Genomic DNA, 48,495 nt, shown 5'->3' on the forward strand with positions numbered 1-48,495 from the left:
AGGCGCAGGACGCAGGTAATGGTTATTCCCTTGCCAAGTCCTGCAACAACAGCGGGGGCCATTTCTCGCGCAACCCGAAGGGCCGGGCCTGTTTTTGCGCGAGGCGGCGTTTCTCGTCGCTCATTTGGAACAACCAAACCATGCTCCTCGTGCCTTGCCTCGCGCAAAAACAGACTCCGGCGCGGCCGTGAATAAAACGTCAACAGACCCTAGCCAACGCGGCGCACCAACGCTCGCCCCGTGCACCTTGCGGCTGCAAACAGAGCGAGCGGCCACCCGCTTGTGCGGCAATGGTAATGTCCAGATCAGCCTTTGGCAAAACGCCAGCACCGCGCTGCGGCCATTCGACCAGACACAGGGCGTCATCCTCGAAATAATCGCGAATCCCCATGAACTCCAACTCCTCGGGATCGGCCAGGCGATAGAGGTCAAAGTGAAAGACTTTTAGTGGGCCGATCTCATAGGGCTCGACCAGAGTAAAGGTCGGGCTTTTCACCGAGCCAACATGGCCGAGCCCACGAATAATGCCCCGCGACAAGGTGGTTTTGCCGGCGCCCAGATCACCATGCAGATACAGGGTGCCGCGCCCCTCGGTCAGCGCCGCCAGCTGTGCGCCCAGCGCCAACATAGCCTCCTCTCCCTCGACAAACAGCGTCACGCTAACCACGGTAAAACTCCTCTAAGCACGCCGATAACACTCAACCCAAACACGGCGAGCACTCCTCTAATAACTCTCCAATGCTGGCCAGCAAGTCGCCCGCCGCCAAGCCACGGCCCGCGGCGCCGCACAGCTCACCGGCCCGCGCATGCAACCACACCGCCAAACATGCCGCCTCGAAGGCCGGCAGCCCTTGGGCGCGCAATGCGCCGATCACACCCACCAACACATCACCAAAGCCGGCGCCGGCCATCGCCGGATGACCGCGATCACACAGGGCCAAACGCCCATCCGCCGCGGCGATCAAACTGCCGGAGCCTTTCAATACCACTACCGCCTGATAACGCGCGGCCAGCGCCAAGGCGGCGCCGGGACGATCGGCCTGCACCTCGGCAATGCTTAGCCCCAATAAACGCGCCGCCTCCCCCGGATGCGGGGTCAAGACCGCATCAGCCGGCAGTTGCACGCCACCCAAGGCGAGCAAGTTCAGCGCATCGGCATCCCAGACCTGCACCGCTGCCCGGTGCGCAACCGCGCTAAGTAAACTGCGCCCCCAGGCCTGCTGTCCCAACCCCGGACCGACCACCAGCACATCGGCACTGGCGGCCAAGCCCAGCAACTGATTGGCCGAGGCCAGGCCCTGCACCATCACCTCCGGCTGGCGCGCCAGGGCCGCCGCCACATGTTCACTGCGGGTCGCCAAGGACACCAAACCGGCACCACAGCGCAACGCACTTTGCGCCGCCAACAGCGCCGCACCGCCCAGACCACGGTCGCCACCGACCACCAGCAGATGACCAAACTGCCCCTTATGAGCACTGCGCCGGCGCGCTGGCAGCCAGGGCAAGTGGTCCGGGGCCAGACGCTGGGCTGCAGTCGCTTGTTCGGCCAGCAGTTGTGGATCGGCCTGCAGGTCGTCAAACACCAGGCTGCCGACCAGGTCCGGCCCGCCCCCGGTAAACAGCCCCAGCTTGAGGCCGATAAAGCTCACCGTCAGCTCGGCGCGCACCGCCACACCCAGCTCGCAACCGGTATCGACGCACAAGCCAGAGGGCAGATCCAGCGCCAGTACCGGCAGACCGCTGGCATTAATCTGCTTGATTACTTGCGCCAGCGGTTCGCGCACCGAGCCTTTGACGCCGGTACCAAGCAAGCCATCAACCAGCACCCCAGACAAAGGCGTCCCGGCCTGCCATGGCCGTATCGACACTTGCGCGGCGTGCGCCTCGGCATAGGCCAGGGCCGCATCACCGGTCAGGGCTGGCGGCGCAACCAAGGTCAGCACCTGCACATTCCAGCCGGCGCGCTGCGCCAGCACCGCCAACAAATACCCGTCGCCGCCATTGTTGCCGCCGCCAACCAGCAACGTGACGCTGTCGGCATCCGGCCAGCGCCGACGCAAGGCGCGCCAGGCTGCGTGGGCGGCGCGCTGCATCAGCTCAAAGCCAGGCGTACCGGCGGCAATCAGGCGCGCGTCCAGCTCGCGCATTTGCGCGGCGCTGTAGAGTGCAACGGGCCATTCATCGTCAGCGGCGGGTTTAAAGTCAGTAGTCACGTGCGTGAGCTCCAATGTCTGGCAGAATTATACCTATCTCCACCGTGGTTTCTTGTTTATGCACTCCCCCGCCCCCGACATCCCAGCCCTCGGCCAAGCTATCAAGGAACCTGCTGCGCCGCCGCGTGCGGCTGCTACCGGAGGCCTCGATCTCGCAGCCCTCAGCCTGAACATCAAGGAATGGGGCCGCGAACTGGGTTTTCAGCAGGTCGGCATCGCCGGGCTGGACCTGGCCGAGCACGAACAGCACCTGCAGCGCTGGCTGGACGCCGGTTATCAGGGCGAGATGGACTATATGGCCGCCCACGGCAGCAAACGTTCCCACCCGGACGAATTAGTCCCCGGCACCTTGCGGGTGATCTCGCTGCGCATGGACTACCTGCCCGGCGACACCGAGATGAGCAAGCGCCTGAGCCAGCCGGAAACCGCCTACGTGTCGCGCTATGCCCTGGGCCGTGACTATCACAAGCTGATTCGCAAGCGCCTGCAGCAACTGGCCGAGCGCATTCAGCAAGCCATCGGCCCCTTCGGTTACCGGGCCTTCGTCGACAGCGCGCCGGTATTGGAGAAAGCCATAGCCCAGCAAGCGGGCCTGGGCTGGATCGGCAAAAACACCCTGGTGCTGAACCGCAAAGCCGGCAGCTGGTTTTTTCTCGGTGAGTTATTTGTCGACCTGCCACTGCCGGTCGATGCGCCCCACGTCAGCGAACATTGCGGCAGCTGCAGCGCCTGCCTGGACATCTGCCCGACCGGCGCCTTTGTCGGGCCTTATGTGCTGGATGCGCGGCGCTGCATCTCTTACCTGACCATCGAACTGAAAGGCGCGATCCCGCTAGAGCTGCGTCCGCTGATCGGTAATAGAGTATTTGGCTGCGACGACTGCCAAATCATCTGCCCGTGGAATCGTTTCGCCCGCCCCACCAATCAAGGCGACTTTCAGCCTCGTCATCAGCTGGACAACAGTGAATTGGCGCAGCTGTTTCGCTGGACCGAAGAAGAGTTTCTCAGCCGCACCGAAGGCTCGCCGCTGCGCCGTACCGGTTACCAGAACTGGTTGCGTAACTTGGCGGTGGGCTTAGGCAATGCGCCGTCGAGCATTCCAGTACTGGAAGCACTCGAAGCCCGACGCAACGATCCGTCGGAACTGGTGCGTGAGCATGTGGCTTGGGCACTTAGCCGGCACGACCAGCACGACTGACCGATCCCTACTTCCTACTTCCTACTTCCCACTTCACTCCTTGATAAAGTGCTTGCGGTAGTACTGCAGCTCGGCAATCGACTCGCGAATATCGTCCAGCGCCTGGTGGGTGCCTTTCTTCTGCAGGCCATCTTTGAGCTGCGGCGCCCAGCGCTCCACCAGAATCTTCAGGGTCGATACATCCAGATTACGGTAGTGAAAGAAGGCCTCCAGGGCCGGCATATAGCGACAGAGAAAGCGCCGATCCTGGCCAATGCTGTTGCCGCAAATCGGCGACTTGCCCTTGGGCACCCACTGCTCGATAAAGGCCAGGGTCTGCGCCTCGGCCTCAGCCTGGCTGATCTTGCTGTCGCGTACCCGTTGGGTCAGGCCGCTCTCGCCGTGGGTGCGGGTGTTCCACTCATCCATCCCGGCCAGCAGCGCATCGCTCTGATGCACGGCAATCACCGGGCCCTCGGCCAGCACATTGAGCTGGCTGTCGGTGATGATGGTGGCCATCTCGATGATGACGTCGGTGTCCGGCTCCAGGCCGGTCATTTCCAGGTCGATCCAGATCAAATTCAGGGGGTTTTGCATGCTGTTGCTCCTCGGCGTAGACGCGCAGTCTAGCGTGCTAAACTGCCAACCGCTTTATTCTCCCGCTGCACTCCCCATTTGGAAGCCCCATGGCCAAACGCCAACTCAACCGCCGGCAAAACTGGCGTATCGAGAAGATTCAGGAAGAACGCGCCGCCCGTGCGGCCAAACGTGAATCGCATACCCTCGACACCCTCGAAGGCGGCGATCTCGGCCCCGAGCAACTGGGTTTAGTGATTGCCCACTTCGGCGTTCAAGTTGAAGTCGAGGCGCTGGATGGCGAGCTGGCCGGCCAGGTAAGCCGCTGCCACCTGCGCGCCAACCTGCCGGCGCTGGTCACCGGCGACCAAGTGGTCTGGCGCGCCGGCAATCAAGGCATCGGCGTGATAGTCGCGCAACTGCCGCGTAGCACCGAGCTGTGCCGGCCGGACAGCCGCGGCCAACTCAAGCCAGTGGCGGCCAACGTCGACCTGATTGTGATTGTGTTTGCGCCACTGCCGGAGCCGCACCCGAACCTGATCGACCGCTACCTGGTGGCGGCCGAACACGCCGGGATTACCCCGCTGCTGCTGCTGAACAAAGCCGACCTGATCGATGCGCAAAACGGCCCGACGCTGGAAGCCTTGCTGGCGGTGTATCGCCAGCTCGGCTATCCGCTGTTGGAAGTATCCGCCCACGAAGGCGGCGGCATGCAAGCCTTGCAGGAGCGGCTAAATGGCCACGTCAGCGTCTTCGTCGGCCAATCGGGGGTGGGTAAATCCTCCCTGGTCAACAGCCTGCTGCCGGGCGTCGACCTGCGCGTCGGCCCCCTCTCGGAAGTGAGCGGCCAAGGCACGCACACCACCACCACGGCGCGGCTGTTTCACTTCCCCGGTGGCGGCAAGCTAATCGACTCCCCCGGCATTCGCGAATTTGGTCTCGGCCATGTCAGCCGCGATGACGTGGAAGCCGGCTTTATCGAGTTTCATGAGCTGCTCGGGCACTGCCGTTTCCGCGACTGCAAGCACGACCGCGAACCCGGTTGCGCCCTGCTCAAGGCCCTTGAAGAGGGGCGTATCCAGCAGCAGCGGATGAACAGCTACCGACACATTCTTAGCAGCCTGACCTAAGGGTCACCGCCCATGAAAAAGCCGCGATGATCGCGGCTTTTTCATGGGCGCATTGCCGTTATTGCTGCGCTGGCACTTGATCCAGCTGCAAGGCACCGTCTTCAAAGATATTCAGTTTCTCGCGCAGTTCCGGCGCCTGTAATGGCTCGGCAATCGGTGCCGGTGGTGCGCCAGGCTCGCCAGGGGCGCCTTCGGTTGCGGCCCCCGGCTCGGCTGGCGCCGCAGGGTCTGCCTCTTGCGCGCCCTCAATGCTGCGTTGGGCTTTTTTGGTCAGCACCACTATGTCGATACGCCGATTGACCGGATTAAGCGGGTCGGCGCGATCAAACAAGGCCGACGAGGCGTAACCCACCACCCGCGCCACCTGATCATCCGGCACGCCACCAAACACCAGCGCACGCCGGGCTGCATTAGCGCGATTGGCCGACAACTCCCAGTTACCGAAATCGCCACGCCCGGCAAAAGGCTTGGCGTCGGTATGGCCGCTGACGCTGATCTTGTTCGGCACCGCCTTGATGGTGTCGGCCATGGCCAGCAGAATATCCTCGAAATAGAGCTCGAGGTTGGCGCTGCCGCTGGCAAACATCGGCCGATTGGCGGCGTCCATGATCTGAATGCGCAGGCCGTCTTGAGTGATTTCAAACAGAATCTGGTCTTTAAAATTCTTCAGCTGCGGGTTTTCTTCGATTTTGTTCTGCAACTCTTGCAGCAACAGCTCAAGGCGCTCGCGCTCAACCTGCTCGGCCAAGCTTTCGGCCTGGGCCGGATCGACCTTGGGATTGATTTCCGCCTCTTTGCCGACATCCTGCTCAGGCCCGGCGTCAACCTCATCCTTAACCTCAGGGTTGAGGGTCCTATCCGGCGCTGGCGTTGGTGTGCCGCCCAGATCGATCACGTAGGGACTGGCACTTTCGGTAAAACCCACCGGGTCCTGGAAGTAGCCGGAAATTAAGCGCTTCTGCTCAGGGGTCGCCGAGGACATCAGCCACAGCAGCATAAAGAACGCCATCATCGCCGTGGCAAAGTCGGCGAAGGCAATTTTCCAGGCGCCGCCGTGGTGGCCGGCGGCAATCTTCTTGACCCGCTTGACGATAATCGGCTGGTTGTTTTCCATGAGTCAGGCCGCCTAGTTAGCTGCCACGCATGGCTTGCTCAAGCTCGCTAAAGCTTGGTCGATGGGCCGGATACAGCACTTTACGACCAAATTCCACCGCCAGGGTGGGCGGCATTCCAGACGCCGAAGCGACCAGGCAGGCCTTGATGGCCTCATACACATTCAGCTCTTCTTTGGCGTCATGCTCGATCGCCGTCGCCAGCGGCCCGAAGAAGCCATAAGCGGCCAGAATCCCCAAGAAGGTCCCCACCAGCGCTGCTGCTACGTGCATGCCCAGCTCACTCTGCTCAACGGCGCCGAGCAGGCCCATGGTCACCACGATCCCCAGTACCGCCGCGACTATACCCATCGCCGGCATACCATCGGCGATCCGCGCCACCGCATGGGCCGGGTGTTCGAGGTCTTCTTTAAGACTATTGAGTTCCATATCAAACAAGCCTTCCAGCTCATGGGGGGCCATGTTGCCGGACGACATGATCCGCAGGTAATCGCACACAAAGGCGGTCATGCCGGCATCTTTGAGAATGCCCGGATATTTGCTGAAAATTGGACTGGCGGCGGGGTCTTCAACATCCGATTCAATCGCCATCATGCCCTCACGGCGACTCTTGTTAAGAATCTCGTAGAGCATCTTCAGCACCTCTAAATAGAAGGTATGGGTAAAGCGTGAGCTGAACATGCTTAGCGATTTTTTCAGCACATGCATAAAAGTGCTGGGCGTGTTGGCCTGCAAGAAAGCCCCCAGCGAAGCACCGCCGATGATCAGCACCTCGAAAGGCTGAAACAAGGCGGCGAGTTTACCGTGAGACAAGATGAAACCGCCTATAACGCAGGCGAACACGATGATGATGCCGATGATTTTTATCATTAGAAAACGCTTACCAGAGGATGATTACGAGTCTTTGCAAACAACTCTTCTACTTATCGGATCTTATGAGCCAGACTATAGCCAGTTAGTGCGAAAAGCCAATTTGACCCGAGCCTATGTCGACCAGTAAACCCCTGCCGCACACCCTTAGCGCCTGGCTCAAAGAGCTCGATGGCGTGCGCCTGCCAGTCAGCAATGACGAGCATCGCCGCGCCTTGCACACTCTGCGCGACAACAAAAGTTCGCTGGGCGAAATAGCCGAGAGTTTGCAGGCCAGCCCGACGCTGGCGCTGCTGGTTATGCGCGCCGCCAATCGCAGCAAAAGCAGCCTTAGCGACCCTGCCGCCAACCTTGAGGTCGCGCTGTCACGCTTAGGGCTACAAACTACGGAAAATCTGCTCAATCAGCAGATGCCAGTTAGCCCCGAGCAAATCCCGCGCGAGTTGCGCCAACTGCAATTGCTCAGTCGGCATGCCTCTCAGCAAGCCAGCGGCTTGTTTGGCGCGCGCCTGGCGCGGCTCTGGCACGACGTGCATTGCAGCAGCCTGCTGCTTTTGGCGCCACTGTGGCCGCTGATTGCCAGCCATCCACAGCTGTTTAACGCCTGGGAGCAGCGGGTGCTGATCAAAGGCGAACCCGCCAGCAAGGTTGAACGCGAGTTACTCGGCCTACCACTGCTGCAAATCTGCCTGGCACTGGCGGAAAAATGGCGACTGCCGGAATGGGTGCTACTGGGCTATCGACTGCTGCTCAATGATCGCCGCCAACTGGTCAAAGCCCTGCGTATCGCCCGCGCTAATGAGCAACCCGCGCAACAACAACCCTTACTCGATGACGACAGTCCACTGCGCCGCTGGCTGACGTTGCCGAGCAACTGCATCTTGCTGGCCAACGGCTTGGCGGTATCGGCCCATCAGGCCTGGAGTTGGCCGCTAGCGCTACGCTGGCAACAACTGACCGGGCTGTACCTGCAACTCAACCTCGGCGATTTGCAACAACAGGTGCACCAGCAAGCCGTCAACAGCGCACGCAAACACTGCGCCACCGAACTTTGGCATCCAGCCCAAGCCTTGCTCTGGCCGTGGCACTGCCGCCATTTACACGCCGAACAGCCGCTGGCAGCAGCCGCACCGCTCACAACCGAGGTGACGGCATGGCGCAAGCACTGCGCCGAGCTGCTGAGCGAGCCCAGCCCGTTTGCCAATGTGCTGCAGCTAACCAGCTGCATCCGCGACGCACTGCAAGCCTGCGGCATGCAGCGTTTATTGCTGCTGCTGGCCGATCGCAGCCACAGTCGTCTGATGGCCCAGCAAACACTCGGGCTACCCAAAGAAGCCAGCGTCTTGAGCCTGGACCCCAACCACAGCAAGGTGCTGCGGCAGCTGCTGAGCAAACCTGCGCAGTTGCGCCTGAGCCCAGCCAACATCGCTCAATATTCGGCGCTGTTGCCGGGCAATCTGAAAAGTTTATTCCCCAGCGAGCAGCTGATACTGCGCTCCATCGCCAGCCAAGAACGGGTGGCCATGCTGCTGATTGTCGACCAGTCGGGCGCGCCCTTCAGCGAGGCCAGTCTGCTGGCCTTTGGTAAAACCGTGCAATGCATTGAGCGCGCACTGGCCAGCTTTGCCAAACGCAGCCGTTAACGCTTGCGCTACAATCGCCGCCTTTCTTGAGTTTGGAGGGCCATCCATGGCCGCCTTCGCAGCGCTACCACTGGTGATTGAACCGGCTGACTTAGCCGCCCGCTTGAGCGCCCCCGAATTAATTCTGGTCGACCTGACCAACGCCGCCCGCTACGCCGAAGGCCACATCCCCGGCGCACACTTTGTTGACCCGAAACGCACCCAGCTCGGCCAGCCACCGGCGCCCGGCTTGCTGCCGGCGCACGCACAGCTAGAAGCCTTGTTCAGCGAGTTGGGGCATAACCCGGATGCGGTGTATGTGGTCTATGACGACGAAGGCGGCGGCTGGGCCGGACGTTTTATCTGGCTGCTCGATGTCATCGGCCACCACAACTACCACTACCTAAATGGTGGTTTGCTGGCGTGGTTAGCCGATCAGCGCGAGCTGTCTTGCAGTATCCCAGCCAAGCACGACGCCGCACTGAGCCTGCATGTGCAGCAAGCGCCAACGGCCAGCCGCGAATACCTGCAAAGCCGCCTGGGGGCCGCCGACCTGGCCATCTGGGATGCCCGCTCCGCCGGCGAATACAGCGGCGAAAAAGCCCTCGCCGCCAAGGCTGGACACATCCCCGGCGCGGTCAACTTCGACTGGAACCTGGCCATGGACCAGACACGTAACCTGCGCATTCGCAGCGATATGCAGCAAATCCTGCTGGAGCTTGGCATTACCCCGGACAAAGAACTCATCACCCACTGCCAAACCCACCACCGCTCAGGCCTTACTTACCTGATCGCCAAATCGCTGGGCTACCCACGAGTCAAAGCGTACGCCGGCTCCTGGGGCGAATGGGGTAACCACCCCGACACCCCGGTCGAACTCTAAATTCAGCGTCACCCAGATTTTTCAACAGTTTTAAAGGAGCCACAATGCAACAGCGCCTGTTCATCCTCAGCCAGTACCTACTGCCCCACCATCTGCTCTCGCGCCTGATTGGCTGCGCCGCAGAATGCCGGGCCACCTGGTTTAAGAGCCGCCTGATCAATTGGTTCGCTAAACAATACCAAGTCGACATGAGCGAAGCCGCCGTCGAACAGCTGGATGCCTATGAGCACTTCAATGCCTTCTTCACCCGCGCCCTCAAGGACGGCGCGCGGCCGCTCGACAACAGCGCCGGTGCGGTACTTAGCCCGGCCGACGGTGCCGTCAGCCAACTGGGCAAAATCGAACATGGCCGGATTTTCCAAGCTAAAGGCCACAGTTTTAGCGTACTGGAGTTGCTGGGTGGCGACAGCGAACGAGCGGCGGAGTTTATGGGCGGCGAATTTGCCACCATTTACCTCTCGCCCAAGGACTATCACCGCGTACACATGCCGCTGGCCGGCACCTTGCGTGAAATGATCTATGTTCCTGGCCGGTTGTTTTCAGTCAATCAAACCACCGCCGAAAACGTCCCGGAACTGTTCGCCCGCAACGAGCGCGCAGTGTGCATCTTCGACACCGAGCGCGGGCCAATGGCGGTGGTACTGGTCGGCGCGATGATCGTCGCCTCAATCGAAACGGTCTGGGCCGGGTTAGTTACGCCACCCAAGCGCGAACTCAAAACCAGCCGTTACGACGCCGCCGCCCGCGCGCCTATTGAGCTGGCCAAAGGCGCTGAGCTGGGCCGCTTCAAACTCGGCTCCACCGCCATAGTGTTGTTTGGTCCAGAGCAAGTGCAGTGGGCCGCAGAATTTGGCGCCGGCAGCCCGGTACGCATGGGTCAACGCTTGGGCGCCAATAGCCTTTAACAGCTACAACCCAGGCTCACGCTGCGCAGTGCCGGTTAAACGCAAGCAACCCGGCACTGTTCCCCAAGCCTGCGATAGGCAGCGCGCGCCACCAGATGCTGCTAAAGTTCGGTCAGCCCCATACTAATAACAGCACGCCCGCGGCGGCGGTGGAGCACTGCAGCTACATGGATAAACAGAGCCCGCACTTGCTGTTACGCGTACCCACGCCGCACCAGCAAAGCCTTAGTTTTTGCGATCCGAGCCCGCGCGAATTAAAGCGTTGGGTCGCCGGTTTGCCGAAGGCCAATCTTGGCGAAACGGCGCGTCTGCTCTACCAAGCGCTGGTCGAACTTAACCAGCTGGCCTGTAGCGCCGACACCCGCCTGCAGTTGCTGGAGTTACTGCGCCCGGAAGTTTATTACGTCTGCAATAACCTTGAGCGGCACTTCCTCAATCAAGCGGTGGTGCTGGATGAACGCCCGCGCAAAGTCGCCAACCTGTGCCAAGCGCTGCAAAATCATTTGGCCATCGGCTATAAATTGATTGTCGTTCAGGAGGTTGGCAGCACCGCTCGCGAACCCTTGCAGCGCCTAGTGACCGCCTTGCAGCGCGCCAGCCACAGCCTCTGCGGCTCACTGATTCGCGCCAGCCAGTTGTATTGCCCGGTGCCTGAAGGGCTCTGGCTGGAGCTACACCAGCTGTATCAAATTGGCTGCAATCAACAGCTACAACGTCTGAGTGTCCGCGACGAGCAATCCAAGCAGGCTGCCAACCCCAGCCTGAGTCTTGAGCAAACCTATCTGGTGGCCTTGCTACTGGGCTGCGCACGCTGCAATCAAATGCGCCAGAGCGGTATTGCCCGACTCGCCGAAGCACTTGAACCCTGGTGCGCACTGGTCAAGCTGCAACCGGCCAGTCAGCCTTCCAGCCTGTTCGCCATCGCGCCACTGGTTGATGGACCGCCGCGCTACAAGTCGCTATTCCCGGCCGGTGAGCTGAACAAACTACTCGGCATTGACTCGCAACCCCTGGCCGATGCGATTAAGGAATACCTGTTATTACCCGCTGAAAACCGCAAGCAGTTCCGACTGCAAGTGCCTGACGGTTTCAGCCTGGATGTACTGCAACATCTCAGCGCCGCCTGGGGCGATATTTCCGAGCGCACTTTTGCCCGCAGCAACGGCCAAGGCAGCCTGACGCTGAGTATCGGCATGAGCGCCGTGCATTACTTTATTGCCGGGCAAACCAGCTTTAACGAGGTACTCAAAAAAGCCGCCCAAACGGTTAAGTTCACCACTCAGTCGACCGACAAAAGTCCGGACATTTGGGGCGGCGCCTTTGATGCACAACGCATTACCCATTGGGAGCCTGGTTTGCCGATGGAGGAAATCGTCTACCAGACTCAGGACGCCGCCAAATCAGAGCACGGCCAAGCCGACGAAGCGGCCGAACTCTACCCAACCTTTACCCTGTCGATCGTCAACCACAGCCCCGGCGGCTACTGCCTGTCGTGGCCAAAGGAAGTCCCAGGACAATTACAGGCCGGCGAAATTCTCGGCCTGCAAGACAGCCCCAATCAAGCCTGGAGTGTGGCCGTGGTGCGCTGGATTCGCCAGGTACGCGGCGGCGGCACCCAAATGGGGATTGAGCTGGTCGCCCCTTTCGCGCAGCCCTGCGGCCTGCAACTGATGCGCAAAACCGAGCAACACAGCCAGTTCTTACGCGCGCTGTTACTGCCGGCAATCGCCGCCATCTCTCGGCCCGCCACCTTAATTACCCCGCGCCTGCCCTTTCAGGAAGGCAACAAGGTACTGATCAATATAAACGGCAACGAACAACGCGCCGTGCTCAGCCGCAAACAAACCAGCACCGGCAGCTTCACCCAGTTTGAATACCGCAGCGTAGAGCTTGCCGACAGCCCACCAGGGAAGCCCGTCACAACGCCAGGAAGCCAAGCAAAAGCCGGGGAGGAAGACTTTGACTCACTCTGGAAGTCGCTGTAGATTGCCGGAAAATTTACCTTTTATCGCCTTTTTGCGTCCGTTTGGCGCAGCCAAGAACTGACCATGGCCATTGAAAAAAAAACGATCCGACTGCTCATTCTTGAAGACTCGCAGAACGAGGCCGAGCGCCTGGTTAGCCTGTTTCGCAACTCCGGACGCGCCACCCGCGTGCATCGCCTGGTCTCCAGCGATGACCTGGCGCAAGCCTTAGCGCAAAGCTGGGATTTGCTGATTGCCGCCCCCCACAGCGACAACCTCGACCCGAACGAGGCGATCACCGCCATTCGCCGCCAAGCCAAAGACATTCCCTTTATCCAGCTCACCGACGGTAATGACTCCGACGCCATTACCGAGGCGCTGGCCTTGGGCGCCCAAGACGCCTTGCCGCAAGGTGAAGATGAACGCCTGATGCTGGTGGCCAATCGCGAATTTGCCAACCTTGAAGAGCGTCGCGCCCGGCGTGTGGCCGAAGTAGCGCTGCGCGAAGCGGAGAAGCGCTGCCAACTGCTACTCGACAGCTCGGTCGATGCCATCACCTATGTGCACGAAGGCATGCACATCTACGCCAACCGCGCCTACCTCGAGATGTTCTGCTACGAAGATGGCGAAGAGCTGGAAGGCATCCCCATGATTGACCTGATCGCCAGCTGCGATCAGAGCAATTTCAAAGACTTCCTGAAGAACTACCAAAACGCCGAAGGCAACGCCGAACTGGCCTGCACCGGCATCAAAGAAACCGGCCAGTCGTTTCAGGCGCGCATGGGTTTCTCACCGGCTACCTACGCCGGCGAGCCGTGCATTCAAGTGGTTATCCGCGCCGAAACCGGTAATGCCGAGTTGGAGCAACGGCTGCGCGAAATCAGCAGCCAGGACCTGGTGACCGGCCTGCACAACCGCAGCCACTTTATCGAACTGATCGATGCGGCCGCCGAGCGCGCGGTGAATGCCGGGCAAGCGGCCTGCGTCGCCTACATCCGTGTCGATCGTTACGCCACGCTGCTGGCCGAGGCGGGCTTGGCCGGCATCGACTTGCTGCTGACCGACCTCGCCCACTTGCTTAGCGCGCACTTTGGCAGCAACGCGCAACTGGCCCGTTTCGGCGACGATGTGTTTACCGTACTGCTGCCCGGGCAAACCCCAGAGCAAAGCCAGGCCAGCCTCAGCGAGCTACTGAAGAAGACCGAAAGCCATCTGTTTGAGATCAACGGCCGGACCTTGCAAACCAGCCTGTCGATCGGCGCCGCCGGGGTTAATGAAAAGACCCCACGCGGCCAGGATGTGATAGATCGCGCGCACCGTTGCGCCGATGAACTCACCAGCGGCAACACGCTGAAACTGTTCAACCCCGCCGACGAACTGGCCGCCGCCGCCAGCCGTGGCAGCGTGGTGGCGATGCTGCAACAGGCACTGGAAAACAACAGCTTCCGCCTGCTGTTCCAGCCGATTATCAGCCTGCGCGGCGACAGTCACGAACACTACGAAGTGCTGCTGCGCCTGCTTAACCCGCAAGGTGAAGAGGTTCCGCCACACGAGTTCCTGCGCGCCGCGATAGATGCCGGCCTGGCCGAGAAAATTGATCGCTGGGTGATTCTCAACTCGATCAAGTTGCTCGCCCAGCACCGCAGCAAGGGCCATAGCACCCGCTTGTTCGTGAACTTGTCGAGCGCCAGCCTGCAAGATCAAACCATTCTGCCGTGGCTGAGCGTGGCGCTGAAAGCCGCGCGGCTGCCCTCCGATGCACTGATCTTTCAGCTGAGCGAGCCGGATGCCATCGCCTACCTCAAGCAGGCGAAAAACCTAACCCAAGGCCTTAGCGAGCTGCACTGTAAAGTCGCCCTGAGCCAATTTGGTTGCTCGTTAAATCCGTTCAATACCTTGAAGCACCTGAGCATCGACTTTGTGAAGGTCGACGGCTCGTTCTCGCAAGATTTGTCCGGCGCCGACAACCAAGAAGCGCTGAAAACCTTGCTGGCCAGCCTGCACGCACAGGCCAAGCTGACCATAGTGCCCTTTGTGGAAAGCGCCAGCGTGCTGTCTACGCTTTGGCAGGCCGGGGTCAACTACATCCAGGGTTACTACCTGCAAGGCCCGACTCAGTCGATGGATTACGACTTCTCGGCCGGCGACGAGTAAAAACGCGCAGACAAAAAAGGCGATCCACGGATCGCCTTTTTCATACCTATAGATTTGTGCCGCAGCACCCGGCTAGTCGTTACCGTCGCGATCACGAAAGCCCAGCAGGTACAAAATCCCATCCAGCCCCAGGGTGGAAATCGCCTGCTTGGCCGACTGTTTAACCAGTGGCTTGGCGCGAAAGGCCACGCCCAGACCGGCCAGCGCCAGCATCGGCAAGTCATTGGCGCCATCGCCGACGGCAATCGTTTGCTCCAGGCGCAAGCCTTCCCGTTCGGCCAGTTCCCGCAGCAAGTCGGCCTTGCGCTGAGCATCGACTATGGGTTCGACGGCAACCCCGGTCAGCTTGCCATCGACAATTTGCAGCTCATTGGCAAACACATAATCGATGCCCAACTTGGTCTGTAGCTGTTTGGCAAAATAGCTAAAGCCGCCAGACAGAATCGCGGTCTTGTAACCCAGCCGTTTGAGTTCGGCGAACAGCGTTTCGGCGCCCTCGGTCAGGCGCAAACCGGCGCCGACACTGGCCAGCGTCGACTCCGGCAAACCTTTGAGCAGGGCCAAACGCTCTTTGAAACTAGCGCGAAAATCCAGCTCGCCGAGCATCGCCCGCTCGGTGATCGCCGCCACCTGCTCGCCAACCCCGGCCGCCTTGGCCAACTCATCGATGACCTCGGCCTCGATCAGGGTCGAGTCCATGTCGAACACCGCCAAGCGCCTATTACGGCGAAACAGCGAGTCGCGCTGAAAGGCGATATCGACATTCAGTTCCTGCGCCACGCTCAAGAATTCGGCACGCAGCGCCTGCTGATCGGCCGGCTCGCCGCGCACCGAGAACTCAATACAGCCCTTGCCTTGATCGGCCGGGGTATCCAGCGGCATGCGCCCCGACAAGCGATCAATATGGTCGATATTCAAGCCGTATTTGGCGGTGATCGAGCTGACCCGCTGCAACTGCTCGGCCGTGACCTTGCGCGTCAGCAGGGTGACTATGTGCCGGGGCTTGCCCTGCACCGCCACCCATTGCTGGTAGTCCGCCTCGGCTACCGGGGTGAAGCGCACCTGCTGATCGAGCTTATAGGCAGTAAACAACAGGTCTTTGAGCACCGATGAGGCCTGCTCGGTGGCGGGAATCTCAACCAGAATGCCGAATGACAAGGTGTCATGAATCACCGCCTGGCCAATGTCGAGGATATTCACCCCGCCTTGGGCGAGCACCCCGGTAATTGCCGCCGTCAGCCCCGGACGATCTTCCCCAGTGATATTAATCAGGACGATTTCGCGCAAGCTCGGCTCTCCGCAGCAGTAAAAAACAGTCTAAGCGCCAGTTTCAGCGGGTTGCGAGCACAGCGCAAACACGGCAAAACCGACAAGGAGGCGAAGTTTACGGCTTGTAAATCCGCACTCCAAGCCTGATTTCGAGCAAGTCGGCCGATATTCCTCACGCAACTGGACTTTGCCCGCACTTGCGCCCAGCACAAGGCTTTGCCCATCCAGCCCTGCTCGTTATACTGCGCGCCAATTCCAGTCAAGAAGAGCCGAGCCCCGTGAACCGGCCCGAATCCGTCAAACCCGATAATTTCTTTCTGCTGATTTTTCATGCCCTGCGCCAGCGACGCGTGCCCTTAGCCCTGCGCATTGCCAGCCACAGCCTGCTGTTGGTGGCGCTGGCGTTGGTGATTTACACCTGGGTGATGGGCATGCAGTTCAAGCAGGCGATGCAGCAACAGGCGGATGCCTTGGGCCAGAGCCTGATAGTGCAGACCGCCGCCTCCGCCACCGAGCTGCTGGTTTCCAACGACATTCTCAGCCTCAACGTGCTGCTTAATAACCTGGTGAAGAACCCGCTGGTGTCCCACGCGGCCATCTACAGCGTGGATAACCGCATTCTCGCTGAAGCTGGCTCGCGCCCCAAGCAAGGCCTGCTCGGTGAGACCGAGGGCCTGTATTCGACGCCCATCACCTTTCAAGAGGTGATCGCCGGGCACCTGCGCATTAGTTTGGACACCGAGCAATTCCAGCAGCCAATGACCATCAGCTTGCAAAGCATGGGACTGCTGAGCCTGATTTTGCTGGCGCTGACACTCTCTTTGAGCCTGCGCCTGGGGCGGCATATTTCCATCCCGCTGCTGGAGCTGCGAGTCTGGCTGCGCGACCCCGATGACCCGGCTCCCGGCTCTGGGCGCCAGGACGAAATCGGTGACCTGGCCCGTCAGTTACAACATCGCCTGGTGCCGGCCAAGGCGCCCAGCAGCGCTGTCCCGGCTTATCGCGACATTGAAGTGGACGAAGACGACGAAGCTTCGTTTGATCCGCTTGATCCCTTTGCTGACGACGAGGTTGAGGACGACGAACCTGCCGGCAGCTTTGCCGTGCACGACCTGCGCGATCCACAGTTTGACCGCGACGAGGATTTTGACCCGTCGAGCAGCCCGCGGCTCAGCAGCGTCGAAGACGACGATCCCTTCTCCGACCTGCGCGATGAACTGCAACACGACCAGCAGCCCGCGCCGGCATTGCCACTGGCCGCATCAGAACCAGAACAGACACCACAAGCCGCCCACGTCAGTGCGGTGTTGTCGATCCAGCTCGGCGCCCAAGAACAACTACGGCGCCTGCCCCGCTCGCGCCTGCTCGACTTGCTGCAGCGCTATCGCACCTGCCTTGAGCAAACTGCCGCGCTCTATCAGGGCCAACTGCACACCCTGAGCGATGGCAGCAGCTTGATGCTGTTCCACCAACGCAGCAGCGGCGCCGACTACCTGACCCATGCCATTTGCTCGGGCGAACTGATGCGCGCCCTCGGTCACGCCCTGCAAATCGAGGTAGCCGACAGCGGTATTACCCTGCAATTACAGTTTGGCCTGACTCAAGGCGACGATCTAAGCGATGTCAGCCAAGGCGATTTGCTGCTCAGCGACACCGCCCAGGATGCCCTGGCACTGTCGCAACACAGCCGCAATCTGTTGCTGGTGACCCGGCAGATTGCTGACGATCCACTGCTGCGCCAACGGGCACGGATACGCTCGATTGCCAGCCCGGAAGGTGCCTGCTGCGTCGAGCGCTTGCTCGACCCTTATCCGGCGCTACTGGAGCGACAAATGGCGCGCATGCACGACGCCAAGTTCCAATCCTAGGCGGCGCGGCTAGAGCGATAAATGACGCGCAGGCATGACGCTAAACTCCAACGCCCAATCCTCGCCGGCGCCAAATCAGAACCGATAGACCTCGGACGCGCCTGTCGCTGGCGCGGTCGGCGGCTTGGGGGTAAGCGCCGGCTTGCGCGGCGGCAGTGGCGCAGCGCGATTACCCGAGGCACCGGCGGCCGACTGGCGACTGAACTCGCTGACGTCCACGGCCAACTGCTCAGCCAATTGCTGCAATAAGCGGCTTTGTGCCTGTACCTGACTGGTCAAACTGTCGCTATGCGTCTGCTCTAGCTGCAGCAAGCGCTGCTCGCGCAGCTGGCCATTTTTATCCAGCAGGCGCCACTGCGCGTGCAGCACGGCCGGCTGTTGCGGCCCGGAATCCAAGCGACTGATGCTCACTATCAACTGCATATCCGCTGGCCGACCGCTGCTTGCAGCGGCGAGCACATAGGGCGTGTGCAGCCGCGAAGCGAGCTGGCGCTGCAGCAAATGATCAATGTCCTCCTGCAAGCTACCGGCCCAATGCGCATCCGTCTCGGTCAGGCTGCCATCGGCTTGACGCTGCAAGATAACCTCACGTTGCAGGTACTGCGCCAGCGCCAGCGGCTCCAGCAACAGCACCACACCGGTGCGCGCACTCGGCGCCTTCAACGTACCGGCGTCCAGCTGGTACAGCGGTGCCTGCGGCAGCAGACTGCAACCGGCCACGCCCAGCACCATGCTTAGCAGCAGCAGGCGGTAACTACGCAACAACATCATTAGACTTACTCGTGACGGCTAAATAATAACCAATTGTCCACCAATCTAGCCGCCGGCTCCAGCGCCGCACTCAAGCACTGCTGTGCCAGTTAGCCGGAGGCAATTACAACGGCACCGCACATCGGCAAAATTCACTTGGTCGGCAGATTTGCCGACGCCAGGTAAGCGGCTGCGCTTTACTAGGCCTAGCGCGTATCGAACGCGCCTATCCGACGCCATCAGCAGTGCCATCGACGCCTCCGCTCGCGGTACAGCGGCACGCCTGCACAGGGACAGCAATGAGCCAACGACTTTGGCGGTTTTGCCTGTTTTGCTTACTCACCATCGGCGGCGGCGCGCAACAACTGGCGGCGGCCCCGCTGGCAGTGGCCTATAGCTGCCAAGGCGAGATGAGCTTTGCCGGCCTGCTGGCCAGCAACCCTAACTGGCTGCCGGCCGACGATGGCCAGGTGCCGGTGGAGCGACTGCAGGATCAATGCTGGATTCGCATCAATCAACTGCCCAAGGCAACAGAGCAGCTAGAAAGTCGCTGGCTGTCGTTTGCCAACCTGCATATCCAGCGGGTGGATCTGCACTTATTCGATGCCCAGGGTCGCGTCATTGGTCACGCGCAGCGCATGGGCAGCAACAGCAACGCCCTGGTTAGCGGTCAGCGGGCGATCTTTATTCCACCCGCTGAGCTGCACCTCCCACTCTACGCATACCTAAGCCTGACGACCGGCATCCGCCCGCTGCCGGGGCTGAGTCATGTTATCCAGGTTGAGTCGGTTGATCCCAGCACCAGCCTGTACCAAGAGCAGCGCGCCGACCTGCGCAGCCTGTCAATAAGCGTGCTGTTAGCTGCCAGCGCCGTCATAGTCGGCTTTTTCGGCTTGGCTTTGCGCAATGGCAGCCACCTCATCTACGCCCTATACGCCAGCGCCCAGGCGTTAAGCGTATTTGCTAAAAACGGCTTACCCTTCGCCGTCGACAGCGCCCCGGTGTGGTTGCTGGATGCCTGGTCATTTCAATGCCTGGTGGCCATGCTAGCGGCGCTGCTGTGTGCCCGCTTTGGCCATTTCAGCCGGCACAGCCCGCGGACCGGCTACCTCGCTTACGCCATCGCCGGCGCATTTTTACTGCTGATCCCGCTCGCGCGCCTCGCCCCCGACTGGGCCGCACAAGCAAGTTTTATGCTTCTGCCGCTGCACTTTGCCACCCTGCTCTCGGGCAACTGGCGCGGCTGGCGCCAAGGCGAGCGCAGCTGCGGCATTTTGCTCTTTGGCATGCTGCCGACCAGCCTCTATTGGCTGATCTTTCTGACCTACAACCTGCTGCTTAAGCAGCCAATGCCCAGCGCCTTGGCGATTGGCTCAAGCTTCGACATCCTGCGCACCCTGGCCTTGCCGGCAGCGTTTTGCTACGGCCTGGCCGAGCAAACCCTGCGCCTGCAGCAAGAAACCGCACAGCTAGCGCGTTTCGACCCACTCACTAAGCTAAACAACCGCGAAGGGCTTCGCCAACACGGTCAGCACCTGATCGACCAAGGCCAGCAGCCCTGCGCCCTGATGCTCAACATCGAACGCTTCAAGGCCATCAATGAAACCCTCGGGGTGGCGCTTGGCGACCAAATCCTGATCGAAACCGGGCGCCGCCTGCGCCGCCTGGCCGCGCAATATCCGGGCGCGCGTGCCGGGCGCATGCATGCCGATCAATTTTGCCTGCTCTACCCACAGACCGAGGACCTTGAACAGCTGCGCCGGCAAATCAGCCAAAGCTTTAATCGCCCCACCGAGGTCGACAGCCAAACCGTCGACATTGCCTTGGCCGGTGGCATCGCCCGGCCCGTCAGCAGCCCGCTGGACATGACGCTACTGCTGCGTAACGCCGAAGTGGCTCTGGACGTGGCCCGCACGCAGCACAAAACCTGGGTCGAGTACCACGCCGAGCTGGAAAGCAGCCAGCGCGCCGATCTGGGTCTGCTTTCCGAGCTTAAACGGGCGGTTGAGCAAAACGAGCTGCGGGTGTACCTGCAGCCCAAGGTGCGTCTGCACGATGGCGCGGTAACCTGCGCCGAAGCCCTGGTGCGCTGGCATCACCCCAAGCGCGGCACCATTCCACCCGGCGACTTTGTGCCCTTTGCGGAAAAAACCGGGCGCATTACCCTGCTAACCCACTGGATGCTGGCCGAGGCCATGTGCCTCACGGTGCTCTGGCGCAGGCAGGGACGGCCGTTGCAAATCTCGGTCAACTTATCGGCCTTTGACCTGGCCGAAAGCAGCTTCGTCAGCAGCCTGCAGCGCATGCTGCAAAGCAGTGGCGCGAACCCCGCCGACATCCGCCTGGAGGTCACCGAAAGCGCCGCCATGCAGGACCCCACCGCCGCCCTGGCGGTAATGGATGCGCTGTATCAGATGGGCTTTTCGCTGTCGATTGATGACTTTGGCACCGGTTACTCATCCCTCGCCTACCTGCAAAAAATGCCCGCCGAAGAGCTGAAAATTGACCGCTCCTTTATCCACAACATACAACCCAACAGCGAGGGCGCAGCCTTGCTCGAATCAACCATCGACCTGGGCCATCGGCTGGGTTTGAGCCTGGTCGGTGAAGGCGCCGAAACCGCCGAGGAATGGGCGCTGCTCTGCGCCCTCGGTTGCGACTACGCGCAAGGCTGGTTCGCCGCCAAACCCATGCAAATCGCCGATTTTGAGGCGTGGCGCTTGGCGAACAACCCCTTTTCTGCCAAGTTGCCTATGCCGCCCTGCCCAGCCCCAAGAGCCCTCAAAAGCCGGCGCGCCAAGCAGCAATAGGCCAACAACCGGCCCCAATCACGCCGAACACGGAGGTCCGCAGCATGCTTTGGCTATCTAAAGACGTAGAACAACTGATTACCCAGTGCCAATCGGCCAGCGCACCCTATTCACCCGACGTGATAGTGGTTGGCTCCGGCTATGGCGGCGCCGTGGCGGCCCTGCGGTTTGCCGAGCACGGCCTGAGCGTGGCCCTGCTGGAGCGCGGCGGCGAATACCTGGCCGGCGATTTCCCCACCGACCTCAGCCAAACCGGCGCCTTTATTCGCGCCGAATCCAGCGTCAATGGCGGGGCCAATGCGCTCGGCAATGAAGATGCGCTGTTTGACTTTCGCCTCGGCACTAATGCCAGCGCGCTGGTCGGCAATGGTTTGGGTGGCGGCAGCCTGATCAACGCGGCGGTGGCCTTGCGCCCGGATGCGCGGGTGTTCGAGCAAGCCCAATGGCCGGCGGCGATTCGCCACAGCAAGCTGGCCGAAGACTTTCAGCAGGCCTACCTCGGCCTGGAGATTCAGTCGCCACAGATGCAAGCCGCCAGCCCGGCCTGCGTGCCGCAGCAAACGGCCAAGTACCAACGCTTGCACGACATTGGCCAGGCGGCGGCGCAGCAGTTTGCCAGCGCCGAGCTGAGCGTCAGCACCGAAGACGTGCCCCTGGCGATTGAATTTCGCCCCGCCCCCAACCAAGACCTCGGCCCGCGCGCGGCCTGTATCGGTTGCGGCAATTGCGTGTCGGGCTGTAACCAGCAGGCCAAGTTGAGCCTGGACAAGACCTATCTGCCGCGCGCCCGGCAAGCCGGCGCCCAGCTGTTTACCCATGTCAGCGTGCTCTCTATCGAGAACGACGCCAGCCAGCCGCAGCGTCCGTGGCGGCTGCATTGCGTGCGCACCAGCGAGCGCGCCCAATGGCAGGCGCTGCAGCAAAATGGCGCGAAGGAGCTGGCCAATTACGAATTTGTAATACCTTGCGGGCGAGTGATTCTGGCCGCCGGCACCTTTGGTTCCAGCGAGATTCTGCTGCGCTCCCACGCACAAGGCCTGGACCTGGCCAACGCCTGGCTCGGCCAGGGCATTTCCGCCAACGGCGATGACCTGTGCGCTGCCTACGATCTGCCCGACAGCGCCAACGGCATCGGTAGCAGCAGTGTCACCACCCCGAGCAACGCTCCTGAACCCGCCTGCGGGCCAACCATCAGCGCGGTGATTCGCTTTCAGCATCGCGATGACCACAGGCTCAGCACCATAATCGAAGACGGTGGGATTCCCGGCTTACTGGCGCCGCTGGCCAATGAGCTGCTCAGCACTCTCGGGATATTGCCGCAACTGGCCCGCTTTGGTTTGCGCGGTAAACGCGGCAGCGACCCGCTGGCCGTGCAACCCGAAGTCATCGCCCGCAGCCTGGCCCTGCTGGGCATGGGCCACGACTCTGCCGCAGGCAGCGCGACTCTGGCCAGCCGCGGCGCCCGGCTGAACTGGAGCTGGCCCGCCAACGCCGCCGACCCCGCGCCGCAGCTGCATCGTCAGCGCATGGCCAGCATCAAACAGCTCGGTGGCGAGTTTTTGCCCAACCCGGTCTCCGGGCTATTGCCCGATGAAATCGCCCAGGTGCTGAGCGGCCCAACCGCGCCCGCCGGCTGGATCACCGTGCATCCACTGGGCGGCTGCCGGATGGCCGACGCCGTGCAAGACGGGGTGGTCAACGACCGTGGCCAGCTGTTTCGCAGCGACGGCACGGTGCACGCCAGCCTGCAGGTGCTGGATGGCTCAATCATTCCCAGCTCCCTGGGGGTTAATCCGCTGCTGACCATTACCGCACTGGCCGAACGCGCCTGTCGCCTGACCCTGACCGAACTGGCCGGCGGCCAAGCGACCCCTCAGGCGCTGGATGCTTACCCAAGCACCACACCAGCCTTCAGCCGCAGCGCCACACCGGTGTGCGGTGCGGTGCTGGCCGAGGTGTTGCGCGGCCCGCTGCAATGGCAAGACAGCCCAAACGCCGAGGCGCAAACCCTGGCCGGGGCGCTGTTTCTGCAGATGGACGTGCCGGACTGGCAACAGCTCTGGCAAGACCCCAAGCACCGTGTCGAGGCCATCGCCGGCAACCCGCAGTCGCACAGTTTTACCTCATCGCGCCTGGTCATCGATCGCCCGCAACAACAGCTGGAGCTGCAGGTCAGCGGCGGCAGTGTCGAGTTGTTCCGCCCGCTGGCCGATACGCCGTGGGCCCGTGGCAGTCGCTTTGTCCGCGCCTTTCTGACCTATCTGATTAACCGCTGGTGGCCGGATCGTTCCCGCGCCAAACCGGCCAATCCACCGGGTTTGCTGGCCAATATCCGCAGCGGCGCCCGCCTGCTCTGGCACGCCAGCGCGGCGCGCAGCTTCGCTTATCAACTGCAACTGAGCGACGGCCAACACAGTTACCGCCTGCACGGCAGCAAGCTGATCCAGCCGGCCGCCAGCTGGCGCGAACTGGCGCAATGGCTGCGTAACAAGCGGCGCCACGGCGGCTGGCCGGTGCTGCCACGGCGCAGTGTGTGGGAGCAATTAACCGAGCTGGACGTGCAACTCTATCGCGACGACAGTCCGCACCTGCTGGCGGCCGGGCGGCTGGCCATGGATTTCCCGGAGATGCTGCGACGCATCGCCCCGCAGCTCAACAGCGGCCCCGACAGCCTGCACGCGCTGGCGGCGCTGGCCAGTTACCCACTGCTGATTAGCCGCTACCTGATCAGCAGCCGGATCCTGGATTTCCGCCTGCCCGACTACGCGCCCAACCTGCCGGCCAGCGACCCGGCCCTGGCGGCCGACAACGGCGTATTTGAGTTAGAGCAGCAGCTTTACCCAAGCCTTGAACTGCCGGGCGGCGACAAAGTGGCCGCACAAAAGCCGCATTGCCTGCGCGTCTTGCTGCATGCCGACGACGACCCCGAGGATCCACGCAGCGAGTGGATTCGCACCGGCCTGGTCCGCTACGCCCAGCCCCAGGTCGAGTCGCAGATGATTAATGGTCAGCGCCGCTACAAGTCGATCATGCTGCTCAACGGCTTCGCGCAGAACACCTTGCCCTTTGTCGCCGAAGAGCTGGGCAGCCGTAGCCTGGCCGCCATGCTGTACGCCAAGGGCTGGGATGTGTGGCTGCTGGAGTACCGGGTCAGTCCGTTTTTGCGCGCCTCGGCGCAGTTCTCCAGCATGGACGACATCGCCGCCGGTGAAATCCCCAAAGCCATTAATTACATCCTTGAGCAACTGGACGAGGCGGCGGGCGACGCGCCGCCCGTACCCGGCGAGATGTTCTGCTTCAGCCACTGCGTCGGCTCGGCTTCCCTGGGCATGTCGCTGCTCGGCGGTCATCTGGTCCATGAGGACAGCCAGCGGGCCAAACTGGCCGGGGTGTTGTTCTCGCAGTTCCAGCCCTTTGTGATTGGCTCAAAAACCGCGCAAATGCGCCTGCAAGTGGCCGCCCTGCTGGTCAACGGCCTGCAGCTCAAGCACCTGGAGTTTGCCGCGGGCACCGTGCAGGCCGATGCCCTGCATGCCCTGATGGACCGGTTGTTTGCCAGCTTCGACTACAGCGAAGCCGAACGCTGCCCCGGCGAGCACGACCTGCGCCACGAGCACCCCGATAGCACCTCCTGTAAACGCATGGCCGGCGCTCTTAGCCGCCTGTTTCGCCACGATCAATTGCTGCCGATCACCCACGCCAAGCTCGACCAGTATTTTGGCCGCACCAACCTCGGCGTCTTTATGCACGGCGCCAAATGCGTCGAGTACGAACGGCTGGTGAATGCCAACGGGCAAAACGTCTATGCCACCGAGGACAATCTGCGCCGCTTCCTGCCGATGCCGGTGATGCTGCTGCACGGCGCCGACAACGTGCTGTTTGACCAAGAGTCCTGCGTTGAGAGCTGGCGCCAATTAAGCCGCACCTTCAGCACCGAACGCCTGCTGCGCGGCTACGACCATCAACTGATCGCCGCCGAGCACGCGCATTTTGACTGCACCATCGGTAAACAAGCACCGGAGAAAATCTTCTCCGAGGTGGTCGGTTTCTTTAACACCGCCTACGCCGCGCCCGCCGAGCCCGCCAGCCAAACCACCCACAATCGCTTGCGCGCGCGCTTGCCGCGCAGCGGGCCGATTGTCGGTTGGTGCCGCAATGAGGGCGAAACCAGTCGCCTGCGCCTGTGGATCGAAGTCGACAACAGCCAAAGCGGCGAAGCGCTGGCGGTGATGACGCTACTGTGCGCCGGTCCCGAGCGCAAAGTGCAAGCCTGGCCGCTGCAGCAACAAGCGCTCGATACGGCGCTGGGCAGTAAAGCCGAGCCGGCCCTGGATGCCGGTATCAGCTACGCCCTGGCCGATATCGAGGTGCCCAACAGCTGGCTGGCCAGCCTCAGCATCGCCATGGTCAGCCTGCACCGCTACAGCGCCTGCGAACCGGCGCAAACCGAGCACTGTGGGCTGCACTGGCCAACCGATTGGGGCCAGCCCATGACCGTTGCCGAAGCCCTGGCGGCTGGCGGCCGTACGCCGGCGCTGACTGACGCCCCTGGCGACCCCGTCAGTTGCATCCTTGAGCCCAGCCATACACAGCCAAGCAACCCGCAGCCGCTGGCGTCACGGCTGCCAGCAGCGCCGATCAGCCAGACGCTCCAACCCTTGCCGCTGCAGCTCAGTCTGAGCGACGCCCAAGCCCTGCTCCATCCGCTCTCGATTGCCCTGCAGCAAAGCCGCCAACTGGCCCGCCAGGCGCAACCCGGCACTCTCTCGCGGCAACGGCGTAGCCTGCGCTGGATGCGCGAATGCGTGGTGCGGCTGCGCGCCGAACAGTGGCAACCGACCAATAACTTTAGCTTTCTCGCCGCCAGTTGCCGACATCCGGGCCTGAGCGCCATGGAAGACAGCCGTCGCGATGCCAGCTTGCTGGCGATTAATCAGCGCCAACGGCGGCAACCGGCGGCCTTTATGCTGATGCTCGGTGACCAGATATACGCCGACGCCCGCGCCGGCCTGTTCGACAGCAGCTCATCGCTGGAGCGAATCTTGCCGCGCTACCGCGAGGCCTTCGGCTCGCCCGGTTTTGCCGCGCTGGCCCGCAGCACGCCCTTATATATGGCCATGGACGACCATGAGCTAGGCGATAACTGGAGCCGCGACTTGCTCCTGCGCGGGCAAGCGGAGCGCGAACTGAACAGCAATGCACTGGCCGCCTACCACGCCTTCCAGCGCGCCCACGGCCCCAACGCCGAAGGCCCGGATGGCCATGACGCCAGTTTCAACATCGCCGCCAGCGGTTTTTTCTCGCTTAACACGCGCATTCACCGTGAACGCGCCGAGCGGCGTTTACTCGATCCAGCCCAGTGGCCACTGCTGGAAAGTTGGCTGCTGGAACAACAGGCCCGTGGCCGGCAGCCCAAGTTTATTCTCAGCGGTTCGGTGCTGGCCCCGGGGCTGCGCGAATACGCCGGGGTTCCCGCGCCGCGCGAGGCCGACAGCTGGCAACTGGCGGCCAGCGAGCGGGCGCGGCTGCTGACATTTATCCGCGATAACGCCATCAGCAACGTGGTGTTTATTTCCGGTGACTACCACTGCTGCGCCGCCGCAACCATCAGCTTCGACGGCAGCCCGCTAGTCGCTTATGCACTGGTGGCACCGCCGCTGCACGCGCCGCTGCGCTTCGCCAACGTCGCCGCCAGCAGCGTATTGCCCGAGGAGATAATTCCCTTGCCCAACGGTTACGCACGGGTCGCAGCGCAAGCCTGGGAGGGGGATGGCTGGCTGGAATGCCAGCTGCAAGAGCAGCCCCAGGGCTACCAGCTGCGGGCGCTGTTTCGCTGCCTGCCGCTTGATACTGACGAGGTGCAGCAACATCAGTGCAGCTGGCAATTGCAGTAGCCGTCCGCGCTCGCGATGAAACGGCAACAGACCCTAGCGGCAGATAACTATAGTTATTCTGCCGTGCCCTTAAGCTCAGGCCCAAAAAAGACTAGAGTGAGTGCACGACAGTTTATTGCCACGCTGGCAGCGCTTACCGTTGAGCTACAGCGCCCGTAGAGCGGAGTTTTTCAGCCGTGGCTTTAACCTCAAACAGCGGTTTAAGTCACCCGTTCCAAGCAGCAAAAGCCCTCACGCGCCAGCAAGACCAATAAACAGCCTCTATGCTCAAGCAAGCCATAACGCAGGGACGGGCAAGGGATAGGTTATGCATGAACTAAGAACAGCAATGCGCGTCGTGGCCGCCATCGAACATATCGGGGCGGGACTACTGATTTTGGACAGCCAGTTGAACATCAGTTACTGCAACCAGTTCATTCTCAATCGCCTCCCGGTCAAACACCCGAAACTGTTAGGTCGGCCACTCGCGCAAGTATTCCCCGAGATCGACAATCCTAACTGGCGCTCCATGCTTAAGCACGTCAGAGAAACCGGCGAGCCGATCCAGACAGTGGGGGGCGACACCCCCTATCTGATTCATCTCAACAGCGCAACCCATGTCAACGACGGCGAACTGTCGCCGCCAATGCAGCAGGCCACCATTCTCTACAGTTTCATGGATGAACTGGAAACGCCGCTGCTGGGCTTAGCCGTATTTGATAACAGCACTGCCGTCTTGGCCCACGACATGCTGCTCGAAGCACTAAAGAGCTTGAAACAAAAGCATGACATTGCCGATACCCTGCATCAGCAACTAAAGCAGGCCAATAACCAGCTGCTGCAATCGGAAAAAATGGCCGCCATTGGTCAACTTGCCGCCGGAGTTGCCCATGAAATCAACAACCCCATCGGCTTTGTGGCATCTAATCTGAAGACCCTCGCCGATTATGTTCGCCAGCTCCTCAGCCTGGTCGATGACATGAGCGAATGGGGTGGTCTGGAACTGGAAGAGCTGAAGAAAAAATATGATTACGCCTTCATTCGCGACGACATCAGCGGCCTGCTGCATGACTCCAACGACGGCGTGGAGCGGGTCAAAAAAATCATCAGTTCGCTACGCAACTTCTCCCATGTCGGCGACGAAGCCTTTGCCGAAACCAACCTGCTCGACGGCATTGAAAGCACCCTGAACATGGTCAACAACGAGATCAAGTACAAAGCCGAAATCATCAAAGAGTTCACCGCCATCCCCCCCCTCGAATGCATCGCCCCGCAGATCAACCAGGTGATTATGAATTTGCTGGTCAACGCGGCGCAGTCCATTGAGGGCTTTGGCAGCATCACCCTGCGTACCCACAGCAGCGCGGATGAAGTCTGTGTTGAAATCGAAGACACCGGCAGCGGCATGACAGCCGAGGTCAGTAAACGTATTTTCGACCCATTCTTCACCACCAAAGCCGTTGGCAAGGGCACCGGTTTAGGCCTGTCGTTATCGTTCAATATCATCGAAAAACATCACGGCCGCATTACGGTCAGCAGCACGCCGGGCATCGGCTCCTGCTTCAAAATCCACCTGCCGATCAAACAACCCTTGGCACCCGCAATAGCCACTGAGGGCCAGGTATGAGCGAAGCCACTATTGCAGCCAAACCGCAACAGAAAATCCTGCTAGTGGATGACGAAGAGGCCATTCTCAATAGTTTGCGCCGGGTGCTGCGCAACCAACCCTACGAGCTGTTTTTTGCCCACGGCGGGGAAGACGCATTAGTACTGCTCGAACAACACGCCATCGATGTGGTGGTCTCCGATGCGCGCATGCCAGGGATGGACGGCGCGACCCTGCTCAGTGAAGTCAACAAGCGCAAACCCGACTGCATGACCATTCTGCTGACCGGTTACGCCGAAATTAACACCATCGTCAAAGCCATTAACGAAGGGCAAATTTACCGCTACATCAGCAAGCCCTGGAATGACGAAGAGCTGCTCATGACCCTGCGTCAAGCGCTCGCCATGCAGCACGCCGAGCGTGAACGGCGGCGCCTGGTGGTACTCACCCGCCGACAGAACGAAGCACTGCGCGAGCTCAATGAAAACCTGGAGATGCGCGTCAAAGACCGCACTGCCGAACTGCAACAAACGGCCGACATGCTCGACCTGGCCTACGACGAACTCCAGCGCAGCTATGTCGTCAGTACCGAAGTATTTTCCATGCTGATCAACCAGCGCCTGCCGCGCGACAAGCAAACCAATCAGCAGGTGATCTTGCTGGTACGCGCCTTTTGCGCCAACCAGCATATTGATGACCACAGCAGCCGCGACATCGCCATGGCTGCGGCGCTGTACAACATAGGCAAACTCAGCTGGAGCGACGAGTTAATCAGCTCCCCCTCAGACTTGCTGTACCGCAACGAGCGCGACACCTACCGCAAATACCCGACTCAGAGCGAGTCTCTGCTCATGGCTCTAGAGCCGTTACGGGATGCCGCCACCTTAATACGTCATCACCAAGAACACTGGGACGGCGGCGGTTTTCCAGACCATATCAAAGAGCAACAAATCCCTTTTGGCTCACGCCTACTAAAACTCGCCATCGACTTTATCGAACTGCAGTGCGGCTTGATCTTGGAACGCAAGATGAACCGCGATGAGGCGCTGCTGTTTATTCGCAAATACTCCGGCCGCCTCTACGACCCCGAGATGGTCGAGCTGTTTATTCAGGTTTGCGCCCACCTGCTAGCCGACATTCGCATCGCCGACCCGGCGGTTAAAGCCCTTGATACACGGCATCTTGAGCCGGGGATGATCTTGGCGCGCAACCTCCAAGCGGACAACGGCATGCTGTTACTCAATGAAGGTAAAGAACTCAACCGTCAATTGATCGACAAACTCATTGCCTTTGAGTCAATCGAAGCCGTGCGCTACACCGTCTTCGTTGTACTTCCCGAGCCTCAGCCTCAGCCTTAGCCCTCCGAGGAATCCCATGATCAATATTCAATTAGTTGACGATGAACCTGCCATTCTTTCTGCGCTCAAACGCGTCGTCCACGACGAAGGCTGGGCAGTCGATACCTACACCGACCCACAGGAAGCATTGGGCGCACTGTCGATAAATTCATATGCGCTTATCGTTTCTGACTTACATATGCCGCAACTGGACGGCATTACTTACTTGCAGTTTTCCAAACAGTTGCAACCGCATGCCATTCGCCTGCTGCTCAGCGGTCATGGCGACCGCGACAGCCTGACCAAGGCCATCAATCACGCGGGCATCTATCGCTTTGTCAGCAAGCCCTGGGACAGCTACGAGCTACTTGCAGCTCTACGTTCCGCCGTTGAGCTTTATCAACTGCAAAGCGAACGCCGCCAGTTGCTCGACGAACTACAACAACAAAAAAATATAATTGCCCACCACCAAAATGAATGGCAACAACTACACAAAAAACACCCAGCCCTTCTTGAAGTTCTCCGCGACGAAGACGGCAATATTTTACTTGGGGAAGACAAATAACCCCTCCCCGCAGACCACCGCCCAAGGTTAATACCATGAACAACAGTAGCGAAAACAATGCAGCGGCTACGTCTGAAGCTCAGCAGGGCTGGGGACTTTTATTACTTGATCCACAGTTAAACATTCGCTACATAAATTCAGCCGCGGCTGAAATTCTGCTCAGCAGCACGGAACAGGCAACCAATAAAAATATCGGCGAGCTAATTCCAGCACTTGATCTAGTCTTGGCTAACGCGAGCATTTTCAGCGAGCCAAACCACTACAGCCAGTCAATCGTGCCAAGCAACTCAGCAAACAACATTTCTTATCAGCTGGAGCTGCATAGCATTCCAACCGACGACAAGCAAAATATCATTGCTGCCTATATTTACAAAAAACCCACCAGCAGTGCAATAGATACACCTCCCGCACCAGCAAGCCTTGCGAACAAAGCACTGGCGCTGTCACTGAGCCAGATGCTAAATATCAATCAGCAATTAAACATGCGTTTACTGCACTCTAATCGGCAGGTTTTACAATCCGAAAAAATGGCCGGTATTGGCCAACTGGCTGCCGGCGTCGCCCACGAAATAAATAACCCACTGGGCTTTGTTTTCTCCAACATAAAAACCTTGAGCAACTATATCGCCTCGCTATTTAAAATCATCGACATAGCGGCCGGCGATTGCAAAAGCCAAAATTTACAAAACACCATGAACGAGCTTGAGTATGACTATATCAAAACCGACCTCGCCGAACTGCTTGAAGAGTCTGAGGAGGGCTTGCAGCGGGTGAAGAAAATTATCGTCTCGCTAAAAGACTTTTCCCACATCGATGAAGAAGCCTTCGCTCCAGCAGACCTGCACAAATGCATAGAAACCACACTGAGCGTCGCCCAAAACGAAATAAAATATAAGGCCGAGATAATTCGAGAGTTTGGCGAACTACCACTAGTCGACTGTATCGCCTCACAAATAAACCAAGTCATCATGAACATAACCGTCAACGCTGCGCACGCCATCGAAGAGTTCGGTACAATTTATATTAGAACCGGCACCCAAGACCAAAAAGCCTGGATTGAGATAGAGGACAATGGCGAAGGAATACCCGAGCACATTATAAGCCGAATTTTTGAGCCATTTTACACCACCAAGCCCATCGGCAAGGGTACGGGCCTGGGCTTATCCTTATCCCAGACCATTATCGAAAAACATAATGGTCTCCTTGAAGTAGAAAGCACGCCCAGCAGCGGAACAAAATTCAAAATCTGGCTACCCATAAAGCAAGTATAAAACCCGCCAGTCGAAAAACTGCAGGCAGCCAAATGAAACACTTAGCGTACTCAAACTTAAAATACCCGCAAGTGCTACTCAGAAGCACCGCGATTGCCTGCTTCAGTATTTTTGCAATATCATTGCTTGATTACGCCATTGCGTTTGGCAACCAACCACACCCCCCAACCATATCTTTACAAGTCGGCTTCGGTGCCGCCTTGCTTGCCGCCGCATGCCTACGCATGCAACAGCGCCTAATCATGTTGCCCATTGCATTGCTGCTGTTAATCATTACGCACGCGATTAACCAGCAAGATTTCGGCTTTCTCGACATAGCCGTGACCGCCTTACTCGCCCTGAGCTTTAATTTCGGCTTACGCCAATCGAGCACGATAGAAAAAATCAAAACACTTGCATCTGCTGCCTTAATCGCCACCGGCGGCTACTTCCTTGCCACCCAACTAATTGACAGTAATATATTGTCGAGCGAGCTTTTAAAAACCAGCCCAGGCAAACCTCGCTTTGCCGGTCTGTTTATTTTTGCCGGCATCATCACCATGCTGCAAATAATCAACAGCAAGCTAACGCACATAGAGTTAAAACCAAGCATAATTGACACCTTAAGCCTGATCGGCCCTGTCTTCATCTACAGCTTACTCGCCATCAGCAGCAATGACGCGCGCCATCATGCGAAAACCTTGGTCAACGCCACTCGGCAAGAAATACAAACGCTCATCCAAACAAGAAAAATACAGATCCTGGGGATATCTACTTTATGGTCTGAAAAAAATATGCGCAGCGCGGATAACCAAAACAAACACTTCAATAGTTTTTTCGCCATCATCCCCGAACTCAAATCAATTTACATACTCGACCAACAAGGCAACAAAATCAGCAGCTTCCATGCAAACAATAACGACCAGCCACAGATCACCGCGGCCGTCGCCGCCGCATTTAATGCAACGAAAAAGCAAAGCTCTCCAGCAACAAACCACTCTGTCAAATACATCATCAGCGAATCAACCAGTAGCCGCCGCACAACCGCGACAATTCTTTATCTTGGTGAACTCAAACAGCATATAGTCGCCATCTACCAACTTAACCCATGGAACAGCACTCTAAAAAACACCAACACCACTGAAATTCAAATAAGCGTAACGTCCAGCCAAGAGCCGCACACACAAGACCCGTATAAATTATCACTGGCCACCGAGGCGATTGCACTGGACGACGGCTCAACATTAATTATCAGCGCCAGCGCCAAAGGCCCGGGCAAAATACCCGCAATATCTATACTGCTGTTAATCAGCAGCATCATCATGGCCGCCATTGCCCGGCTCGGCGCCGCACTGTACCAGCAAGAAAAAAACCATGCCCAGCAGCTACAAGCAAAACAACAAGAGCTACTGAGCAGCCTCGCCGAAGGCGAACAACTTAGATCCAGCGCCGCCACCAACGAACAACTATATAAATCATTATTCAATGAAAGCCCCGATATTATTCTGCTCAGCGACAATAGCGGAAAAATAATTGACGCCAATACCTCAGCCGTCAACTTATTTAAATACCCTCGCGCGCGCCTGACCGGCTTCACTGTTGGTAGCTTATTGCTAGCACCAGCCAACAACAACAATTCAAGCCGCCTGCCAAATGTCAAAATAAATAATTTTGAAATCCCTTGCTTTGACAGCAACAAAGAAAAATTAAACCTAAATATTTGCCACTTCCCCATTGAAATTAATGGTGAGCAGTTTGGTTCTTTTACCGTAGCCCGGGATTTCTCTAAGTTCCGCGAAGCGCAACACGACTCACTGCTTAGATTGCGGGCACTCGATGCGTGCTCCAACGGCATAGTTATCTCTGACGCCAGGCAGTCACATCAGCCGATTGTTTATGTCAATTCCGCCTTTGAGCGCATCACCGGCTACGGTGCACACGAAGTTCTTGGCAGAAACTGCCGTTTTCTCAGCCGCGGCATTGCGGAAACCAAGGAAAGAGAAATATTGCGCAACGCCATCCTTCGCGGCGAGAGCGCCAAGGTAGTCATCCAGAATGCGCGTAAAGACGGCAGCCTATTTTGGAATGATTTAAAAATTGAACCGGTTTACGACGAAGACCATGCACTTAGTCATTACGTCGGCGTACAAACCGATGTAACTGAACAGCGTCAATACATTACCGATCTTTCTTTTTACGCCACCCATGATCGGCTTACCGCGCTGCCTAATCGGGCATTGCTGGAAGATCGACTTGAGCACAGTTACGTCACGGCCAAACGTTACAACCAACTGATGGCGGTGGTCTTTATTGACCTCGACGACTTTAAGCCAATCAATGATACCTTTGGCCATGCGATTGGCGATGAAGTATTAAAAGAAGTCTCCGAGCGCCTGCGCTGCCAGTCGCGCAACTCTGACACGCTGGCGCGTTTGGGCGGCGATGAATATATATTGCTACTTTCCGAGATCCACAGCGAACTGCAGGTAGTTACTATCGTCGAGCGAATTATCGACTGCATCGACAAAGCCTTCCACATTAACGATCTGGAGCTGCATATAACCTGCAGCGTCGGCATTAGCCTTTACACGCCGGACATCGACAGTTCGCAAATTTTGTTACAGCAAGCCGACATGGCCATGTATCGCGCCAAACAAAATGGTCGCAATACTTACAGCATTTACACCTCAGACCTTGATGTTGCGGCAACTGACAATATGCGCTTGCGCAACGATTTAAGAACCGCCATACAGCACGAACAATTAATCATTCACTACCAACCACAAATTGACGGCCGTACCGGCCGAGTGTCCGGGATTGAAGCATTACTGCGCTGGAATCACCCCGTACGCGGGATGATCTCGCCGGTCGAATTTATTCCATTGGCCGAAGCCAATGGGCAAATTGTGCCTATTGGTCAATGGGTGCTTGAGCATGCGTGTGCATTTGCCCGCGAACTTATCGATGCCAAACTATGCGACTGCCCTATGTCAATAAACGTCTCACCGATCCAAATGCAACGCCAACCTTTTGATCAAGTTGTCATTGCCACCTTAGAAAAATTCAAACTGCCGGCAAAATACCTTGAACTGGAAATCACCGAAAGCATTCTGCTGCAAGACATGGACAGAGTTCTAAAAATGCTCAAAGACCTGCATAGTTACGGCGTGCGCATGGCCATTGATGATTTTGGCACAGGGTTCTCCAGCCTCAACTATTTAAAACTCTTACCACTCAACAAAGTTAAAATAGATAAATCCTTTATCAACGAAGTCATCCGTAACCCGCACGATGCAGCCCTGACCAAGTCGATTATCTCGATGGCGCACCACTTATCCATGAGCGTTATTGCCGAGGGGGTGGAAAACCTTGCTCAATACACCTTTCTTTTGAATAACAAATGCGAATATTTTCAAGGCTATTTTTTCTCTAAACCCTTGAGCAGTACCGACTTAATCGCATTTTTACGCACCAATCGCGCCGGCGTTAAACTGCCCGAAAGCTCAAACGAAGCGGCACGCACACTCTTACTGGTTGATGATGAAGAAAACATCTTGCGCGCGTTACGCCGCACCCTGCGCAAAGACAACTACAACATTTTAACCTGCACCAGTGCCCAAGAAGCTTTTGAGTTACTCGCACTCAACAATGTACACGTCATTATTTCTGATCAGCGCATGCCGGGCATGACCGGCACCGAGTTCTTGAAGAAAGTAAAAGACATTTACCCCAATACCATTCGCATGGTTTTATCTGGTTTTACCGATCTCAAAAGTGTTACTGAGGCTATCAACCAAGGGGCGATTTATAAGTACCTGACCAAGCCCTGGGATGACAACATTCTCTCCGAGTCGATCCAGCAAGCATTCAAACAATATGACTTACAACTCAACACCATCATCCGACTCGACACGGATCGGCAGTAAGCCTAATAGCTATGTACCAGTTATGTGTTGAGGTATGTGGGTCGTTTAGGCGATGCCTGGGGCACCGCAATTCGTAGGGTGGGTTAGGCGCATGACCACAGGCTATTGGCTGATGCTTAGTCAGTTGCGCCGTAACCCACCAGAGGGGACCGGCCGATCACCGCTTGGTGGGTTACGTGGCGCACATATTGCTCGGTGGATGCCCTGACCCTGCTCTGCGCCACTAACCCACCCTACAAAAGCTGCGTGCAACACGTAACTGGGACATAACCATTCTAATAGCCGCCAGAAACAATCAAGCCGCCCTATTGGGCGGCTTGATTGTTTAGCGCAGGCAAATCACGCCAACGCAGGCCCTTCCACCAACAAACTGTCCACCCGCTGGAAGCCGCGGGGCAGCTTGTTACCACGTCGGCCGCGTTCGCCTTTGTAGTGTTCAAGATCGTCGGCTTTCAGTGACAAGGTACGTTTACCGGCGATCAATACCAGAGTGCTACCGGCAGGCAATACGGCCAAGTCGGTCAAGTACTCCTCACGGCTGGCGACGCGCTCGCCGGGGATGCCGATGATCTTGTTGCCTTTGCCCTTGCCCAGTTGCGGCAGGTCGCGGATCGGGAATACCAACAGGCGGCCTTCGGTGGTGACGGCGGCCAGCCAGTCTTGCTCGCGATTGGCCAGCGGCCGTGGCAGCAACACCTTGGCGCCGTTGGGCAGGGTCAGCAGGGCTTTGCCAGCTTTGTTTTTGGCTTGCAGGTCTTCGCCTTTAACCACGAAACCGTAACCGGCATCCGAGGCGAGCACATACAGGGCGTCGTCTTCCGGCAGCAGCACGCACTCGAAGGTGGCGCCCGGCGGCGGCGTCAGGCGGCCGGTGAGCGGCTCGCCCTGGCCGCGGGCCGAGGGCAGCGAATGGGCGGCCAGCGAGTAGCTGCGCCCGGTGTTATCGATAAACACCGCAAACTGATTGGAGCGCCCCGGCGCGCCGGTTTTGTAGCCGTCGCCGGCTTTGTAGGAGAGCCCAGTAGCGTCGATGTCATGGCCCTTGCCACAACGCACCCAGCCTTTTTCCGAGAGCACTACTGTGACCAGTTCGGTCGGCATCAGCTCGGTTTCCGACAAAGCCTTGGCTTCGCTGCGCGACACTATTGGCGAACGGCGGTTGTCGCCGTAGGTTTCGGCGTCGGCGAGCAACTCAGTGCGCACCAGCTTGCGCAACTTAGTTTCGCTGCCGAGCAAGCTTTGCAACTTGGCTTGCTCCTTGGCCAGGGCGTCCTGCTCGCCACGGATTTGCAGCTCTTCCAGCCGGGCCAATTGGCGCAGGCGGGTTTCCAGAATGTATTCGGCTTGCACATCGGTCAGGCCGAAGCGCGCCATCAGCACCGCTTTCGGTTGATCCTCGGTGCGGATGATGTGAATCACTTCATCCAGATTAAGGAAGGCAATCAAGCGACCTTCGAGCAAGTGCAGACGGTGCTCGACTTTGTCCAGACGGTACTGCAAGCGCCGGCGCACGGTGCCGATGCGGAAGGTCAGCCATTCGCCGAGCAGGGTGCGCAGGTTCTTCACCTGTGGCTTGCCGTCCAGGCCGATGATGTTGATGTTGACCCGGTACGAGCTTTCCAGCTCGGTGGTGGCGAACAGGTGCTGCATCAGCTCGTCCAGATCGATGCGATTGGAGCGCGGAATGATGACGATGCGGCACGGGTGTTCGTGGTCCGACTCGTCGCGCAAATCGGCGACCATCGGCAGTTTCTTCGCCTGCATCTGCCCGGCGATTTGCTCCAGCACCTTGGCGCCGGACACCTGATGGGGCAGCGCGGTGACCACTATGTCGCCGTCTTCGATGCGGTACACGGCGCGCATGCGCACCGAGCCCTTGCCGGTTTCGTAGATTTTCAGCAGATCGGCGCGCGGGGTGATGATCTCCGCTTCGGTCGGATAATCCGGGCCGAGCACATGCTCGCAGAGTTGTTCGACCGTGGCGTTCGGCTCGTCGAGCAAACGCACGCAAGCAGTCGCGACTTCGCGCAGGTTATGTGGCGGCACGTCGGTGGCCATGCCCACGGCGATGCCGGTGGTGCCGTTCAATAACAGGTTAGGCAACCGCGCCGGCAACACGGCCGGCTCATCCAGGGTGCCGTCAAAGTTCGGCACCCAGTCGGCGGTGCCTTGGCCCAACTCGCTGAGCAAGGTTTCGGCGTAACGCGACAGCCGCGCCTCGGTGTAACGCATGGCGGCGAAGGATTTCGGATCATCCGGCGCGCCCCAGTTGCCCTGGCCATCCACCAGCGTGTAGCGGTAGCTGAACGGCTGAGCCATCAGCACCATGGCTTCGTAGCAGGCCGAGTCGCCGTGGGGGTGGAACTTACCGAGCACGTCACCGACAGTACGCGCGGATTTTTTGTGCTTGGAGTCAAAATCCAGGCCCAACTCGCTCATGGCGTAAATGATCCGCCGCTGCACGGGTTTGAGGCCATCGCCGATATGCGGCAGGGCGCGGTCCATGATCACGTACATGGAGTAGTTGAGGTAGGCCTGCTCGGTGAAGTCGGCCAGGGAGCGCCGCTCCACGCCATCCAGGCTTAGGTCTAGTGAGTCGCTCATGCGGGCCTCATTGAGTGGTGGTCTGGCGCAACAGCAAGGTGCCGTCGCGCTGGGTAAATTCGAGTTGTTTCAAGGCGCTCATGCCGAGCAGTATTTCATCGCCAGTCATGCCGGGAGCCACCAGCGCCCGTACATCCTGGAGGACGATATCGCCCAGCTGCAAACGGTCAAGACGGGTGCGATAACCGGTGCTGGTGCCATTGGCGGTGTGCAGGCTGACCGGCGCACCGCGCTTGAGGCCCAGGCGCTCGGCCAAGTCGCCCGGAATAGCCACGTCGGTGGCACCGGTATCGAGTAAAAACGCCACCGGCTGGCCATTGATCTGGCCGCTGGCGAGGAAGTGCCCCTGACCATTACTGGCCAACCGCACTTCGATAAAACCGGCGCCCTGTTGCGAACTGAGCACTTGATTGGGATTGCGCTGGGCGTCTTGCCATTGACCAAAGAAGCGCGTGGCCAAAAACAGCCCCAGAGCCCAGGCGACTATCAGCATGACCTTGCCGGCACCACGCCCGGCGTTGCTATTGCTCATAAGTTGCCGCCCCAGCCGCCGGTCGGTGCGGCAAAGCGCCAGATGATTGGCCGCGCTTCGCCATCACCACGGGCGCGTCCGCTACCGAACATGCCGTCACCGTTATCGATGCCGATCCAGGCGCCGTCCGCATCGACCGACAAGGCTTCGGCTAAGCCATAAGGCAGGTCATAGCGGCGCGCCTCGGTAAGTGCCTCGGCGGCAAACGACCAGCAATGCTCGACGCTGCCATCCTGCGGATTGCGCCGACAGATTTGATGAACCAGGCGCTCGAGGGTGAAGAGTTTGTCGTTGAAGAAGACCAGGTCGGCGAAATCATTTGGCTGCACCTGCGCACCGATTGGCGCAGGCGCGGCTAGTTCAGCTCCCTCGCTAAGCAGTACGCAACTGCCCTGACAGCCCCAGGCGCTGGACTCTTGGTGCAGCGCCAGCAAGCCACGATTCTGCCGCTCGGCGGCCAGCCACAAACGCTCACCTGCCGGATCTATCGCCAGTCCCTCAAACAAGGCATTGAACTGCCAGAGCAGGCCGCTGGCACGGGCTTGGCGCAGCAAACTCGGCGGCAGTCTTAACCAGCTCGCTAGGCCTTGCGGAGGGATTTTCAGCACGGCGACGTGCGCCTCGCTGACCAGGTAACGATTGCCGGCAGCGTCGCAACTGAGACCTTCAAAATCTAAATTACCACCACGCAACAGACCGCTGAGATCATTACGCACCCGCTGGCCCCAAGACAAACCACTGACCGGCACGGGTGGCGCGCTGAATACTTCGGCCTGCGCCTGCCAGACGCCTTGTTCGCTACCGAGTCGATAGAGCCGATCATCGTCGCGATCCGACAGCGCCCATAGCGCACCGCCACACCAGGCCAGCCCCGACAAATTGCCCGACGGCATACCCACCACCGGCTGTTCGGCCAACAGCTTGAGCTCGCTGGTTGCTGGCGCGGCTTGTGCCGTTATGGCCAACCAACTCAGCAATAAGCCTAGGCACAGGCCGAGGCCTGCTTTCACAGCAGCGCCTCGGCCAGATTGCCCTTGGCTTCGAGCCAGCTTTTGCGGTCACCGGCGCGCTTTTTGTTCAGCAGCATGTCCATGATTTCTTCGGTGGCGACGTAGTCTTCCAGGGTCAACTGCACCAGCCGTCGGGTGTTGGGGTCCATGGTGGTTTCGCGCAGCTGCGGCGGGTTCATTTCACCCAGGCCTTTGAAGCGGGTGACCTGCGGCTTGCCGCGTTTCTTCTCGGCCACCAGGCGGTCGAGAATGCCATCGCGCTCGCCTTCATCCAGGGCGTAGTAAATCTCCTTGCCCAGGTCGATGCGGTACAGCGGCGGCATGGCCACATAGACGTGGCCGGCATCCACCAGCGGGCGAAAATGCCGCACGAACAAGGCGCACAGCAAGGTGGCGATGTGCAGTCCATCGGAGTCGGCGTCGGCGAGGATGCAGATCTTGCCGTAGCGCAGTTGCGTCAGGTCGGCAGCGCCCGGATCGACGCCGATTGCCACGGCGATATTGTGCACTTCCTGGCTGGCCAGCACTTCGCCGCCGTCGACTTCCCAAGTGTTGAGGATCTTGCCGCGCAACGGCAGGATCGCCTGAAACTCTTTATCCCGCGCCTGCTTGGCCGAACCGCCGGCAGAGTCCCCTTCGACCAAAAACAGCTCGGAGCGCATCGGGTCCTGGCCGGCGCAATCGGCCAGTTTGCCCGGCAAGGCCGGACCTTGGGTGATGCGTTTGCGCTCGACTTTTTTCCCGGCTTTCAGGCGGCGACCGGCGTTATTGATGGCCAATTCGGCCAGTTGCAAACCCAGCTCCGGGTTGACGTTCAGCCACAGGCTGAAGGCGTCTTTGACCACCCCGGAAACAAACGCCGAAGCCTCCCGCGAGGACAGCCGTTCCTTGGTTTGCCCGGAGAATTGCGGCTCCTGCATCTTCATCGACAAGACGAAGGCGATTCGCTCCCACACGTCTTCCGGTGCCAGCTTGACCCCGCGTGGCAGCAGGCTGCGAAACTCGCAGAACTCGCGCATGGCATCCAGCAGCCCTTGGCGCAGGCCATTCACATGGGTGCCGCCTTGCGCGGTGGGGATCAGGTTGACGTAGCTTTCCTGCACGCTCTCGCCGCCCTCCGGCAGCCACAGCAGCGCCCAATCGACCGCCTCTTTATTACCGGCGAAGCTGCCACAAAAGGGCTCATCCGGCAGTCGCTCGACTTCGGTAACGGCGTCCACCAGATAGGAGCGCAGGCCGTCTTCATAAAACCATTCGAGCTTCTCGCCGCTGGCTTTGTCTTCGAAGCTGACGGTCAGGCCGGGGCACAACACGGCCTTGGCCTTGAGCACGTGTTTGAGACGGCTGATGGAGAATTTCGGCGCATCGAAGTACTTAACATCAGGCCAGAAATGCACGCTGGTGCCGGTGTTGCGCTTGCCGACCGAACCAACCACCGCCAACTCGCTGGCCTTGTAGCCGTCGGCAAAGCTCATCAGGTATTCGTTGCCGTCACGCTTGACCCGCACATCGACGCGGGTCGACAGGGCGTTAACCACCGAGATGCCGACGCCATGCAGGCCGCCGGAGAACTGGTAGTTCTTGTTGGAGAACTTACCGCCGGCGTGCAGCTTGGTCAGGATCAGCTCAACCCCGGAGACGCCCTCTTCCGGGTGAATATCCACCGGCATGCCACGGCCGTCGTCGCAGACTTGCAGCGAGTTGTCCTCGTGCAAAATCACCTGCAGCGACTTTGCATGACCGGCCAGCGCTTCGTCGACGCTGTTGTCGATGACTTCTTGCGCCAGGTGATTGGGTCGGCTGGTGTCGGTGTACATACCCGGGCGCTTGCGCACCGGATCAAGGCCGGAGAGGACTTCAATGGCGTCGGCGTTATAAGTGGCCATGGGAACTCACTACTCTCAAAAATCGGTCAAAGGTCGGTGAAATCAAGATCGCGCCACAGCGCTGGAGCAATCCCGGCAAAGGCAAAGAGTGCCGGCAAGCACTCGGTAAAACCCAAAAATCCATGCTCGCCACCGGGCTGAATGCGCAGACTGCAAGCCCGGTAATGGCGCTCGGCGGCGCGGTAATCGAGGGTTTCATCGCCGGTTTGCAGCCACACCTGATAGCGCGCCGGATCGTGCGGCGCCGGCACATCCAGGCGGATCAAGGCCGCCACATGCTCAAGGGTTAACTGCCAGCATTCGCCCGTGTAGTAGTTTTGCTGCGGGCCTAGATGCGCCTCAAACAATAACTGTGGGCGCACTGCCGGGTTAATCAACAACGCCTTAAGGCCATGCCGCTCGGCCAAGTGGGTCGCATAGTAGCCGCCCAGCGAGCTGCCGACCAGCAACGGCCGGCCAAGCTGCGCCACTGCGGCGTCCAGCTGGGCCATGGCCTGTTGCGGATGATGATGCAGGTCGGGCACCTGAAACTGCGCGGCCAGGCCCATGCGCTGCATAGCCGTCTGCAGCATGAGCGCCTTGAGTGAGGCTGGCGAGCTGTTCAGCCCGTGGATATAGAGAATGCTGGTCATAGGTAAGTGGGCAATGGGAAGTGGGGAGTGGGGCGCGCAGAGACGCAGGCCGTGTCGGTGGATGGCTGGAGCGCAGCGCTTATAGGTTGAGTCCAGGCACAAGTCCGGGCTCAATAGCCTTTAACGCTGTAATCGACCTCAAAGGGGATGCCGGTAACCCGCGACACGCCGGTCTCCAGCTGGCCATCGGCATGCAAACGCAACCAGCGATAGCCCGGTGCCTCTTGATCGACCTTAAATTCCTCGCTGCCCGGCGCAAATTGCACGCAGGTGGAGGGTGAAGCCAGCAGCCGCACGCCGTTACGCAGCTGGTCAAACTCCTGATGGATATGCCCCCAGAGCACCCCGCGCACCGCCGGATAGGCATCCAGCACGGCGAAAAACTCATCCGCGTTGCGCAGCCCAATCGCCTCCATCCAGCGGCAACCGATCGACACCGGATGATGATGCAGAGCCACCAGCACATGCCGCTGCCCCGCGCCCCGCAACGCCTGTTCAAGCAGCGCAAGCTGGTCGGCAGCCAAGAAACCCGGCACCGCACCAGCAATAGAGGTGTCCAGCAGCACGATGCGCCAGTTGCCCAGATCAATCAGCGGCTGCAACAAGTCACTGCCGGCGCAAGCGGCCCGCATCATCACAAGGCCATCATGATTACCGGGAAACCAGCGTGCCGGCGCCGGGATTTGCCCCAGCAACTGGCGAAAACGCTGATAGGACTCGGGCGAGCCATCCTGCGAGATATCGCCGCTGGCCAGCACCAGATCAATCTTTGGTTGTTCGTTGAGAACCCGCTCGATGACCCGCTGCAAGCTGTCGTGGGTATTCATGCCCAGCAGCTTATCGCCTGCGTGCGCAAACAAATGGCTGTCGGATAGCTGCACCAGCAGTACCGAATTATCGGTCGTGCCAGCGGCAACAGCATCAGCAGAAACAGTGGGGGCGCACGGCAAGGCCGTCTCCTTGTGCGGGATCAACTGAATTATGGCGGCTCAAGCCGGCCAGGGTAAACCCACAAAGTTGTACTGCTATCACAGAAACCCCGCAGCGCACGCACTGGCCCAGCGCTTTGGCGCATTTAACAGGCCGCTTTATTACTCAGCCTAGCGCCAAGACGCAACCCGTGCGCTCAAATGACCGGCTGCAATTCATGGCCGCAGGCTAGGCAATGGCCCAGCCATTCACCGAGAAACTGATTGAGCTGGGTTTTCTCGTCGGGCTGGTGCATGGCCGCGTTCGGGTAGGGGTAAGTGCTGCGAAACCGCCGAGCCTTGGCCGCACCTATCACCTCGGCCATCCGCGCATCGTGATAGACCCGCACTTCCAGCTGCGGCAGCGGCAACCAGGGCAAGCTGAGTTCCTGGCGCAGCCGCAGAGTGCTGGTGTAGGGACAAGCATCGAGCACATCCAACGTCAGCACGCCAAGCAAGCGCTCGCCCTGGCTCAGCGCCACTTGCCGCTCCCCCAGTTGTTCACGCATGTCCGGCAGCAAACGCATCAGCCGGGCGTAATTGGCCGCGCAAGTCGCCTGCAGCTCGACCAGGTCGAGCCGGTAGCGCTCGCGCAGCAGGCTCATGCCCAGCGCCCGCGAACTTCATCGCGATTCAGCGCCAGCCATTGCAGGGCAATGATGCTGGCGGCGTTATTGATCCGCCCATCGCGCACCGCCGCCAGCGCCTCCTCCAGCGACCAGACCAACACGCGGATGTCTTCTCCCTCTTCTTCCAGGCCATGGATACCGCCGGCGCCGAGACTGTCGCAACGCCCGACATACAGATGCACGCGCTCATCGGAGCCACCCGGCGAGGGATAGTACTGGGTGATCGGCCACAGCTCGCCGAGGGTCAAGCCGGCTTCCTCTACCGCTTCGCGGCGCGCCACTTCATCGGGTTGCTCGTCTTTGTCGATCAGCCCAGCCACCACCTCGATCAGCCAAGGGCTGGGGCTTTTGTCCATGGCGCCGACGCGAAACTGCTCGATCAACACCACGTGATCGCGCTGCGGGTCGTAGGGCAGCACGCAAACCGCATCATGCCGTACGAACAACTCGCGGCTGATCGGTCGGCCCATGCCACCGGCAAATAAGCGATGACTTAAGTGCAAGCGGTCGAGCCGATAGAAACCCTGAAAACAGGTTTCGCGCTCAAGTATTTTTACATCCTCATCGCGATTCATCGCGCACTCCACATCCACTAAAACTGCTTCACGCGAGCAGCAGACCCCACAGATCCGCCCAGAACATTCACGCCCATACGCGCAGCTTACACCTTGCGGCGCAGCGCGCAGACGGGGAAATTGCAGTCTTGCGCAAGCGCCCGCGGCCAGCCGTCAGCGCGCAACACTTCAGCCGCCGAGGGCAGAGGTAGATGAAGATTTGGCGCTACTAACCGCCGAGAGATCGGCAGCGACGGGGGCGGCTGGATGCAGACGCTGGAAGTGGCGGCTAGGCAAACTGGCAACGGATGGGAACTGCAGCGCAGTTTCCATCCGCTAACATCCAAACTAGCCTGCGCAAAAGTAAGCCCGCGCTTACTGGTATTTTTTGTTAATCGTATCGATGGTGCCGTCTTTGACCATGGTCTGCAGCGTGGCATTGAGCTTGTCGATGGTCGCTGCGGCTACCGAAGTATTGCAGGCCAGGTACAGCTCGGTTTTTTTGAAGCTCAGCAGCGGTTTGACTTTTACTTTCATTTTGGCCGAAACAAAGGGACCGGCCGAGATACCAGTAGCCCACAAGTCGATACGCCCGGCGTTGAGCTTTTGTACGCTTTGCTCATCGTTGCCGGCTTCATCAATGGCGAATTTTTGCCCCTGCAAATACAGCGTAATCGCATCACCCCGGTAACCGCCTATTTTGAACGCCCTAGCCGCCTCTAAGGAATCGAGCGTGATAGTGCTATCCGCCTTGGCAAAAAGCACCCAGTCATTGGGGGCTACGGGGCCGACCCACAAGAAGCTTTTTTCACGTTCTTCAGTTCGGGTGGTTGAATACACACAGGTATTTTTATCGTAGTGGGCCATTTCAATCGCGCGAACCCAGGGGTACATTTTGAGCGTGTAGTCAATTTCTGCGCGCTTGAACAGCTCACGAACTACCTCAGTCGCGCTGCCCACAATGGTCTTTCCGCTATCGGTTGAGTAGTTAAATGGGGGAGCATCTTCAGTGGTCAAAATCAGACTATCGGCCCACGCACCACTGGACAGCAACAAACCAACACAGAGTAGTTTTTTCATAGCCTCATCCTCGCTGCAACATGACGTACACAAAGGGACTGGTGAAGCCTTAACCCTAGTGGTTAGGGTGCCCCCCGTCAAAAAATGCCTTTCCCGGCAGCGCTATCGCCTGAGAGCCCCGCAATACCGCCACTACACGGTCAGCATTGTCATTTGCGCGCACTTGCGGCAGGGTCGCGGCACGCGCCATTTATTTCACTGGAGTCACCCATGTCCGAGCTATTTCCCAGTATCGATCCCGATGGCCTGATCGAGTATTCAGTGGTCTACACCGACCGCTCGCTGAACCATATGTCCAAGGCATTTCAGCGGGTAATGAATGACATTTCCAGCACCCTGAAACAGGTCTACAACGCCCACGCCGTGGCCATAGTACCCGGCAGCGGCACCTTCGGCATGGAGGCGGTGGCGCGGCAATTGGCGACTGGGCAAAAATGCCTGGTAATCCGCAACGGCTGGTTCAGTTATCGCTGGACGCAGATTCTGGAAATGGGCGCTATCCCGGCCTCGGTGCAGGTACTTAAAGCCCGCCCACTGGTGGCGGGTCACCAAGCCGCGCTGGCCCCAGCACCGCTGGCCGAAGTGCTGGCGACTATTGCAGCGGAAAAACCGCAAGTGGTGTTCGCCCCGCACGTAGAAACCGCCTCCGGCATGCTACTGCCTGACGACTACCTGCGCGCCGTGGCCGACGCGGTGCACGCAGTCGGCGGCTTGTTCGTGCTCGACTGCATCGCCTCCGGCGCCCTGTGGGTCGATATGCAGGCCTGCGGCATTGACGTGCTGATCAGCGCCCCGCAAAAAGGCTGGAGCGCCTCGCCGTGCTGCGCCTTGGTGATGATGAGCGAGCGCGCCCTTGAACGAGTCAACGCCACGCAAAGCACGAGTTTTGCCTGCGACCTGAAAAAATGGCTGCAGATCATGCAAGCCTACGAACAAGGCGGCCACGCCTACCACGCCACCCTACCCTGCGACGCCCTGGCGCGCTTTCGCGACGTGATGCTGGAAACCCAAGCCTACGGCTTCGACAAAATCCGCGACCAGCAACTGGAACTCGGCCAACGGGTGCGCGCCCTGTTAAGCGAAAAAGGCTTCAACAGCGTCGCCGCCAAAGGCTTCGAAGCGCCCGGCGTGGTGGTTTGTTACACCGAAGACGCGGGCTTTAAAAACGGCCAAAAATTCGCCGCCCAAGGCCTGCAAATCGCCGCCGGCGTACCGCTGCAATGCGACGAACCAGCGGATTTTCAAACCTTCCGCATCGGCCTGTTCGGCCTTGAAAAACTGCAAAACATCGCGCGCACCGTGAGCACCCTGGAGCAAGCGCTGGAGAAAATCGAACAGGCCTAAACCGCTGGTGGACAAGCTGCGCGTTGTCCACCCTACCCGGCGATATGGAGATTACGTAGGGTGGAAAACTGCGCAGCATTTTCCACCGCAAATGTAGGGCGGGTGAAGCCCGCATAGGATCAGAGCTCGCGGGAGGCACTGCCCAGTCCAAACAATCCAAGAGATCACGTTATGAGCAGCAACTTAGTCAGCGATTGGTTTGGTCAGGAGTTCAATAATCTACATCCGATGCTGCAACAGCTTCACCGACAAGGCGGCCTGTTAGCCGGCACAGTTAAGGTTGTCATTCCACGGGGTGCCGCAGGGGTAATAGGCAAACGGCTAGCAAGCAAGCTCGGAGTACCAACGAGCTCCGGCGACCATATACTAGTCGTTACCATCTCTCATCATGCCGACGGGCTGCATTGGGATCGCTGCTTTAACTCGCAAACGACCATGAACTCAACCTTCACGCCAATTGGCGAACTACCGAATGGCTACTGGCTAGAAAATACCGGGCCGCTAAAAATGTTTTTAACCGTAGACACCATAAACGGCGGCTGGCACTGGCGCTGTCTAAAGATGAAAGTGCGTGGCTTACGCTTACCCCTGTGGCTATTCCCCCACTCGACTGCGTTCAAAACCATTGAGGGTGATAAATACCGATTTTACGTAGGGTTCTCCTTGCCCTTCTTCGGCACCATTCTTTCCTATGGCGGCCTGCTCACCCCAAGTGTTGCGGAAAGCATCTTTGATTGATTTGGCAAAAGAACTGCGCGTGATGCATGCCTGCGAAAAGGGCGCCATCGGGGTTTATCGAGGACACAAATGTGTTGCTCGTTACTTCTTCCGCGCCAAGCTCGAAGAGCTCGACTGCATGCGATTTCACGAACGTGAACATTCGGAAATTTTCGCCCGTCTGCTGAGAGAATATGGTTTTCGCCAATGCTATCTGGCTTTTCTCTGGATCTACGGTGGTCTGTTCTACGGCGTATTCGTCGGTGCCTTCGGTCTCAAGGCAATTGGTCGAAGCACTGCGACTATTGAAGATATTGTTGATCGTGAATTCGATAACTCGCTCAAGCAGATACAACAATGGCCAGCGGTCTGCGACATCGTTAGAGCGATACAAATAGAAGAGCGCGAGCATAAAGCTAGCGGCGAGCTTTTCGCAGGCGACACCATCGAAGCCAAATCGATCATCGTTAATATTGCAAGAGCGGGAGCTTATGCAGCAAAGCACCTTGCTGAAACGCTATAAATCAATATCAACACTTAAGGAGACGCTGAAAAAATCAGCCTTCCGTTCCGGCAACCGAGATAGCCACTAAAAAACGGGCTATCTCGACCGATTAAGGCCTTTTCAGCCTCTTTTACCTTGGCAGCAACCGCTGCCAAGCCTGTTTCCCATACTCAA

The 48,495-nt window shown here is 59.2% G+C and carries 35 protein-coding genes; 19 read left to right on the plus strand and 16 right to left on the minus strand.

The window, feature by feature from the left end; genetic code table 11:
- The coding region (locus Q8R10_RS12030) for a hypothetical protein (protein ID WP_305654062.1) at nucleotides 1-191 on the plus strand (191 nt) is incomplete at its 5' end.
- A gap of 8 nt (nucleotides 192-199) precedes the next feature.
- Here Q8R10_RS12030 and tsaE read toward each other — a convergent pair.
- Entirely contained in the window at nucleotides 200-628 is a 429-nt protein-coding gene (tsaE, locus tag Q8R10_RS12035) for a tRNA (adenosine(37)-N6)-threonylcarbamoyltransferase complex ATPase subunit type 1 TsaE (protein WP_305654098.1), read from the minus strand.
- A 70-nt stretch (nucleotides 629-698) separates the two neighbouring features.
- Entirely contained in the window at nucleotides 699-2,213 is a 1,515-nt protein-coding gene (locus Q8R10_RS12040) for an NAD(P)H-hydrate dehydratase (protein ID WP_305654064.1), read from the minus strand.
- 58 nt (nucleotides 2,214-2,271) lie between these two features.
- Here Q8R10_RS12040 and queG point away from each other — a divergent pair, with 58 nt between their 5' ends.
- On the plus strand, nucleotides 2,272-3,411 hold the full coding sequence (gene queG, locus Q8R10_RS12045) for a tRNA epoxyqueuosine(34) reductase QueG (RefSeq protein WP_371133331.1): 1,140 nt from the start codon (nucleotides 2,272-2,274) through the stop codon (nucleotides 3,409-3,411).
- 33 nt (nucleotides 3,412-3,444) lie between these two features.
- Here the strand turns inward: queG and orn are convergent, their stop codons facing one another.
- A complete protein-coding gene (orn, locus tag Q8R10_RS12050; RefSeq protein ID WP_305654067.1) occupies nucleotides 3,445-3,987 on the minus strand; it encodes an oligoribonuclease in 543 nt (180 codons plus the stop codon).
- A gap of 89 nt (nucleotides 3,988-4,076) precedes the next feature.
- On the opposite strand from orn, the gene rsgA reads away from it, so the two are divergent.
- Nucleotides 4,077-5,096 (plus strand): small ribosomal subunit biogenesis GTPase RsgA, encoded by a 1,020-nt coding sequence (gene rsgA, locus Q8R10_RS12055; protein ID WP_305654069.1) that lies wholly within the window; start codon nucleotides 4,077-4,079, stop codon nucleotides 5,094-5,096.
- Nucleotides 5,097-5,154: 58 nt separating this feature from the next.
- On the opposite strand, the gene motB is transcribed toward rsgA, so the two are convergent.
- Together motB and motA are read right to left on the minus strand one after the other, a co-directional pair.
- The gene (gene motB, locus Q8R10_RS12060; RefSeq protein WP_305654071.1) at nucleotides 5,155-6,210 is read right to left on the minus strand and encodes a flagellar motor protein MotB; all 1,056 of its coding nucleotides are present in this window, start codon (nucleotides 6,208-6,210) and stop codon (nucleotides 5,155-5,157) included.
- Nucleotides 6,211-6,226: 16 nt separating this feature from the next.
- Entirely contained in the window at nucleotides 6,227-7,078 is an 852-nt protein-coding gene (gene motA, locus Q8R10_RS12065; RefSeq protein WP_305654072.1) for a flagellar motor stator protein MotA, read from the minus strand.
- A 116-nt stretch (nucleotides 7,079-7,194) separates the two neighbouring features.
- On the opposite strand from motA, the gene Q8R10_RS12070 reads away from it, so the two are divergent.
- From Q8R10_RS12070 to Q8R10_RS12090, 5 genes are all read left to right on the plus strand, one after another.
- The gene (locus Q8R10_RS12070) at nucleotides 7,195-8,721 is read left to right on the plus strand and encodes an HDOD domain-containing protein (protein WP_305654073.1); all 1,527 of its coding nucleotides are present in this window, start codon (nucleotides 7,195-7,197) and stop codon (nucleotides 8,719-8,721) included.
- Nucleotides 8,722-8,767: 46 nt separating this feature from the next.
- Complete coding sequence (locus tag Q8R10_RS12075; protein ID WP_305654074.1) at nucleotides 8,768-9,583, plus strand: rhodanese-like domain-containing protein; 816 nt, start codon at nucleotides 8,768-8,770, stop codon at nucleotides 9,581-9,583.
- 44 nt (nucleotides 9,584-9,627) lie between these two features.
- On the plus strand, nucleotides 9,628-10,488 hold the full coding sequence (asd, locus tag Q8R10_RS12080) for an archaetidylserine decarboxylase (RefSeq protein WP_305654075.1): 861 nt from the start codon (nucleotides 9,628-9,630) through the stop codon (nucleotides 10,486-10,488).
- Between the two features lie 167 nt (nucleotides 10,489-10,655).
- Complete coding sequence (locus Q8R10_RS12085; protein ID WP_305654076.1) at nucleotides 10,656-12,473, plus strand: molecular chaperone; 1,818 nt, start codon at nucleotides 10,656-10,658, stop codon at nucleotides 12,471-12,473.
- Between the two features lie 63 nt (nucleotides 12,474-12,536).
- A complete protein-coding gene (locus Q8R10_RS12090) occupies nucleotides 12,537-14,606 on the plus strand; it encodes an EAL domain-containing protein (RefSeq protein WP_305654077.1) in 2,070 nt (689 codons plus the stop codon).
- 72 nt (nucleotides 14,607-14,678) lie between these two features.
- On the opposite strand, the gene serB is transcribed toward Q8R10_RS12090, so the two are convergent.
- A complete protein-coding gene (gene serB, locus Q8R10_RS12095) occupies nucleotides 14,679-15,893 on the minus strand; it encodes a phosphoserine phosphatase SerB (protein ID WP_305654078.1) in 1,215 nt (404 codons plus the stop codon).
- A 260-nt stretch (nucleotides 15,894-16,153) separates the two neighbouring features.
- Between serB and Q8R10_RS12100 the strand changes: the two genes are divergently transcribed.
- Nucleotides 16,154-17,743 carry an AhpA/YtjB family protein gene (locus Q8R10_RS12100; protein WP_305654079.1) on the plus strand — a complete coding sequence of 530 codons (1,590 nt, stop codon included), beginning with the start codon at nucleotides 16,154-16,156 and terminating at the stop codon, nucleotides 17,741-17,743.
- Between the two features lie 75 nt (nucleotides 17,744-17,818).
- On the opposite strand, the gene Q8R10_RS12105 is transcribed toward Q8R10_RS12100, so the two are convergent.
- Nucleotides 17,819-18,514 (minus strand): membrane integrity-associated transporter subunit PqiC, encoded by a 696-nt coding sequence (locus Q8R10_RS12105; protein ID WP_305654080.1) that lies wholly within the window; start codon nucleotides 18,512-18,514, stop codon nucleotides 17,819-17,821.
- A gap of 278 nt (nucleotides 18,515-18,792) precedes the next feature.
- Here Q8R10_RS12105 and Q8R10_RS12110 point away from each other — a divergent pair, with 278 nt between their 5' ends.
- The 7 genes from Q8R10_RS12110 (at nucleotide 18,793) to Q8R10_RS12140 (ending at nucleotide 35,860) form a co-directional block, all read left to right on the plus strand.
- Nucleotides 18,793-21,303, plus strand: a complete 2,511-nt coding sequence (locus Q8R10_RS12110; RefSeq protein WP_305654081.1) for a bifunctional diguanylate cyclase/phosphodiesterase — start codon at nucleotides 18,793-18,795, stop codon at nucleotides 21,301-21,303.
- A 44-nt stretch (nucleotides 21,304-21,347) separates the two neighbouring features.
- The gene (locus Q8R10_RS12115; protein ID WP_305654082.1) at nucleotides 21,348-27,197 is read left to right on the plus strand and encodes an alkaline phosphatase D family protein; all 5,850 of its coding nucleotides are present in this window, start codon (nucleotides 21,348-21,350) and stop codon (nucleotides 27,195-27,197) included.
- 328 nt (nucleotides 27,198-27,525) lie between these two features.
- The gene (locus Q8R10_RS12120; protein WP_305654083.1) at nucleotides 27,526-28,803 is read left to right on the plus strand and encodes an ATP-binding protein; all 1,278 of its coding nucleotides are present in this window, start codon (nucleotides 27,526-27,528) and stop codon (nucleotides 28,801-28,803) included.
- Nucleotides 28,800-30,140 carry an HD domain-containing phosphohydrolase gene (locus Q8R10_RS12125; protein ID WP_305654084.1) on the plus strand — a complete coding sequence of 447 codons (1,341 nt, stop codon included), beginning with the start codon at nucleotides 28,800-28,802 and terminating at the stop codon, nucleotides 30,138-30,140. Before Q8R10_RS12120 ends, Q8R10_RS12125 begins: the two co-directional genes overlap by 4 nt.
- 16 nt (nucleotides 30,141-30,156) lie before the next feature.
- Nucleotides 30,157-30,684, plus strand: coding sequence for a response regulator (locus Q8R10_RS12130; RefSeq protein ID WP_305654085.1), 528 nt, complete (start codon nucleotides 30,157-30,159; stop codon nucleotides 30,682-30,684).
- A 35-nt stretch (nucleotides 30,685-30,719) separates the two neighbouring features.
- Nucleotides 30,720-31,955, plus strand: coding sequence for an ATP-binding protein (locus Q8R10_RS12135; RefSeq protein WP_305654086.1), 1,236 nt, complete (start codon nucleotides 30,720-30,722; stop codon nucleotides 31,953-31,955).
- Between the two features lie 32 nt (nucleotides 31,956-31,987).
- On the plus strand, nucleotides 31,988-35,860 hold the full coding sequence (locus Q8R10_RS12140; RefSeq protein ID WP_305654087.1) for an EAL domain-containing protein: 3,873 nt from the start codon (nucleotides 31,988-31,990) through the stop codon (nucleotides 35,858-35,860).
- 339 nt (nucleotides 35,861-36,199) lie between these two features.
- Here Q8R10_RS12140 and parC read toward each other — a convergent pair whose 3' ends face one another.
- The 9 genes from parC to Q8R10_RS12185 all read right to left on the minus strand — a co-directional run bounded on the left by parC (nucleotide 36,200) and on the right by Q8R10_RS12185 (nucleotide 45,755).
- On the minus strand, nucleotides 36,200-38,464 hold the full coding sequence (gene parC, locus Q8R10_RS12145; protein WP_305654088.1) for a DNA topoisomerase IV subunit A: 2,265 nt from the start codon (nucleotides 38,462-38,464) through the stop codon (nucleotides 36,200-36,202).
- A 7-nt stretch (nucleotides 38,465-38,471) separates the two neighbouring features.
- A complete protein-coding gene (locus Q8R10_RS12150) occupies nucleotides 38,472-38,996 on the minus strand; it encodes a TIGR02281 family clan AA aspartic protease (RefSeq protein ID WP_305654089.1) in 525 nt (174 codons plus the stop codon).
- Nucleotides 38,993-40,006, minus strand: coding sequence for an esterase-like activity of phytase family protein (locus tag Q8R10_RS12155; RefSeq protein WP_371133332.1), 1,014 nt, complete (start codon nucleotides 40,004-40,006; stop codon nucleotides 38,993-38,995). Before Q8R10_RS12155 ends, Q8R10_RS12150 begins: the two co-directional genes overlap by 4 nt.
- Nucleotides 40,003-41,892 carry a DNA topoisomerase IV subunit B gene (parE, locus tag Q8R10_RS12160; RefSeq protein WP_305654090.1) on the minus strand — a complete coding sequence of 630 codons (1,890 nt, stop codon included), beginning with the start codon at nucleotides 41,890-41,892 and terminating at the stop codon, nucleotides 40,003-40,005. Before parE ends, Q8R10_RS12155 begins: the two co-directional genes overlap by 4 nt.
- 26 nt (nucleotides 41,893-41,918) lie before the next feature.
- The gene (locus tag Q8R10_RS12165) at nucleotides 41,919-42,524 is read right to left on the minus strand and encodes a YqiA/YcfP family alpha/beta fold hydrolase (protein ID WP_305654091.1); all 606 of its coding nucleotides are present in this window, start codon (nucleotides 42,522-42,524) and stop codon (nucleotides 41,919-41,921) included.
- A gap of 110 nt (nucleotides 42,525-42,634) precedes the next feature.
- A complete protein-coding gene (cpdA, locus tag Q8R10_RS12170) occupies nucleotides 42,635-43,474 on the minus strand; it encodes a 3',5'-cyclic-AMP phosphodiesterase (protein ID WP_305654092.1) in 840 nt (279 codons plus the stop codon).
- Nucleotides 43,475-43,650: 176 nt separating this feature from the next.
- On the minus strand, nucleotides 43,651-44,103 hold the full coding sequence (locus Q8R10_RS12175) for a DUF1249 domain-containing protein (protein WP_305654100.1): 453 nt from the start codon (nucleotides 44,101-44,103) through the stop codon (nucleotides 43,651-43,653).
- Complete coding sequence (locus Q8R10_RS12180) at nucleotides 44,094-44,696, minus strand: NUDIX domain-containing protein (RefSeq protein ID WP_305654093.1); 603 nt, start codon at nucleotides 44,694-44,696, stop codon at nucleotides 44,094-44,096. The genes Q8R10_RS12175 and Q8R10_RS12180 overlap by 10 nt, the downstream gene beginning before the upstream one ends.
- Before the next feature lie 354 nt (nucleotides 44,697-45,050).
- The gene (locus Q8R10_RS12185; RefSeq protein ID WP_305654094.1) at nucleotides 45,051-45,755 is read right to left on the minus strand and encodes an ABC transporter substrate-binding protein; all 705 of its coding nucleotides are present in this window, start codon (nucleotides 45,753-45,755) and stop codon (nucleotides 45,051-45,053) included.
- 210 nt (nucleotides 45,756-45,965) lie between these two features.
- Here Q8R10_RS12185 and Q8R10_RS12190 point away from each other — a divergent pair, with 210 nt between their 5' ends.
- From Q8R10_RS12190 to Q8R10_RS12200, 3 genes are all read left to right on the plus strand, one after another.
- On the plus strand, nucleotides 45,966-47,099 hold the full coding sequence (locus tag Q8R10_RS12190; protein WP_305654095.1) for an aminotransferase class V-fold PLP-dependent enzyme: 1,134 nt from the start codon (nucleotides 45,966-45,968) through the stop codon (nucleotides 47,097-47,099).
- Nucleotides 47,100-47,270: 171 nt separating this feature from the next.
- On the plus strand, nucleotides 47,271-47,837 hold the full coding sequence (locus tag Q8R10_RS12195; protein ID WP_305654096.1) for a DUF4166 domain-containing protein: 567 nt from the start codon (nucleotides 47,271-47,273) through the stop codon (nucleotides 47,835-47,837).
- Nucleotides 47,830-48,339, plus strand: a complete 510-nt coding sequence (locus Q8R10_RS12200; RefSeq protein WP_305654097.1) for a demethoxyubiquinone hydroxylase family protein — start codon at nucleotides 47,830-47,832, stop codon at nucleotides 48,337-48,339. Before Q8R10_RS12195 ends, Q8R10_RS12200 begins: the two co-directional genes overlap by 8 nt.
- The last annotated feature ends 156 nt before the right edge of the window (nucleotides 48,340-48,495 follow it).

This window comes from Pseudomonas sp. (genome assembly GCF_030698175.1).
Classification (GTDB): domain Bacteria; phylum Pseudomonadota; class Gammaproteobacteria; order Pseudomonadales; family Pseudomonadaceae; genus Aquipseudomonas.

What these genes read in the sequence shown, in the direction of transcription:
- tsaE (WP_305654098.1), bottom strand. Translation starts at nt 628, where the DNA reads ATGTTGGCGCTGGGCGCACAGCTGGCGGCGCTGACCGAGGGGCGCGGC.
- queG (WP_371133331.1), top strand. Translation starts at nt 2,272, where the DNA reads ATGCACTCCCCCGCCCCCGACATCCCAGCCCTCGGCCAAGCTATCAAG.
- orn (WP_305654067.1), bottom strand. Translation starts at nt 3,987, where the DNA reads ATGCAAAACCCCCTGAATTTGATCTGGATCGACCTGGAAATGACCGGC.
- rsgA (WP_305654069.1), top strand. Translation starts at nt 4,077, where the DNA reads ATGGCCAAACGCCAACTCAACCGCCGGCAAAACTGGCGTATCGAGAAG.
- motB (WP_305654071.1), bottom strand. Translation starts at nt 6,210, where the DNA reads ATGGAAAACAACCAGCCGATTATCGTCAAGCGGGTCAAGAAGATTGCC.
- motA (WP_305654072.1), bottom strand. Translation starts at nt 7,078, where the DNA reads ATGATAAAAATCATCGGCATCATCATCGTGTTCGCCTGCGTTATAGGC.
- Q8R10_RS12070 (WP_305654073.1), top strand. Translation starts at nt 7,195, where the DNA reads ATGTCGACCAGTAAACCCCTGCCGCACACCCTTAGCGCCTGGCTCAAA.
- Q8R10_RS12075 (WP_305654074.1), top strand. Translation starts at nt 8,768, where the DNA reads ATGGCCGCCTTCGCAGCGCTACCACTGGTGATTGAACCGGCTGACTTA.
- asd (WP_305654075.1), top strand. Translation starts at nt 9,628, where the DNA reads ATGCAACAGCGCCTGTTCATCCTCAGCCAGTACCTACTGCCCCACCAT.
- Q8R10_RS12085 (WP_305654076.1), top strand. Translation starts at nt 10,656, where the DNA reads ATGGATAAACAGAGCCCGCACTTGCTGTTACGCGTACCCACGCCGCAC.
- Q8R10_RS12090 (WP_305654077.1), top strand. Translation starts at nt 12,537, where the DNA reads ATGGCCATTGAAAAAAAAACGATCCGACTGCTCATTCTTGAAGACTCG.
- Q8R10_RS12105 (WP_305654080.1), bottom strand. Translation starts at nt 18,514, where the DNA reads ATGATGTTGTTGCGTAGTTACCGCCTGCTGCTGCTAAGCATGGTGCTG.
- Q8R10_RS12110 (WP_305654081.1), top strand. Translation starts at nt 18,793, where the DNA reads ATGAGCCAACGACTTTGGCGGTTTTGCCTGTTTTGCTTACTCACCATC.
- Q8R10_RS12115 (WP_305654082.1), top strand. Translation starts at nt 21,348, where the DNA reads ATGCTTTGGCTATCTAAAGACGTAGAACAACTGATTACCCAGTGCCAA.
- Q8R10_RS12120 (WP_305654083.1), top strand. Translation starts at nt 27,526, where the DNA reads ATGCGCGTCGTGGCCGCCATCGAACATATCGGGGCGGGACTACTGATT.
- Q8R10_RS12125 (WP_305654084.1), top strand. Translation starts at nt 28,800, where the DNA reads ATGAGCGAAGCCACTATTGCAGCCAAACCGCAACAGAAAATCCTGCTA.
- Q8R10_RS12130 (WP_305654085.1), top strand. Translation starts at nt 30,157, where the DNA reads ATGATCAATATTCAATTAGTTGACGATGAACCTGCCATTCTTTCTGCG.
- Q8R10_RS12135 (WP_305654086.1), top strand. Translation starts at nt 30,720, where the DNA reads ATGAACAACAGTAGCGAAAACAATGCAGCGGCTACGTCTGAAGCTCAG.
- Q8R10_RS12140 (WP_305654087.1), top strand. Translation starts at nt 31,988, where the DNA reads ATGAAACACTTAGCGTACTCAAACTTAAAATACCCGCAAGTGCTACTC.
- parC (WP_305654088.1), bottom strand. Translation starts at nt 38,464, where the DNA reads ATGAGCGACTCACTAGACCTAAGCCTGGATGGCGTGGAGCGGCGCTCC.
- Q8R10_RS12150 (WP_305654089.1), bottom strand. Translation starts at nt 38,996, where the DNA reads ATGAGCAATAGCAACGCCGGGCGTGGTGCCGGCAAGGTCATGCTGATA.
- parE (WP_305654090.1), bottom strand. Translation starts at nt 41,892, where the DNA reads ATGGCCACTTATAACGCCGACGCCATTGAAGTCCTCTCCGGCCTTGAT.
- Q8R10_RS12165 (WP_305654091.1), bottom strand. Translation starts at nt 42,524, where the DNA reads ATGACCAGCATTCTCTATATCCACGGGCTGAACAGCTCGCCAGCCTCA.
- Q8R10_RS12180 (WP_305654093.1), bottom strand. Translation starts at nt 44,696, where the DNA reads ATGAATCGCGATGAGGATGTAAAAATACTTGAGCGCGAAACCTGTTTT.
- Q8R10_RS12185 (WP_305654094.1), bottom strand. Translation starts at nt 45,755, where the DNA reads ATGAAAAAACTACTCTGTGTTGGTTTGTTGCTGTCCAGTGGTGCGTGG.
- Q8R10_RS12190 (WP_305654095.1), top strand. Translation starts at nt 45,966, where the DNA reads ATGTCCGAGCTATTTCCCAGTATCGATCCCGATGGCCTGATCGAGTAT.
- Q8R10_RS12195 (WP_305654096.1), top strand. Translation starts at nt 47,271, where the DNA reads ATGAGCAGCAACTTAGTCAGCGATTGGTTTGGTCAGGAGTTCAATAAT.